The following is a 57,671-nucleotide window of genomic DNA, read 5'->3' as shown; positions in this document are numbered from 1 at the left end:
TCCCGGGGTGACAGAGTGCCCGAGACAGGACGTCCACGGAAGTGACCCCGGGAGAAAAGCACTACCGAGGCACACCCCCTTGAGCTAGACCGAGCGGGGCCCCGCGTGCCTCACCCGCATCCCGCTCCCGGTTGTTTCCGCAGGTCATGCACACATTGACACTAACCCTGCCCGCTCCCCCCTGACTCCTCGCCTCCTCTCGGCTTGCTCAAGAAGCATGACTCAGGGACAGCGCCCAGCCCTTCCAGTGCACGCGCACGCCCGTTTTATCCGGGCATCTGAGGGAAACGGTGGAACTCTTCCATTCGCCACCCAAAAGGGCACACCATCGCGGTCGAGAGTTCTGGTTGCCTAAAAAATTGATAACCCGCGAACGTCTTTACAGAGGCATACCGGATGTTGCAGGGTTCCATCCGGAATACCGAGTTCCTGTGTTCCGCACTCCACCTTGTGTACGGGCGGTTGTATTCGGCTGCCCCATAGCACCAAAGGACCTCCATCGTGCGTACACCCCACATACGCCGCCTGGTGACAGCCCTGGCCGTCACCACCGCCGCGACCCTCACCGCAGGCAGCGTCGGCACCGCCTTCGCGAACCCCTCCGCCACCGGTACGTCCTCCGTCGCCACCGCCACCTCCGTCGTCGATGCCGCGCGCGCCGCCGCCTTCGCGCACGGCTCCGCCACCGGTGTCTCCAAGGACGACACCCTGACGGCCACCGACACCCTCATCGACCCGGACGGCAAGCAGCACGTCCGGTTCGTCCGCGCCCACAAGGGCCTGCCGGTCCTCGGCGGCGACCTCGTCGTGCACCTGGACGCCAAGTCGACGTACCTCGACGTCACCCGCGCCCTCCATCACGAGGTCGCGGCTGAGACCACAACCCCCGAGCTCTCGGCCGGGCAGGCCAGGGCGAAGGCCGCCTCGGCGGCCAAGGGAGACGCCGGCTCCGCCAAGCTCGTCCTCGACGTGCGCGGTCGCCGCGCCACGCTCGCGTACCAGATCACGGTGAAGGACAGTGAGACCACCGAGGCGCACGGCAGCCGTACGGTCGTCATCGACGCCGCCACCGGCGCCGTGCTCAGCAACATCCCCACCGCCGACGAGTTCGTCTCACCCAGCCTGAAGGCGACGCTGCGTCAGCGCGGTGCGAAGGCCTTCCTCAAGGGCCCTTCAGCCGCCGCGCCCGGCCCCGCCGCCCACGCCGCCTCGCCGGCCGGGCCGCTCGTATCGGCCGGGGCCTCGGGCGTACCGGCTGTCGGCACCGGCGCGTCGCTGTTCGTCGGCCAGGTGCAGCTCAACACCCTCAATCTCGGCAACGGCTCCTACCTGCTCCAGGACTCCACCCGCGGCAACACCGAAACCCGCGACGCCCAGAACCAGGAAGCGAGCCGGTTCTCCGACACCAAGGCGTTCACGAGCACCACCAACAACTGGGGCAACGGCTCTGTGACCAGCCGTCAGTCCGCTGCCGTGGACGCCCAGTACGGCGTCGTCAGCACCCTCGACTTCTACAAGAACGTCCTGGGCCGCAACGGCATCAGAGGCGACGGCTCCGGCGCCCGCGCGATGGTGCACTTCGGATCCAACGTGGGCAACGCGTACTGGAACGGGGATTGCGGCTGCATGCTCTACGGCGACGGTGACGGCCAGACCTTCACCAAGCCGCTGGTCGTCCTCGACGTCACCGGCCACGAGCTCAGCCACGGTGTCGTCCACGCCACGGCCGACCTCCGGCCCACCCGCGTCGACGCGCAGGGCAGACAGTTCGGTGAGCCGGGCGCGCTCAACGAGTCGCTCGCCGACATCTTCGGCAGCAACGTCGAGTTCCAGACCAACAACCCCAACAACCCGCCGAACTACCTGATAGGCGAGAAGCTGGGTCTCGCCCAGACGTTCCTGCGCCGTCTGGACAAGCCGTCCCTCGACAAGCTCGAGGGCACGGTCGACTACTGGTCGGCGGCTTCGTACGACACCGAGGTGCACGCCGGTTCCGGTGTCTCCTCGCACGCGTACTACCTGCTCGCCGAGGGCAGCGGCAAGAAGACCATCGGCACCGTCACCTACAACTCCCCCACCTACGACGGCTCGGCCGTCACCGGCATCGGCCGGGACAAGGCCACCCAGATCTTCTACCGCGCCCTGTCCCGCTACATGGTCTCCACCACCGACTTCCACGACGCCCGCACGGCGACGCTGAGCGCGGCGGCCGACCTGTACGGCGCCACCAGCGCGGAGTACCAGACCGTCGACAAAGCCTGGGCCGCCGTCAACGTCACCGCGTCCAACACACCGTCCCAGCAGCACTGATCACAGGCCGCTGCCAGGACTTGGCAAGGCGCTCGGCTGGGGCTCGCCGCCCAGCCGAGCGTTTCGCTCGGGCAGCCGTTCAGCTGCCGGGCGGCGTCGGTCAGGTGCGGAACGCGTAGTACGCCCCTCCGGCTGGGCCTCTGCGTCCGGCCGAAGGAACGCGGCTGTTCACCCGTACGCCCCGCTGGCATCCGGTTGACGGCGCCGGTGTGGGTGAGTGGACGACCGCAGAAACGCGGGTACCTGGCACTGCCGATCGCCAGGGCAGAACCATGTGCACGCTGATGGGCTACGGGCAGATCACACACGAATCGTTAGGGTTGCAGTCCTCCATTCCGGGGACGTGAACCCAGTAGGAGGCCATGTCGAGTACGCGCTTGATGCTGGCGAACCGTAGCCCCCAAGCGAGCGCCCTGTTCACCGCCCGCGCCTACCCCAACTCCTCGAGCGCTACCAGGACACCCACCCCGACAGCCACCTGCTGCGCGTCCAGGCCGCTTTCCTCCAGGACCCCGACACTAGGCGAGCACCCAGCGCGGCGGGTGTCCGGGATTGCTGGGGCAGGTGAAAACGTGGAGGTCGCGATCACGGCCGAAGCGGAGCCGAGTGGGCTGGGCAACGGCGGGGCCGCCGCGCATCGAGGCCTTGCCCTGCAGGAGCTGGTCGCGGTCCTCCAGCGGCGCCCAGCTGTGCGAGTCGGCGTCCATCTCGTAGCCCTCGGCGGTCAGCAGCAGCCGCATCGGCGTTGCGCAGGCCTCGCAGCCGATCGCCATCGGTCCCGTCGACGCCCAGCTGGGGTAGCCGCCTACCCGCCAGCCGGGCGGGATCGACAGGTCGCCCTGGTAGCTGGCGGCATCGCAGCCGCGCTCCGCCGTCTGGGCGTCGTCCCACGCATCGATGCGTTCGATCAGCGAGGCGGGCAAGGTGCCGTCCTCCGCCCAGGGATAGGTGTCCACCTCTTCCGGGTGCAGGACGCACGGCTCGGGCAGCTCGTCCTCCCCCCGAAGCAGGGGCACTTCGGGTGCCTTGGCCAGGAAGCGTTCCGCACGCTCGGCCTCGCGGGAGTGCCGCCACCGCAGCAGGTAGCGGCGCTCCCCGTACGGGCCGTGGATGAACGGACAGCGGAAGATCTGCACCAGGTCCGCGCCGTCAGGCCCGGATGCCAGGGCGGGAATGTCCCGGCGGAACAACTGGGCGAGCCCCATCATCGGCACCGACCCGTCCTGCCCCGGCGCTCCGGCGTCGGGCCAGGGACGGCTCTTCGGCCAGGTGCCCGCTGCCCGGGACGTGCGGATCTCGTCCGGCGCGTAGCCCTCGTCCTCGCGCCGGTGCGGTTCACGGCACAGCGGCCACGGTTCGTCCCCCGGCCACAGCATCGGCCCGCCGATGTGGCTGTCACGCATGCCAGGCCGCCCCGGCCTCGGGTGCAGACGCGTCGTCCGGCCCCGATGAACGGCCAACTCCGGGAACACCGCCTCCACGGACACCGGCCTGGCCGGCGTGGTCCTCGACATGCCCAGACCGTACGCGACCGCACAGACACCACACGAACGGATTGCGGACGTAGGCGACCGTAGCCGGGGGTATTCCTCGATGTTCCGCGGCGGTGCTGGACGTCACTGCTCCACGGCGCCCGGAAGGCTACGGCCCTGCAGACAAGCCAATCGATCATCGGTGTACAGGCAGGGACTGAGGAACGGAGAGCAGACCTGGGGAAAATGCACAAGTCCGCATCCGGGCGGCGCACAGATGCCCGTCGAGGTGGTCCCTCGTGCAGGATCAGCCGGGCCAGTCCCCGCTCGTAGACCGTAGTGAGTGTGGTGCCATCAAGCGCGGTGGTCTCCATCGTGATCCGCAGCAGTCTGGGGACCAGGCCGCAGACATCGAAGAGGGACAGGCAGCCCTCGTGCTGCTCGTCCGTCTTGTCGGAGGCGGCAGTGATGCGGGGGTTGAGGAGCACGATCGGCGCGGCGCCCCGGCGCGGCAGGCCGTACGGAAGCGGCGGCGAGTGCGATGCCGATCTGCGGGGCGGCGAGGCCCATGCCTTTGCCGGGAAGTGTGTCGGCACCCGGTTCCCGGACACCGCGACGCGGCGCAGATGAGGCTCCCGGGAGGGCTTGTCGTCCGCGTCGAGGTTGGCGCGGGACCAGAATCATGACGCAGGTCACAGATTAAGGGTGACAGGGTGTTGTCGCGGCGAGCTGCGACCGTCGACAGCATGACGATCACCGATGAGGACTGCCTCCCCGAAACCCTGGCGTTCAACGAGCAGTTCGAGGCTGCCGCCGCGACCCGACCGGCTCGCGGGCAGGCGCTCGACGCCGGCGCGTTGGCGCGTCTGCGGCGCAACCGGCTGGGCGGCGACACCCCGCCGACAAGACTGCCCCACGGCACGGACCTCGTCCTGGAGGGCGGTGTGAAGGTACGGGTCTTCGTGCCGGACCACGTAGACGGTGTATACCTCCATATCCATGGAGGCGGCTGGGTGTTCGGGTCGGCGGACGGGCAGGACGAGCGGCTCTGGCGCCTGGCCGCGCAGGCACGGTTGGCCGTGGTCAGTGTGGAGTACCGCCTCGCGCCGGAACACCCCTTTCCCGCCGGCCCCGACGACTGCGAAACAGCTGCCCGGTGGCTGGTCGATCACGCTGCGGCCGAGTTCGGTACCCAACGGCTGCTGATCGGCGGCGAGTCGGCCGGTGCCCACCTCAGCGTCATCACACTGCTGCGCCTTCGCGACCGGCACGGCATCACCGGAGCGTTCCGGGCGGCCCACCTGCTCTTCGGTGTGTACGACCTGTCGATGACGCCGAGCCAGCGGTCCTTCGGCTCCCGGCAGCTGCTGAGCGACACCGACACCCTCCGGGGCGGCTATGAGCTGTTCACGCCCGGGATGGGGCCGGAGCGGCGCCGCGATCCCGCGGTGTCGCCCCTGTTCGCCGACCTGGCCGGGCTGCCGCCCGCCCGGATCGTCGTGGGGACCGAGGATCCGCTGCTGGACGACTCGCTGTTCCTGGCGCAACGGTGGCAGGCAGCGGGTGCGCCCGTGGAGCTCGGTGTCGTCGCCGGCGCGATGCACGGGTTCACCCTGTTCCCGCTGACCGTCACCGAACGGGAACTGCGGCGCCAGCAGGACTTCTTGGCCGGCGCGTGACGGTAGCGTCAGCGGCATGAACCGAACTGCGCGGCTCTACGCGCTGGTGGAGGAGTTGCGCGCGGCGGCACCGCGGCCGGTCACGGTCGCGGTGCTGGCCACGCGGTTCGAGGTCAGCCCACGCACGGTACAGCGTGATCTCCAAACCCTCATGGAGACCGGCGTCCCGGTGCGCGCCCTATCCGGGCGGGGCGGCGGCTGGTCGATCGACCCCGCGATGACACTGCCCCCGATCCGGTTCACCGCAGAGGAGGCCTCGGCGCTCACCGCCGCGCTGGCCGCGGCCGGCCCTTCCACCCCGTACTCCGAAGCGGCCCGCACCGCCGCGCAGAAGATAGCTGCCTCGATGAGCGGCCCCGCCGTCGCGGCGGCGCAGGAACTCACCGCACGGATCGTCACCCTGCCCGCGCGCGGCGACTCCCGGATACGTACAGCGGTGGAGCAGGCAGTCGCCCACACGATGGTGCTGCGGCTGTCCTACACCGACGCGGCGGGACACGGCAGTGACCGCGTCGTCGAACCGGCCGGGCTCCTCACGGCCGACGGCCGCTGGTATCTCATCGCCTGGTGCCGCGCGCGCCGGGCCGGCCGGGGCTTCCGGCTGGACCGGATCGCAGCCGCCTCCCCCACCGGTGAACGGGCTGGGCCCCACAGCTTGGGCGAACTGCTGCTCGGCTCGGCTGCCGCCGACGCGGTACGTCCCACCGCGCTGACCGCACTCTCACCCCGGCCGTGAGAATCCACAGCACGTCCACGCGGAGGGGATACGCAGCTGGGCGGCTCCTGTCCGACGCGGGGCGGCAGCACCTGCTGCCCAAGGCGTTACGGGAGGTGTGGTGGTCGGCCGGTCGGCAGATCGCAGGCGCGATGGCCTCCGCCTCCGGGGCGGCACCGCGCGGTTGTGAATGACCGTCACTTTCCCTGTGGTCCAGACCTATTGACAGGTCTGGACCAGTCCGCTTGAGTGCCTGGTGCCTCCACTTCATCCCCCCCACAAGGAGTGGCACATGCCCAAGCGCCGGATCATCGCGATGCTGGCCTCGGCGGCCTCCATCGCCGGCCTCACCACCCTCGTCCCGCTCGCCTCGCCCGCCCACGCCGCGAGCTGCGCCGCCCCCTACGCGGCCTCCGCCGTCTACACCGGAGGCATGACCGCCTCCTACAGCGGCCACAACTGGTTCGCCAAGTGGTGGACCCAGGGCGAGACGCCCAGCACCGGAGGCTCGGGCGTCTGGGCCGACCAGGGCGACTGCGGCGGCTCCACCACCCCACCGACCAACCCGGCCGGATTCGTGGTCTCCGAAGCCCAGTTCAACCAGATGTTCCCGAACCGGAACTCCTTCTACACGTATGCCGGCCTGACCGCCGCGCTCAGCGCCTACCCCGGTTTCGCCAACACCGGCAGCGACACGGGCAAGAAGCAGGAGGCCGCGGCCTTCCTCGCCAACGTCAGCCACGAGACCGGCGGACTGGTCTACATAGTCGAGCAGAACACCGCCAACTACCCGCACTACTGCGACACCACGCAGCCCTACGGGTGCCCGGCCGGCCAGGCCGCGTACTACGGGCGCGGACCGATCCAGCTCAGCTGGAACTTCAACTACAAGGCGGCCGGTGACGCACTCGGCATCGACCTCCTTCACAACCCCAATCTGGTGCAGACGGACGCCGCCGTGGCCTGGAAGACGGGCCTCTGGTACTGGAACACGCAGAACGGCCCCGGCACCATGACCGCGCACAATGCGATGGTCAACGGCGCGGGCTTCGGTCAGACGATCCGCAGCATCAACGGCTCGCTGGAATGCGACGGCAAGAACCCGGCCCAGGTCCAGAGCCGGATCAACGCCTACCAGAGCTTCACCTCGATCCTGGGCGTCCCGACCGGCTCCAACCTGTCCTGCTGACAGCGCTCGACAAGAGCCCTGGCCGAGGGGGTTCACACCCCGTCGGCCAGGGCGTGCAGCGCGTACTCTCCGGAGCAGGGCAGCCGGCTTGCGCGGCCCCGGCTCGGACGACTGCGCCGACGCGGGCACCCACGCGACGGTGGAGCACTACAGCCGTCCGTGTGGGAGCGGCGGCTGACTTGCTCCAGGAGCGCGGGCGGCGCCGAAATCCCCCTCCGCACCGTCCGGGGTCTGCGGGCACAACCGGGCCGCGGATCGTACTGCGCCGGGACTGGGGCGAGGAGCCCTGGCTGATCGCGCTGATCCTCCTGCTCGGGCTCTGTGCGCCGGTGGACACCGCCGTGTTGTTCGGCAGCCACCCGGGCCACCGACAACCGCGTCGCCGAGTCAGGCGGTCCGGCGGTTGCCCTGGTCGCCGCAGGGCAGCTCGGAGACCGGCCGATGCGCCGCGAAGGACCGATTACCGGCGTGCCGGACGTGACGGCCCATGGCAGACGGCCTGTACGCGCCCCGCCCCCATCAGGCCTGGACGGTGCCGCGCATCGATCCCCTTGCATGGCCCAGGACGAACTCGCGCACGAGTGCTGCCGCGTGTCGGCGAGCCTCGAAGGTCACACCATGCCGAGTGCGCGGCAGGATCTCCAGGCGCGCACCCGGAATCCGGGCCGCCATGAACTCGGCGACCGTGGGCCGGATGACGGGGTCGTCCGCCCCGTGCAGCACCAGCGTGGGAACAGCTATCTCCGCCAGACGGCCTGTGCAGTCATGATTCTGCCCCGCCGCCGCGCGGCGCGCGCCGGCGTCCTGGGGACGGCTGCGCAGGGCGCGCCTCGTGTCGGCAACCAGTTCCGGGTCGGCCGCCTGGCCCTCGGGGGTGAGCACCAGGTCGAGCAGGAACTGCGTCTGCTCGCCTGGCCCGAGGCCGGTGGTGCGGTCCCTGAGGTTCTCGGTCATGGCCATGCTCGGGGTCGTCCCCGACAGGATGAGCGAGGCGACCCGCCCCGGGTGACGGAGCGCCAGATGCATGGCGATCATCCCGCCGAACGAGGCGCCGAGCACGTGCACACGCTCGTGACCCAGTGCCTCGGCGAAGCCGGCGCAGTCCTCGGCCAGACGGGCCAGATCGTACGGCTGGGGCCCGTTGCGGGTGTCGCCGGTGTCGCGCTGGTCGTAGCTGATCGCGTGGATGCCCTCACCGAGCAAGGGTCTGAAGATGTCGAACTGACCTCGGTGGCTCTCGCCCCCGTGCAGCAGAATCAGCGGTTCGCCTTCGCCGGACGTGATGTACGCGGTTTCGACCCCGTCGACCGTCGCGCGCTCGAACCCCCTGGAACTCACCTGCGCACCCTATCGGCCCCTCCAGTGAAAGCCGACCCCTGCCGCTCTCGCGCAGTCAGGCGGTCATCCCACTGACACCGGGAAGGTCCCCCGAAGCGTCGGCCACACCGGCCCTCACTGCGGAAGCGCTCGGAGCCCAGGCACGCGTACGGAACCCCTCGCATTTCTTGGACACCTGTCCATGTATTATGGACAGGTGTCCAAGAAATGCGAGGAGTGGCTACACCATGGAGACAACCGCAAACGTGCTGGTCGGACTGGTGGCCGTACTGCACGCCTACATCCTGGTCCTGGAGATGTTCCTGTGGGAGAAGAAGCCGGGCCGTGAGCTCTCCGGCTTCGACGCGGCCATGGCCCGCGCCACCGCCCCGCTCGCAGCCAACCAGGGCCTCTACAACGGATTCCTGGCGGCCGGCCTGCTCTGGGGTCTGATCGCCGGCGACCCGACCGGGTTCCGCGTCCAGGTCTTCTTCCTCACCTGCGTCCTCGTCGCAGGCGTGTACGGGGGCTTCACCGCCAATCGGCGCATCCTGATCGCCCAGGCGCTGCCCGGTGCACTGGCGCTCGGCGCGGTCCTCCTCGCACGGTGACCCCCGTACAGGAAGATCCCCGCGCGGCACGGACCCGCGCCAAGCTGCGAGGCGCGCTGCTGGAAGAGTGTTCCAGCCGCCCGCTGGCAGAGGTCAGTGTCGCCTCGCTGGTGCGCAGGGCGCAGGTAGGCCGCGCCACGTTCTATCTGCACTACGCCGACCTGGAGGCACTGGCCGTCGACGCCTGCGCCGACATCGTCCGCGAGGCCGTCGACGCCCTGCACGCATGGCGCGGAACACCCGACCCCATCACCCCGCCACCCGCCCTGCTCGCCTTCTTCGACGGGCTCACCCCGCACGCCGGTCTGTACCGCGAACTGTTGCGCCCGGGCGGCAGCGGTCCTCTCGGCCGGGTCCTCCACGACGACCTGCGCACCCGCAGCCGCACCGAACGCGCCCTGGCCGGTGCGCCGGAACCGGACCTGGTCGCCTCGGCCGTGGCCGGGACCTTCGCCGCGGTGCTGGCCGACTGGCTGCACGGCCTCATCGAGGCCACTCCCGCAGAGATCGCGACGCGGGTCTGGCGCCTGCTCGTCACCCTGCACCGCACCCCCCTGCCCTGATGAACCGCCCGCCCCGAGCCCTCCGGAGCGGGCTGAAGAAACACCGTCCCCGGGCACACCCCCCGGTCGCGGCCACCCCGTCACGCGCAGCTGTCTGCACGGGCGCTCACCTTCCACGCCCCGGCCCCCGCCAACGGCCGAGCAGGGCCACCGCGGCCCTGGTCACGGAAACGCCGTGACCAGGGCCGCGCACGCCGACGCGAGCAGACGTACGGATGGCTGGGTCGTATTGCGACATGGGTACCTCCTGTCACGGGGGCGGGTAGAACTGACAGGCCCAGCGGCGGTAGTAGCCAATCGCTTCGTCGCCCGCGGCAAGGCGGGGGCGCGGTTCGTAGCGTTTGATGTTCCAGATCTTCACGTCGTCCCGCAGGGCGCCGGCCGCGGCCCACAGCATCGCCCGGGCGACGCCGCGGTACAGGGGACGGCGCAGCAGCGGCAGCGCGGACGGCTGCGGCTGTTCGGCGGCGGTGCAGGCCACCGCGACGAGCATGCGGGTGTGGCGGGGGGCGATCGGCGTGTTCATGGCCCACATGTGGATGGCGAGACCGAGCGGTGGCAGGGACGTCTCGGTGCGGAAATACCCGAGGCCCGCGAGCGCGTACGAGTAGTCGCCCATGAGTTTCTTCATGGCGGGAAGCCGCTGCGGCGCCATCCTCAGGCGCCCGGCCAGACAGGGGCCTTCGGCGCGTGGGGGCGCGATCTCCTCCACCGCCACCCCGTGCAGCGCGGGCAGATGCCGGTAGTCGATCGCGTTCTCGGCGAGGTCCTGGACGTGGGTGAACACGTCGGCGGTCCAGTAGGCCGTGGGGGTGATGTCGGCTGCGGGGGCCTCGGGAATCTCCCAGGCGGGCGGGGTGGCGTCGTGTCCGCGCCAGACGAGGACGAAGCCGTTGCGCTCGCGGAGGGGGTGGTGCTCCAGACGGGCCCGCGGCGCCGGGCCGCCGGGGGCGTGGACGCAGGTGCCGTCGGGGGCGAAGGCGAAGCGGTGGAAGGGGCACACCAGGTTGCCGCCCTCGACCGTACCGCTGCCCAAGTGGGCTCCCAGGTGTGGGCAGTAGGGGCGTACGGCATGGGGACGGCCGTCGCCGGTGCGGTACAGGACGACGTCCTCGCCCGCGAACCTGCGGGTGAGTACCCGGCCCGGGGCGAGCTCGCGGGAGAGCGCCAAGCAGAACCAGCCACTGGGATACGGCAGTTCCGGGCCCCGGGCGTCTTCTGGGGCAGCAGGTACCCGCCGCTGCGCATCGGCCGTGTCTCGACCGCCGGACCCCGGCGGATCCACCCTCGTCTCCATGCCCGGTAACTCAACCACGGCATAAGGCCGCTGGGCATCTTTCATCCATAAATGCGCCCAGATGGGGGCTGTTGAGCCGACATCACCCACGCGGTAGTTACCAAGGGCTACCGTGTGCACTCTTTACGTGACGCGCTCGACATGCCCTGCCCTCCTTACAGGGCCGGGCATGCGGGGGCAGGAAAGAGGGGTACCGCCGTGACCGAGGAGACGGACCGGAGCCGTGGCCACGACGCGGAGGTCATCGTCATCGGGGCCGGCCTGTCCGGGGTGGCTGCCGCCATCGCGCTGCGCCGGGCCGGGTTCGACGACCTCATCGTGCTGGAGAAGTCCGCGCGGCTCGGCGGGACCTGGCGCGACAACACCTATCCCGGGTGCGGCTGCGACGTTCCTTCGATGCTGTACGAGTACTCCTTCGCCCCCCATCCCTGGAGCCGTGGCTTCGCCGCCCAGCCCGAGATCCTCGACTACCTGGAGACCACCGCGGCCGCCCACGGAGTGGACACGGCGATCCGTTACGGCACGGAAGTGCAGGAGGGCCGGTGGGACCCTGACGCGCACCGCTGGACCCTGAAGACCACCACCGGCACCCACACCGCGCGCGCTGTCATCGTGGCCACCGGACCCTGGCACCAGCCCCGCTACCCCGAGATCCCCGGCCTGGACGACTTCCCCGGGCCGGTCTTCCACTCCGCCCGCTGGGACCATTCCGCAGACCTGGCCGGCCGCCGCATCGCCATCGTGGGCACCGGAGCCTCCACCGTCCAGTTCCTCCCCGAGATCCAGCCGCGCGCCGCCCGCATCGACGTCTTCCAGAGCACCGCTCCCTGGGTACTCCCCAAACCGGACTACGCGCTCCCCCCGGCCGCCCGGCGATTCCTCCAGCGCCACCCGGCACCGCGCCGTGCCCTGCGCAGCCTGCACTACTGGATGCAGGAAGCCATCGGCCTGCCCCTGCGCCACCCCCGACTGCTCCTTCCACTGGAGGCCGCGGCCCGTCTCCACCTGCGCACCCAGGTGCCCGACCCGGCTCTGCGCCGGGCCCTGAGCCCCGAGCACCGCCTCGGAGGCCGCCGCCTGATCGCCTCCGGCACCTACTATCCGGCCCTGACCCGGCCCAACGTCCGCCTCCACCCCACCCGCGTGAGCGAGGTGAACGGCAGCGACGTCATCGGCGCCGACGGCACCCGTGCCCGTGCCGACCTCATCATCCTCGCCACCGGCTTCCACATCGGGAAACTGCCCCTCGCCGACCGCCTGCACGGCGCCCACGGAACCACCCTGGCGCAGACCTGGGCCAAGGGCCGCCGCGCCTATCTGGGCACCAGCGTCAGCGGCCACCCCAACCTCTTCCTGCTCCTGGGACCGAACCTGCTCACCGGCACCACCGCGGTCCCCACCGTCCTGGAAGCACAGCTCCGCTACATCACCGGCGCCCTCACCCACCTGCACACCAGCGGACACACAGCGATGGACGTACGGGCCGAGACCGAACAGGCCCATCACACAGCCCTCCACGCCGCCCTGCGGACCACCGTCTACAACACCGCCGGCTGCTCCAGCTACTACTTCAGCGACCCGGGAGTGAACACGTTCTGCTGGCCCTGGTCGACACAGCGGCTCCTCAAACGCCTGCGCACCTTCGACCCCGGCACCTACACCTGGTCGACACCGCCCCAGGACCGGGCCCACCCGCACACGCCCCAACTGCCGCACCCACGCCAGGACAACGCCTCAGACAGCACGTCCCCCTCCCCCGCAGCACAGCCCGCCGGCTCCCACCCCCACACACCGCACTCGCCGTGACCATACTGCGGACACGTGTGCGCAGGTGCCGAAGCAGCCGCCGCGACGACGCTCGGCGTCCAGCCCCACGGTGGCCCAGCGCACGCTCACCCGGTAGCCGTAAGGGTTTCGTCATCAGGATCCGGGAGTGCTGAGCGCCCACGAGGCGTCCTATGGGGGCAGGGACACGCTCACGATATGGAGGCAATGACATGGGACGCGTACGAAGTGCACTCGGCAGGCCGTGGTTCATCGCGACGGTGCTCATCGGCGTGGTGGCGGTGGGTGCGGGACTGTACTGGTTCCAGCCGTGGAAGCTGTGGGTGGACGAGACCGTACGGGACCAGATCCCCTCCGCCGTCTCCGCACCGGCCTCGGCTCCGGCCCACGGCGGAGCCCAGGCGCCGACCGGGCCGCAGGACCTTGCCAAGGGGGAGCTGATCAGCCACGAACACAAGACCAGCGGATCGGTTCGCATCCTGCGTCTCCCGGACGGCACCCGCATCCTCCGGCTGATGAACCTGGACACGAGCAACGGGCCCGCCCTGCGGGTCTGGCTGACCGACGCGGAGGTGAAGCCTGGCAAGGACGGCTGGCACGTTTTCGACGACGGCCGCCACGTCAGCCTGGGCAAGCTCAAGGGCAACAAAGGCGACCAGAACTACACGCTGCCCGCCGACGTCGACCTGAACCGGTACCGCAGCGTCACCATCTGGTGCGACCGCTTCGACGTGTCCTTCGGTGCCGCCGAGCTGGCTCGTACCTGACCCCATCCGGACACCGTCGCGAACACGGTCAGGAGCGGCCGGTCACCGTCGAGCCGGCATCCGCCGGGCGTCGTCGGCTCGTGGGGCCGGGCAGTCTGCGGCAGGCATACGTGACCTGCCGCAGCCTTCGGTGCCGGTGTTCCCACCGCCGGTGCCGCGATCCGCCGAGCGAGCCGGCCAGGCACCGGCCCGGCACCGGCCAGGCAGGAACACAAGGGGTCGCACGGGAGACAGCCGCCATTTCTGGGCGCTGGTGCCGTTGAACTCGTACTGCTGCACATTGGCGCCGTTGTGGGTGCCCCTGCGCCTTGATTACGCGGACAACCATCCCACTCCCCTCCCCGCACCCGCGGTACCGGCCGTGGCCCGGCAGATGGCCCGGAGACCTCAGGGCGGATTCCGGCCGATGACAGGCCACCACGAACGCCAGCGCCGCTGGTAGGCCAGTGCTGTTGCGCTACAGCGCCAAGACGTCGCCGCCCAGCCAGGACTCGCCGTACCGCACGGCGGGCCCGTCCCGTGTGTCGCAGTCCCTCACTGCGACCCCGCGGCCACCAGTACCGCGGTGATGGGCTCAAGCTCCGCGACCAGTTCATCACGTTCCGCGGGAGACAGGGCCTCGTACGGCGGGGCGGCCAGCTCGTCGGTCAGGGCCTCGATGTGCGCCTTGATTGCGCGGCCCGCATCGGTGAAGCGTCCCTCGGTGTCGACCAGGCCGCGCTCGCGCAAGCCGTCCATGACCGCGGCCAGCTTCTCCTTCGGCAGGTGATGCAGGCGCCCGAACGACTCCGGCGGGTGGATGCCCCGCGCCAGCGCGTCGAGGACATGAGCCTCCGTACCGCCGACGCGCGCGCCGACAAGAGCGGCGATGTGCCCGTCACCGCGGTGCTCACGCAGCATGGTCGCCGAATGCCACAGCCGGGCTACCGGGTCGCTGGGCACCGCGAGGGTGCGCATCCCCGCGTACATCACCCGCCCTTCCATGGGTGCGTTCGTCGCGGCCTTGGTGGTCAGGTCGGCGGCACGCACCAGGCCCGGGGAGCCGGCCAGGTCGTCGCCGAGGATCCGCCGCACAGAGGCCGCGCTGCCCCGCTCCCGCGCGGCGACGGACGCCTCCGGCGGGATCGTCTGCCACGCGCTCGGGATGTGCCGCGCGGCCTCCCCGTCGGCGAAGTTGTAGAACGCCGCGTGCACGACCTGCGCTGGTACCCGCCCCAGCGGCGCGGCGCGGCTGGCGAAGTAGCCGTCCCAGTAGGTGCGGTGACCGAGCGCGGCCAGCTCCTGGTCGCACTCGTCGGCGAAGAACGTGACCAGGCAGATCGGCTCCAGGAGCTCGAACATGCGGCGGGCGGGGTGCGTCATGGCCTCCATCATGCCTGCCATCACACCGGGTGCAGCTGTGCATGAAGCCCGCCCACGCGAGCCCAGACCGGCTCAGCCATGCTGCGCCCGAGGGCAACTGCTCCCCCGAACGGGGTCTGTTGGGGTGAGCACCCATCACGTAGTGGCAGCTCAGGGCGTTCACCGTGTGATCGTGCCTCGCATTTCACCTCTCCAGGAGTCCCCATGCGCCTGACCGCCACCGCCTTGGCCACGTGTGTCCTGCTGCTCGGCGGCGTATCCGCAGCCGCCGCCGACGATGGCGGCTTGGCCGACAACGGATCGAACGCCGGTGTCGCCACGGTCAACGGCAGCGGCGTCGGCGACGACGCCCCCAGTGCCACCGACAACGGTGGCTTCACTGAGATCGATCAGAGCAACGCCAACGTCGCCGTCAACTTCAGTGAACTCTGGTAGGTCTCAGGAACCCACAAGGACGGCCTCCGCCGGTGCACAGCACCGGCGGAGGCCGTTCACTGCTCACCGGGCCGGATCCGTCAGCCCGTGCGCTACCGGCCTCAACGCGGTGAACGGAGACCCCGAGCCTCATACGTCAGCACCTCGGGCTCACCGGGCCCATGGGCCCCACCACTTCGGTGGCAGCGGGTCCGCCGGCGCTGACGTCGGCTGGTCAGGATGCAGACCGAGCCGCTGAAGAACGTCGGCACGGAAGCGAACAACGATCGTGCCGTGCCAGTGCCCGTCCGAGCGCACACCGCACATCAGGTCGACCCGGACCTCATTCTCGGTGAACGGGTGCCAGTCGATACCTCGGTCCCGCAGTCAAACCGCCGTCAGCCGACCCGGCCGCGGACAGCCGGGAACGTTCTCGTAGGAGAAGAGAGTCACCCATTCGAAAGTCTGATCTTCCATGCCGACATCATGCCGCAGCGCGCCGACCTTCACGTGGCGTAACCCCACTGGCCGCACAGAGCCGGTGAGCCTGGGTGCGCTGTACCCGGTCAAAGGGCGCCCTGGCTGCTCCCGAGGGACGGGCCGATTCTGAGGCCATCGCCCACGGCACACCGCCCAGGCTTGATGAATCAGGACTGACCTTTGGCTCCCTCAGGTACCACCAGCACTGCCGTACTCGCACAGCTCCAGCGCCGGTCCGCGGACCCGAACCGGCGCATCCTGTTCACTGGCGCGACCATCGTCACCATGGATGCCGACCTCGGTGTGCTGCACGACGCCGACCTTCTCGTCGAGGGCGACACCATCACCGCCATCGGTACCGGCCTGGACCGCGACGGCGCGGTCGTCGTCGAGGCCACCGGCACGATCCTCACACCGGGCTTCGTCGACACACACCGGCACGCCTGGCAGACCCAGCTGCGCCGCATCATGCCGGACGTCGACGACCTCGGCGCCTACGTGATGTCCACCCTCGCCGGCCACGCCACCGCCTACCGGCCCCAGGACATGTACATCGGCACCAGGCTGGCTGCCCTGACCGCGATCGACAGCGGCATCACCTGCATGCTCGACTTCTCCCACAACTCCCGAACTCCCCAGCACTCCGACGCCGCCGTCCAGGCCCTCGTCGACACCGGCATCCGCGGGGTGCACGCCTCCATGGGCCCGCACTTCGGGGACTGGGACAAGCAGTGGCCTGGCGACCTGGCGCGCCTCAAGGAGAGGTACTTCGCCAGTGACGATCGGATGCTGACCCTGCGCCTCGCGGCCCTGGCCACCGGCGAGATCGCCGGACCCGCCCTCGCCTACGGACCCGAACTCGCCCGCATAGCGAAGGAGCTGGGCATCGGTGTGAGCGTCGACGCCGTATTCGGCACCTCCTCCTCGGCGGCGATCGCGGAGTGGGAGAAGGGGGGCCTGCTCTGCGCGGACCTCACCCTCATCCATGCCACCGGCCTGACCTCCGAAGCGTGGAAGGCGATCGGGGGCAGCGGCACGAGCATCGCCCTGGCCCCGACGTCGGAGGCCCAGATAGGGCTGGAAACCGCGATCCCCGCGATCGACGAAGCCCTGTCGGTGGGAGTGCGCCCCGGTCTGAGCATCGACGTCGAAGTCGCGCTGGCCAGCGACATGTTCACGCAGATGCGGGCCCTGCACGCCATCCAGCGCATGCGCGCGGTCAACGCCGTCTACCGCACGGGGCGGCAGCCGACTCGCATCACCACCCACGACGTCCTGGACTTCGCCACTCTCCAGGGCGCCCGCACCAACGGACTGGCAGACGTCACCGGCTCACTCACCCCGGGCAAGAAGGCCGATCTCCTGGTCATCCAGGCCGAGGACCTCAACAACATGCCCCTCAACGACCCCATCGGCACGGTCGTACTCGGCTCGGACACCCGCAACATCAGCGCGGTCCTCATCAACGGACAGCCCCGCAAGTGGAATGGCCAGGTCCTCGACGTGGACCTGCCCGCCCTGCGCGAAGAGGTCCACGCCTCCCGCGCGCACGTACTCACCACCCTCGCCTGAACGGCGCTCCCTCTTCGCTCGGTGGACCTCTGCACCCTTGGGCGCTCGTACCACGCTAGGACCTCTCGCCCGCGCCCCGGCGAGTCATCGTCAGAGGGGCGACTCAGGTGTCCTGTGCCTGGATGTGGCGAAGGCGGCGGTCAAAAGTCGCTGTCGAGGTAGGTCCTTCGGCCGATGACCGCCCCGGCCCTCAAGGTGACCATGAGGGCCATGCGATCGACTGGAGGGGAACATGCACGTGAGTCAGGCGGACTGGGTTGAAGTCCCGGACGGGTTGCTGCGTCGGGGGACGCCGGCTGACGAGGTGACGGAGGTAGCACGCCGCTATGCCGACACCGGGGTGCCGGTGGAGTGGTACCTCAAAGAAGCCCCACGCACAGAGATCCACGTCCCAGCCTTCCGGATATCCCGCACCCTGGTCACGGTCGGCCAGTGGACGCTTTTCGCGGCAGCCACCGGCAGGCCGGTGCCCCACGCACCGGCGAACCACCCGGTCACCGCGGTCTCCTGGGAGGCAGCGACGGCCTACTGCCGGTGGCTCGGAGAGCAACTCGACGGCCTCGACGTGCGACTGCCCACGGAGGATGAGTGGGAACGCGCCGCGCGCGGCGACGACGGCCGGGAGTTTCCGTGGGGTGCGGAGTACCAGCCCGGCCTGGCCAATCTGGTGGACCTCGGTATCGGCACCACAACACCAGTCGGCTCGTTCCCCGATGGGGCCAGCCCCTTTGGCGTACTGGACATGGCGGGTAACGCCGACGAGTGGACCTCCACCCTCTACGCCCCCTACCCGGGTGCCCCTGCCAAGGTGCCGCGTACTGAGGACTGTGCCTTCGACCCGCACATCACCCGAGGCGGCGCGTTCCGCCATGACCGTGATCTGGCCCGGTGCGCCCGTCGCCACGGCGTCTACGAGCGTGATCTCAAGGCGATCGGCGTGGGCTTTCGCCTGGCGGCACCGGCCGAGTAGACGGCTTCGGCAATTCGTGGACGGAGATCAGGACAAGGTGGCGGTCCGGGGGGCGACTTTCCGTGGTGTGAGTGCCCATTCGTGCAGTGGAAATCATTGGGGCAGGAAAGGGACAGGCTATCTGCGCGATGGCCGTCCGGCACCAGATGCTGATCCGTGCTAGCCGTGCTTCCCTGGAAGGGACTGCCGCGCCGCTATCGGTGGGCTCCCTGACAAGCCGGAGTCCGTCAGCCACGGTCGCAGAGCCCCGGAGCGGGCCTGCTCGACGAGCCACCATCTTTCCCACCTCTCTCGCAGAGTCACGAGAGGAGCACCACGATGCGCAAATACAGCCGGACTCGCCGTCTTATGACGGCCTCGACCGTTCTTGTAGCCGGAGGCGTCCTGCTCTGGCCCGATGCCGCGGTTGCCCGCCCGGCCTCTCCCGAAACCCCGGCAGGGATATCGGGAGATTTCCAGCTCGTCAACGTGGAGACCGGTAAGTGCGCGACGGTTGCCGGCGGTGTCTCCACCGAAAACAACGTCAGGCTCGTCCAGTTCAACTGCGACACTCATCCCTCACGCCGCTGGACCATTTCCACCAACAACGGCAATGGCAGGCAGTTCGTCAATGGGCAGACCCGCAAGTGTGCGACGGTTGCGGGTGGTGTCTCCACCGAAAACAACGTCGAACTGGTCCAGTTCAACTGCGACACTCATCCCTCACGCCGCTGGTTCGTCACCAATTGGAACGGCAGCTCGTACCAGCTCGTGAACGCGCAGACCCGCAAGTGCATGACCGTCGCCGGAGGCGTCTCCACCGAAAACAACGTCCACCTCGTGCAATTCACCTGCGACACGGACCCCTCGCGCCGTTGGGTCCTGCGGCGTGTAGGCCAGATCCTGGACTGAAGCACTGCTCTCGGGGTCACGGCCACCACGGCCCCGCGTCACCGCGAGGTGCGGGTGCTTCTCATCGAGCTGATCAAGCCCCGGCCGGATGGGCCGGGGCTTGATTTCAGAGGCCGCCGAGCTCGTCAATACCCTTGGACAGTTCCTCGGGCACCCGGCGGACGGTCTCTGTCAGACTGCTGCCCTTGCCCTTTCCCTGCTTCGTCATGCCCACATGCCCCTTGCCGCCCTTGATGGACGCGGTCTCGGCCTGCTTGGCAGACTGATCGATCTTGAGGCGCTTTCCGGACTTCGACTTCGCCATGACGTAACTCCTGTCTGCTGGCCCTGATGGCGTCGCTGCCAACGCGGGGAACGGGGCGGAAAGCGCCCCGAGCCAGCCTTACATGCACCACCACACCCCGCCACCAGGCAAATACGCACAGTGATAAACGATGGCCCTGTGCCCCGCCTCGGCCTCAGGAGGGAAGGGCCCCGGCGCGGCGTCGGGCCGCCCGGCGCTCCAGGTCGGTCCGGAGCAGGTCGGCGTTGATGGCGGCCCCGGCCCGGTAGCCGGAGCTGGCCGCGTTCACCACCTGCTCGGCCGGCCCGGTCACGTTGCCAACGGCCCACACACCGGCAACGCTGGTCAGGCCGGTCTCATCGACGTCGGCGAAGGAGCCTGCCGGGGTTTCGCGTGTACGCGCTCCCAGAGCGGTCAGCACCTCGTCGCGGGGCACCATCCTCGGCGGGACGACGAACACGGACACCTCGATCTCCTGGCCTGACTCCAGGCGCACCCCCACGAGCTGGTCATCGCCCACGATGAGTGCGCCGAGCCTGCCCCGGACCACGCCCACGCCTGCTGCGGCGAGCATCTGCCAGTCGGCGTCCGGGAGTTCGTTCTCGTCGGCGCCATCGAGGAAGAGTGTCACGTCGTCGGACAGCTGGCTGAACAGCAGGGCCTGGTGGGTACCGGCCTCCTTGCGGTAGAGCACACCGATCGCCCGGTCGCGTACCTCCCATCCGTGGCAGTACGGGCAGTGAAGGACGTCCCGACCCCACCGCTCGGAGACTCCCGGCAGGTCCGGCAGTTCGTCCACCAGGCCGGTGGCGACCACCATCCGCCGCGCGTGCACCCGGTACCCATCGGTAAGGGCCACGGCGAACTCGCCGTTGTCGTCCGGCTCGATCCCGCTCACGGTCCCCTGGATGCGCCGCACTCCGTACGCGGCCACCTCCTCGCGCACCACGGCGAGGAACTCGGCCGGTGGCATGCCGTCGCGTGAGGGGTAGCCGTGCATGTGCCCGGCCGGTGCGTTGCGCGGCTCGCCCGCGTCCACGACCAGGACCGAGCGGCGTGCACGGCCCAGGAGCAGTGCGGCCGACAGGCCTCCCGCTCCGCCCCCGACCACCACGACATCGTACGCGTCGGCAAGGTTCGCGCTGCTGTCGGTGCTGCTCATGACGATCACCCCACAGTTTCTGGTTGCTCTTGCTCCCGAAGATGCGGGAGCATCCCCGAATCCGCGAATGCTCTTGCCGAAATGGCAAAGCTCGTCCTGCCGAGCACCGTGCGCCCCGGTGGTGGGGGCGGCAGTTCCTTGGCCCACGCAGGCGGGGGCGGCGGCAACGGGTAGCGAAAGGACGCACCGTCCGTCACCGGCGGCGCAGGCCGGGGAGAAGGTGACCACCAACGGTTTCGAAGCCCCCGAGCCCGAGAGATGGGACCGCCTCAGACCTCATCGGTGCCCTCGACGAAACAAGTCGCCACCCATCGCCATTCACTTCAGCTCCTCGGCGAGTGGACGTAACAGCACGGGGCCCCCGCACTCGGAGCGTGGGTTCACCGCGTGATCGGTGTGGCGCCGGTCGCGGCGAGAGACACGTCCCACAGGCGGGCTGCCGCGTCGGGGTCGACGGCGTAGGCGCGGACGCCGCCGTCGTCCATGGGGGTGCCGGGGGCGGAAACGCGGGCGACGTCGCAGTCCTCCAGATAGAGGCCGCCGCGACCGTCGAGGAGGGGGGATGTGGCGGCCCACAGGCCGGTGGCCGCCCCCTGGGAGGGGGTTTTGAATCCGTCGCCGACGACGTTGCCGTGTGCGTCCACCCAGCCGCGGTCGATCTGCGCCTGCAGCGTCATCTCCCTCTGGAGCCCGGTGATGATCTTTCCGGGGTGGAGGGCGTACGCGCGTACGCCGTCGCCTCGCCCGAGCGCGTCGAGATGGACCGCGAACAGGGCGTTGGCGGTCTTGGCCTGGCCGTAGGCCAGCCACTTGTCGTAGCCGGTGTGAAAGTGCGGATCGTGCCAGCGGATGCCGGTCAGGGTGTGTCCGGCGGAGCTGTTGACGACGACGCGCGCGCCGTCTGCGGCGGCCAGCAGCGGGTAGAGCTCGCACGCCAGGGTGAAGTGTCCGAAGTGGTTGGTGGTGAGCTGGCCTTCCCAGCCGGGTCCGACGCGCCGCTCCGGGGTGGCCATGACTCCGGCGACGGCCATCAGGAGGTCGAGTCGGTCCAGACGATCGCTGAGGTGCGCGGCGGCCGTGCGTACGCTGTCGAGGTCGGCGAGGTCCATGGGGATGACCTCACAGTTCGTCACCTCCTTGAGAGCGGCACGGGCGACGTCGCAGCGGCGGGCAGGCACGATGACCCGGGCTCCGGCGGCCGTCAGCGCTCGGGTGGTCTCCAGGCCGAGCCCGGAGTAGCCCCCGGTCACCACCGCGGTCCTGCCCGAAAGGTCACGCCCGGCCACGATGTCCTCGCAGGTGGTGGCAGCGGAGAAGGGGGAGCCGAGCGGCTGCTGATCAGTAAGGGTCATGCCGCTGACGCTACGATCTAGAGCGAGGTCTAGATCAAATCCAGGGGTGGCAGGAGTGAACGGCGTGACGACCACCGAGGCTGCCGCGCAGTCACTGGGCATCGGCGAGGTGGCCGAGCGGACCGGACTGAGCGTGCACGCCCTGCGCTTCTACGAACGCGAGGGGCTGCTCGTCGGACCGGTCCAGCGCACATCAGGGGGCCGACGGCGCTACACCTCCTTCGATGTCGAGTGGCTGCTGATCTGCGTCAAACTCCGCGAGTCCGGCATGCCGCTCGCCGACCTCAAGCACTTCGCCGAACTGGTCCGCCACGGGCCGGGCAACGAGGCAGAACGCCTGCGGCTGCTGGATGCCCATCGACAGCGCGTCGACGCACAGATCCGGGCGCTGGAGGACTGCCGGTCCGTCATCGCCTGGAAGGTCGGCGTCTACGCCGAGCACCTCGCCCGCGGCGAAGCGGGCGGGCTCTGGGACCCAACACCCTGAGGCAAGTCGACCGCCCGACAAAGACGCCGCCGAGACCCCGCTCGGGCAACTCGGCAGCCGGCCCGGCCCGCCTCGTCGCTGCTTCCACGGGTCGCGGCCGACATGGGCGGTCGCGGAGCTCGCTCTCTGCGGATGCCGCAAAGGGGGCCTCGGACGTTCCCGCCGATGGCCCGCTGCTGTGGATGGTCGCCCCCCGTGGCTGTGGACTGCTTGTTCCGATGGGCGCAGTTGACGCCAAACGCTGGGGAGGAAGCCCCCGAGGCCCCCGGCTCCAAGCAGGGGCCAAAGGTCCGCTGTCGGGCAAGGGAGCTCTGGCCGTTGCCGGGGGGGTCCCTGAACGAGGCGGGGTGGACGTCAAAGAGGGCTCTTTCGCCAGCCGGTCACGGTGATTCCCGTAGGAACAGGGCTCCGCAGCTGTGGCAGATCGGCACCTGTCTCGTGCCCCAGAGGTCGATGGACTGCGCCGCTGATGCCGGATCGAGGTCTCGACCGCACATGGCTGTAACACGGCGCAGACCGCGAAACCCGCCCGGGCCACGCCGACCGCGACGGCCCCCGGCACGCGCGGCGGAAGGAGCCCGCAGGCCGGCACAGTGTGTGACGCCCCCCGTCTCCCCCCGCCCAGTGAAGCAGCGCGACTCCGGCATGCCGGGGTCGCCTGCCTCCCGCCCCTGAATCAGCCCACAGGTGTTTCGGCCCGGGTCTCGACGTCCTCGATTCCGGTGGGGCGGCCGGCCCGCACCCAGCGCACGTACAGACCGCCCGCGATCAGCAGCGTGCCCACCATCGACAGCACGGGCCAGCCGCGCAGCAGGTTCACCACCAAGGTGAAAGCGACGGCAGCCGCGGCGAGAGCGTTGACCCAGGCCAGCGTCGGCTTGTGCTCGGCGTGGGCGAAGCGGGTCATGGCCAGCAGCCCGACGAGGAAACTGACGAAGACGGCCACGGCGTAGAAGAGGACCAGTTCCTGCTCCTCGCCCGCAGCGGCGACGATGATCAGTGCGGCGGCGCCGAGGTAGACGACGACCGACCAGTACGGGGTGTGGTGCCTGTTCGTGCGGCCCAGGACAGGCGGCAGCACGCCCGGCGCACCGGCCGTTCCCGCCAGCGCCTTCAGCAGCCCCGGCCCCGCCTGGAAGGAGGAACTGGCCGCGGCGAGCAGCAGCAGCGAGCTGGTCAGCTGAAAGGCCCCGTAGAGCCAGCCGGGGCCCGCCGCGGCGTGGGCGATGTCGGCGATCTGGGTGGAGTCGTGGCCGGGAATGCCGATGTGCAGCCGTACGGCCAAGGCGGTCAGCGCGAGGGTGAGACCCCCGACGATCACTACCAGCAGGGCGAGGGTGCCCCGGCCGAACCGGCGGCGGTGCGTGTCGTCGAGCTGGCCGAGCTGGGCGATCGCCGTCGAGGGCGCTTCCACTCCCGTAGCCAGGGCCATGGCGACCGGGAAGGCGAGCACGACAGCCATCACCGCCGGATGACCGGGGCTGGTGCTCGCGGCGGCATGACCGGCCTCGTGCGGGGAGGCGAAACCGACCACCAGCACCACGACGCAGACGGCGACGAAGAGCACGGTCATCACCGCGAACAGCAGTCGCCCCCCATGCCCGAACCAGGTCAGCCCCGCGACCACGACCAGCAGAGCGAGCGCCAACGGGATGCGCACGCCGCTCAGTTCGGGGAACAGCGCGATGACCGCGCTGGCGGCCGCCGCGATGGAGATGCCGATCGTCAGGACGAAGTCGACGACCAGGGCCCCGATCGGCAGAAAGGTCCAGCGGGGCCCGAAGGCCCGGCCGGCCGCGGCCGCGGCTCCGCCGCCCTGGGGAAAGCGGCGTACCAGCTGCCAGTAGTTGGCGGTGACCACCACGACCAGCCCGACCACCAGCGACATGGTCGGCAGCAGCAGCGCCAGGTCACCGTGCAGGGCGCGCAGGGCCGCCTCGATGGCGTAGGCGACGGAGGAGACCGGATCGGCGATCACGGCGAAGGCGAACGCGAAGAACAGAACGGAGCGGTGCGGAGCACGCCTCGCACCGGGTGCCGTCGGAGCGGAGGCAGGGCTGGCCGGCCCAGAGAGCGTCATGTGCAGGTGCCTTTTTTCAAGGTTGCGTCGTGACACGTCACGACACCACGAGTGGATAAGACTTTGCCGACCAGGCTTCCCGGCACACCGGGTGTGAGCGTACGTCAAGAAGACGACAGCGAGGCGTTAAGGAGCCGTCAAGGCCTGCGTGCGCAAGTGTTCGTCTGGCAAAATATGCCCTCTTGCCTGCTTTTGCGCTGCGAGGGGACGGTGCCGCGCGGAACAGCGAAGGCGCCACCGGCCGATTCACCCGGCGAAGGGGACACGCGGGACAACTATCCGCCGGACAAAGGCGTTTGACAGGCGACAGCCCCTCCGCAACCGCCCTCGAAGACGACTTCACTACGCATGGACTCTCGGTTGTGATCAGTCGTCTCGTCGCTTGGAGGACGTACCCATGACGAAGGCGCCGTTCATCGCCATGACCGCAGCCACTGCGGCGCTGGGAACCGCACTTGTTCCCCTCTCGCTTCAACTGCGCGCAGAGCAGGCTCAGGGTTCCTTGGAGCGCCAGTCCAGCAGCCTGGCGCCGACAACGGCGGTCTGCAGGGTGTAGCGGTGCACCGGGTCGGCCGGATCGGCTCCGGTGAGCTGGTGGATGCGCTCCAGGCGGTAGGTGAAGGCCCGCACGCTCAGACACAGCCGACGGGCCGCCTCCGCAGCGATGCAGCCGGAGTCGAAGTAGGCGGCCAGGGTGTCGAACGGCGGCCGGGCCCCGCCCCGGGCCCATTGCAGCGGGCCGAGCGCGCTGCGCACCAGGTCGGCCATGGCCTGCCGGTCACAGGTCAGAACGGGAAAGACCAGCCACGAGACGGCAGCGCTGCGGCTGCTCGCGCGGGGGCTGCACCATGGGGAGATCGCCCAAGTGCTCAGGGTTGATGCCGACTGGGGCGATGTTCCGACCGTCGCAGGGCCTGTGCGCGGGCCTCGGTGCGCTGGGCACTGTGAACCCGCGCCCGCCCGTGCGAACGCGCCGCCCGCATCACTGTGCTCCGGTGTGATGCGGGCGGTGTAGCAGGGGGTCAGCGCACCTGAACCGCCTTCCTCCGGCTAGAGCTGGTGCATGCGCGCAGTGGTCGGGCTCTCAGGCGATCCGGGCGGGCTTTCGCCTCACGAGTCGGGCATGAATGAGGGGTCAGCAGGCCCTGTTGAGGTGGAAGGAAGAGAGCGTGTCGTTTGCGACGGCGCCCCACGGAAAGTTGCCGGTGCTGTACGAGGGGAAGTTCCAGGCGGGGTCGGTCCACGGTTGGTTGGAGAACCACACGCCGTCGGTACAGCCGGAAACCCAGGCGCTGGCCTGGTCGTTGAGGTTGGGAGGCACGTACCCGTCGCCCTCGCCGGTGACACAGGCCCGCCACCCGTTGTACATCGCGGCGGACCCGTACGGGCCGTGCTGGTAGTAGCAGATGCCGGCCGTGGCGGCGGGTGCCGCCTGCGGTGCGGCGGTGGAGGTATGGGGTGCTGCCTTGAGACATGTGACCTGCGCGCCGGCATGTTCGGCGTACGTGAGCGCACATCCGGGCAGGGACATGGAGGTCAGTTCCTGGGTGATCGCCGCTTTGAGCGCGGGCCCTGGCGCAGTGAGCGACGGTGTGGTCGGTGCGGACTGGGTGGCTCCGGCGGGGCTGCCCCACAGCACCGCGGTGACCAGGGCCGCCGCACCTGCCAGCGGCATGACGGAACGTTTACGCATGGTGTGCCCATCCCTTCGTCGATCCCGATCGAGCTACATGTCACGAGCCCCCGCCCCGCTGTTGCGTCGGTTGCCGACGGAGTGCGGGGTTTCGGCGGAGATCGCCGAACTCGTAGGGGCTCGTCCTCCTGAGGTCCAGAAAGCAGACAGCGGAAAGCCCACACGCGTCGCCAGGTCAGCCGTGTTGCGCCGACTCGGCCGAGCGGGAGCCGGTTACGACGATGGGCTGCGGGGAATTTGTCCGCCACACACGTCAGAGAACGACCCAGACCAGGGCCTCGCAGGAGCGGGACAATAGGGTTTTGTCCGCGGACAACACGCTGCCGGTGACCGCAGTACCCGAGACCAGTGCACGCCGATGCGCAAGCCCGCCTTCGGGGACGGCTTCTGCCCCGCAACCCGTGAGAGCAAAGCGCTGGTACTGCAACGGCGTTCAGTGGGTGCATCGACAGTGCCTGGGAGGATGACGGCGAGCCGCCTGTGTGATCCAGAATGATGGGATGGTCACTCTTAAGACTCCCCGTTTGATCCTGCGTCGCTGGCGCGAGGAAGACGTTGCACCCATGGCTGCCGTCAATGCCGACCCCGAGGTCATGCGGTGGATCCGTGACGGCAGGGTCCTTGACGAAGAGCAGACTCGCGGCCGGGTCCAGGCCTGGGAGAGCGAGTGGGAGTCGCAGGGCTTCGGCTTGTTCGCCGTGGAGATCCGGTCCACTGGCGAGCTGGCCGGGTTCACCGGCCTTTCCGTGCCCCACTTCTTGCCGGAGGTCCTGCCGGCGGTCGAGGTCGGCTGGCGGCTGGGACGTTCCCACTGGGGGCAGGGCTTGGCCACCGAGGCCGCTGCGGCCGCCGTACGGTTCGGGTTCGAAGAGCGAGGGCTCAAGCGGATCGTCAGCATCACTCAAGTGGGCAACGACGCCTCCGAACGGATCATGACCAAACTGGGGATGCGTCCGGTCCGTGAGACCGTCAATCCCACCGGTGGTCGGCGAGTACGGGTGTTCGCGTTGTCGTCGGACCATCACGTCACGACCACTCATTGATGGCAGCGACGAGGACGGGGCCTCCTGGCGGACCGTGAGTTGTCGGTATCGCGTGGGGCGCTACGAGGCGAAGGGGAGATCGTCAGTGCCTGCGCCGAAGTTGAGGTGGTCACGCACCCGGACGCCGTGGGTCGTGCCGGGACGTGGGACTTGGAGGAGGTCCACCTTGACGCTCCGGATCCGGATCCGCTGTCCAGCCTTCGCGCGCAGAGAGATGCCCAGCGTGGTCAGCCGGGGGTTCGCCGTCCTGGTGGGACGGCACCTTGTCGACTTGCGCTGCCCGGAGACCGAGGAGGGAGCGGTCTTCTGGGTGGTGCTCGGGCCGGGCGGACGGCGGTTGCGCCAGGTGGAGATCGGTCACGACGGTGGTGCGGTCGAGACAAGCGCCGAGGACTGGCTGTTCAACCGCCGTTCTGGCCACGGACCCAGGACTCAGCGAAACTTGGGAGAATTCACAGGATGTCGCACATTTCACCGATCGTGTCTCCCTATCCGGCGTCTCATCGGGCACGATGGCCCGTGCACGTGGCGAAGCCGACCGCATTTATCTGACCGGAACTGTGCCTCCCAATAGTCATGCGGCACATTGACCTCACAGTGCCGTCGCGGTTGCATGCTTGTGGCCCTCCGGTGGGGAACCGGGCAGAAGGGCCGTATCCGTCTCAGGGGGAAGAATGAGGGGAAACGCGCATCCGCGCGCCACAAGACGTGTAGGGGCCGCCTTACGTGCCGCGGTCGTGGTCTGCGCGGTCACGACCGCGCTGCCGGGAGTCGCTTCGGCCGAGCCCATGACCGCAGCGGCCGTCGCGAGCGACAGCGCAGGGTTGGTCGAGCGGATCAGTGTCGCGGCCGACGGTACCCAGGGTGACGGCGACTCCGCCGGTGCCACCATCACGGCCGACGGCCGGCGTGTCGCTTTCTCGTCGTCGGCGAAGAACCTCACACCCGCCAGCTCGGCGACAGGGGAAAGAGTATTCGTCCGCGACCGGCGGACGAGTCTGACCACGCTGATGAGCACCATCACCACGCCGATCCAGCACCCGGTGATCAGCGGTGACGGGCAATACGTCGCCCTGTGGGGACAGTTGTTCAGGGACACGAAGGTCTTCCTGTCTCAGGTGAAGTCGGGAAGCACGATCGGCATCAACTGTCCGGGCCTCAGCTGCAGCCAGCCGTCGCTGAGCACGGACGGCCGCTATCTCGTCCAAGCCGCCACCTTCAATCGACCGCCGTCCCGGCAGCGCATCGAGGTACAGGACTGGCACACCAACACCGCGGTGACCGTCGCCGAGTTCGGCCACACCGTCTCGGCCCGGCCGTCCATCAGCGGCGACGGCCGCTTTGTCGCCTACCAGGACGGCCTGGCGGAAGACGTCTTCGTGTGGGACAGGACCGACGACACCTCTACCGGCCCGATCGAGGGCTCGTCCAAGGCGGCGACGCTCGTCCAGATCAGCAAGGACGGCAGCAAGATCGTCTACCTCTCGGGCTCCGACACCTACGTTCAGGACGAGCACACGGGCACCGACCAACTGGTGCCGAACGCGCGGGGTGTGGCCATCGATCCCACCGGCCGCTACCTGCTGTACGCCCCGAACGACACCACCGGACCGTCGCTCGTACTGCGCGACCTGCAGACGGGCACCGACGAGATCGTCTCGGACCAGCCCGCCTCGGCCGGGACCGACGCGGTCAGCGCCGACGGGCGCGACGTCGTCTTTTCCTCCACAGCCGACGACATCGTGGCCGGTGACACCAACGGCAAGTCGGATATTTTCATCCGCCGCTTCTATTGATCGCCCCGACCGCCAGGCTCTGAGCACGGAGGGCCGTGCCGCGCCCGGCACGGCCCTCGCACCCCGCCCGCCAGGACTTCGACCAGCCTCGCTCGCGCGTCGCCCCTCTGGAAACGGCCCCGGATGCCTGGGTGGACGGCAGGACCGCTGCTCCCGGGGCCGCAGGGACACCGGCGGGTCACGTGGGGGCCGGGCCCTCGCCCGGGTCGTTCAGGAGGATCGCCGCGGTCGCGCGCTGGGCCACCGCGCGGCGGCCTTCGTCAGCGATCGCCGTACATCACAGCTTCCCCAGGCACCCCGCGATGTCGTCCGCGTCGGGCAGGCCGAGCTCGCGAAAGACGCTCTCCGCACGACGGTAGTACTCCCGGGCCCGGCCGGCGTCGCCCTGGACCCGGTGGGCGTGGCCGAGCTGCGCGAGAGCGCGGGCGAGGATGCCCGCGTCGCCGCGGGCCTCGGCGATGTCCCGGGCCCGCGCGGCATGTTCGGCGGCCTCCGCGGGCTGTCCCGAAACATTGTGAGCTTCGGCAAGTGCGCCAAGCAGCAGGCCCTCGCGGAAGCGGGAGCCCGTCTGCCGCCACAGGCGCAGGCTCTCGTGCAGGCTGTCGAAGGCCTCTGGGCTCTGCCCGGTCCGCAGGCAGACCTGGGCGAGATTGTGCAATGCGTTGGCCTGACCCGCCACGTCCCCACTCGCCCGGGTGACGGCGACGGCGTCCCGGCAGTGCGCCAACCCCTCCTCGGCCCGGCCGGTTCCCAGCAGGGCCAGGCCGAGGAAGCCGAGCGCGTACGCCTCGATGCCGCGGCTGGCCAGGGCTCTGCCATGAGTCAGCGCCTCGCTCAGCATCGCGTGCGCGGTGGTGAAGTCGCGCAGGGCGAGCGCGCCTCCGCCCCTGGTGATCAGGACGTGGGCCAGCAGCGTCGGGTCGCCGGCCTCCCGGCACAGCTCGATGGCCCGGTCCAGGGCTGGGGCGCCCAGCCGCATGGCGAAGCGGTGTTGCAGGGAGCTGCCCAGCATGTACAGGGCGCGCGCTTCGGCGGTGCGGTGGCCGGCGGCGCGCGCGGCGTCGGCCAGGCTGCGGGCGGCGCGCTCGATACCGTAGGGCTGCGCGCCGAGGCGCCCGAGCGGGTCCGCGGCCAGCAGCAGGTCCGCGCAGACGGCAAGCGACAGGGAGGCGTCACCCGCCGCCTGCTCGACGAGCCCCAGCAGCGACGTCTGCTCGTCGAGCAACCAGGCGGTGGCTTCCTGCGGGCCGGTGAAGTCCAGGCCACGCGAAGGCAGCGGGGCAGCGTTCCCGGGAAACACGTCGTCGGGCAGCGATACCCGGTGGGCATCGAGGGCCGTGGCAAGGCAGAACTCCAGCAGGCGGGCCAATGCGGTGGTCCGCTCGTGGTCCGCCACTTCGGCGAAGGCCGTCTGGCGGGCGAAGAGCCGGAGCAGGTCGTGGTAGCGGTATCGGCCGGGGGCGACCGACTCCAGCAGGCTCAGGTCGACCAGTGACTCGCACAGCTTCTCCGCCTCCCACTCCGGCCGGTCGAGCAGCGCCGCGGCGATGGGCACACTCAGTTCGGGCACCTCGGGCAGGGCCAGCAGCCGAAAGGCGCGGACGTACTCGGCGTCCAGCACTTCCATGCCGAGCCGGAACGTCCTCTCCACGGCGGCGTCCTCCGCCCTGAGCGTGCCGAGGCGGCGCCCCTTGTCCGCCAGCAGCGCGGCGGTCGTCGCGAGCGTGGTCTGCGGCCCGGCGACCAATCGGGAGGCCACGATACGAATGGCGAGCGGCAGATGGCCGCAGGCATCAAGCACCTCGGCAGCGGCCTCCGGCTCGGCGGACACGCTCCGTTCGCCGACGATCCGGGTCAGCAGCTCCAGGGCCTCCGCCTGCGCCATGGGCCGTAGGTCCACCAGGGCGGCCCCGGTCAGGCCGACGAGCCGGGAGCGGCTGGTGAGCAGCACCGCGCTGCCTGGCGCGCCGGGCAGCAGGTCGCGCACCTGGGCCAGGTCACGGGCGTTGTCCAGCAGGACGAGCACCTGCCGGGTGGCGAGCATGGAGCGGTAGAGGGCAGCCCGCTCCCCGGGCAGCGCCGGGAGGTGACCGGCACTCACTCCGAGGACGCGCAGGAAGCGACCCAGCACCTCCATGGGCTCGGCGGGCCGGCGGTCGGTTCCTCTCAGGTCCGCATACAGCTGCCCGTCCGGGAAGCGGTGGCGCATCCGGTGCGCCACGCGCACGGCCAGGGCAGTCTTGCCGATACCGCCCATCCCGCTGATGGAACTCAGAGCAACCGTCCGGCCCTTCTCCAGCGCGGTGCACAGCCCGTCGACCTCGTCGGTGCGGCCCGTGAAGTCGGCGGTGTCCTGGGGCAGCTGGGCCGATACAGAGGACCGGTCAGCAGCCCGAACCCCGGTCGCGTCGCCCGCCTGCCAACCACGTCCGGCGTTGAGGATCTCCTGCTGAAGCCGCTCCAGGCCGGGACCCGGGCGGATGCCCAGCTCCCCGGCGAGCGCCCGGCGGACTCGCCCGTAGACGTCAAGTGCGTCCGCCTGCCGTCCGGTCTGGTGCAGCGCTGTCATCAGCAGCTCATGGACCCGCTCGCGCCACGGCTGCTCGGCGGCCAGCACACGCAGCGGACCGAGCGCGTTGCCATGCCCGCCCAGCGCGATCTCGGTCTCCCACCGCGCCTCGACAGCCGACAGGCGCAGCTCCTCCAGCCGGGTGCGCTGGGCCTCGGCGTACGGGCCGGGCACGCCGGCGAGCGGCCTGCCACGCCACAGGTCCAGCGCGGAGACGAGCAGGGACCGTGCCCGTTCGGGCCGTCCGGCGGCCAGCGCCTGCCGTGCCTCGGACGTACGGAGCTCGAAGACGGTCACGTCGACGTCCTCCGGGGCGACGCGCAAGGTGTAACCGGCGCCCGTCGTCACCAGCGTGCGCGCGACGGCACGTGGTGCCCGGCCGGGTTCCAGCAGCCGACGCAGTGTGAAGACGTGGGTCTGCAACGACCCCAGCGCACCGGGCGGGGCCTCGTCGCCCCAGACTGCGGCGATCAGTTCCCGGGCGGGCACAGGGGTGCGCGCCCGTAACAGCAGGACGGCGAGCACCGCCTGCAGCTGGGGCGCGCCGACGGGTCTCTCCGCCGACCCGTCGTGCACACGAAGGGAGCCGAGAACGGTGAACCGGTGGGCGGAGGTTCGCCCGGCGCCGCCGAAGGAGGGGCTGGGAGTGGGGGCAGTGGGGGGCATGGGATATCTCCAGATGACGTGAGTCAGATGAACCAACCGCCACCCTGCGCGCCGGCCAGGCCGTAGATCGCCGGTGTGACGTCCGACCGACCGCACCTACGGGTGCGTGTCCGTGATCGCGTCTACGGGTGCGTGTCCGTGATCGCGATGACCTCGTCGAGGCGGTCCAGGGCAGCCTGCAGGTCATCGGCCTTGGCCTGGATCCGGTCGCGCTCGGCGCGCAGCATGGCTCGTTGCTCGGCGTCGGTGTGCCCGGAGTCCCAGCACGGAAGGAGCTCGGTGATCCTTTTGCTGGTCAGGCCTGCGGCGTACATCTGCTGGAAGAAACGGATGAGGGGGATGGCGTCCTGCCGGTAGAGGCGCTGGCCGGATGGGCTGCGCTCTGCGGTGAGCAGCCCCTGCTGCTCGTAGTAGCGCACGGCGCGTACCGAGACGCCGGCACCCCGCGCCACCTCACCGATGCGGATGAGCCGCTCGGGTGCGGCCTCTGTGACGGTCATGGTGATTCCTCTCACCCCGGCCCTGACGACCAGGACTTGCCTCTGACGTCAACGTCAGGTTTTAGCGTACCGGGCATGGACATCAACAACTCAGTTGCCCTTGTCACCGGAGCCAACCGCGGCCTGGGCCGCGCCTTCGCCCAGCGCCTGCTCGAACGGGGCGCCCGCAAGGTCTACGCGACGGCCCGCCGACCTGAGACCGTGGACCTGCCCGGGGTCGAGGTGCTGCCCCTCGACATCACCGATCCCGCATCCGTGAGGGCCGCCGCCGAGGCCGCCCCGGACGTCTCGCTGCTCATCAACAACGCCGGGATCCAGACGGGGACCGACCTGGTGACCGGTTCGCTGGACGCGGTGCGGCACGAACTGGAGACCAACGTGTTCGGCCACCTGGCGATGATCCGGCAGTTCGCGCCGACGCTCGCCCGGAACGGCGGGGGCGCGATCGTCAACGTCCTCTCCGCCATGTCGTGGTTCGGAGGCAAAGGCGCCAATGCCTACCACCTGACCAAGGCCGCCGCCTGGGCCATGACCAACGGCGTCCGCCTGGAACTCGCCGAGCAGGGCACGCTCGTGACAGCCGTGCACCTCGGCCTGGCCGACACCGACATGGCCGCAGGCTGGCCCGTGGACAAGATCGCGCCGTCGGACCTGGCCGACGCGGCGCTCGACGGTGTCCAGGCGGGCTCCGCCGAGGTCCTCGCCGACCAGTGGAGCCGCAACGTCAAGTCCCGGCTGCCGCTGACGCCGGAAGAGTTCAACGCCGCGATGGACCGCGCCCTGGCAGAGCTGACAGCAGCCTGAAGGGCCCAACGGGCAGCAGGGGGCGAGGAGCTGGCCGGCCTCGCCCCGGCTCCAGCGCCACTCGCCCCCGCTTCTCCCCGTGGAAGCGCGTCAACGCGGGTCATGCCGCCCAGAGCGCCGCGTTAAAACCCTCGCAGAGGTGGCTTCAGCCGGCCGGGTCGGTCTGCGCACGCTCCGCCAACGTGCCGGTCGCCACCCAGCAGGCGGGCAGACGGGAGACAGTGCGTCCGTGCCCGATACGGGGGTCGGCTCCGCTGTAGACCTCAGCATGCCAACCGTGGCCTGCCAGCCATGACTGCAGATCGTCCCGGGCGGACAGCCAGCGAGCCCCCTGCGACGCGAGCCGTTCACGGGAGGGTTTGCCCTCCTCCCCCAGCATCGCCGCCTCCAACTGTTCCAGCATGATCCGACTGCCCGGCGCGGACAGCGCGGACAGCTCGCCAAGCAGGGCATCCCCCGCTTCGTCGGAGAGGTACATCAACAGGCCCTCCACCAGCCAGGCGGTCGGCCGGGACGAGTCGAAGCCCGCTTCGCGCAGCGCGTCGGGCCAGTTGGCGGTCAAGTCCGCGGCGACTGAGCGGCGTTCGCAGGTGGTGGCCAGTCCCGAGCGGGCGATCAGCTCGTCGGTGAAGGCCGTCATGTCCGGCAGGTCGAGCTCATACCACTGTGTTCCGGGCGGGCAGTCCAACCGGACGGTCCGTCCATCCACTCCAGCAGCCAGAGTGACGACTTGGCGGACCCCGGCGTGCATCGCGCTCATCAGCTCGTCGTCGAAGAACCGGGTACGTACCGCGAAGTACGCGGGGTATTCGCGCGTGCTGCTGCTCGCCCGGGCGACCATGCCGGACACCTCGGTGAAGGACGGGTCTTCGGCAATGACCCTCAACAGCACGTCGGCGAAAGGGTCTTGGAACAGAGCGTCGGGTCTCTGGCTCTCCATCTGTCGCATCCAGGCGACGACCAGCGCCGTCTGCCCGACGCCTTTGGGGACCTGCAAACCGTCGATCATCGAGATTCTCCTCAGTGAGGGGGTGGGGATGGCGGGTGGAGTCCCTGCTTCCGGCCCCGGGGCGGCGGAGAAGTACCGGCACATCAGTGCCCCGGACGCGCGCGTATCAGTCGGAACCTCCGCAAGGAGCGAGGAACTCACAGGCGAGGCGATTATCACTGGCGTGAGTCCCCGTGATCACCAACTCCACCGAAATCGCAGACTCTTTGTCACCACGGCCACCGGCCACGCCCCACCCAAAAACACGCGACACGACCACATCACCCCACACCGTCCGCCCGGTGGCAGTGGCCAGAGTGTAGGGATACGAGGGGTGTCGTTTCGTCTCAACGACCTCGGGGCGCGGCAGCACGAGCATGGTGTTGGGGTGCAGCCGCAGCGGATGCCGGAACTCGACTCACTCGCCCGGTCAACCGCTGCCCGAGACGCAGGCCGTGCCGGATGCGGTCCCACTCCTCGTCGCACACCACGGAGCGCATCCTCGCAGCCGGGGCGAGCCGGGGTGCTGTGTGCGGCGCGGGAGGTATTCGGCTCCCCGCTTGTGGATTCGGAACGAAAGCATGTCCATCATGACAGGTCAACGCCGTTTTTCGTAGGACGGAACGCACAGTTCGCGAGGCTTGTCCGGTCCGTTCCCCGCCTCTCAGAATCTCCTTCGTGCGTTATCCGGAGACAGGGGGAATGGTGACGATCGATCACGACGCGGTGCTTCGGGCCCGCGTGCTGCTACTGGGGTCCGGCCGGCCGAGCCGGGCCGAACTGGTCGGCGCGTACCGGGTTCTGGCCGAGGTGAGTCCGAAGGCGTACCTACCGAAGTTGGTCGACGCCCTGCTCGCGCTGTACTACGCGAGCCGGGACCCGAAGGTGGACCTCGGGCTGGCCGCCGAGGCTTCCCGGGCCGCTCGCAGGATGGAGGTGGGGGCGCCGAACCGGGCGGAACAGTTGCGCCGGGCCCTGGACGCCTACCAGGCTTCCTTGTTCGCCCTCGGGCGCAGGGCGGAAGGCCGCGCGATCTGTGAGGAGCTGGCCGAGGCCGGCCAAAGCGAGCCCCTGGCGAACGTACTGGCCGAGGAGGGACGCTTCAGGGAGGCCGCGGAGCTCGACGAAGAAGCCGCCAGGAACGGCATCCCGGATCACTCCTTCTGGAACAAGGTGCGGTGGGCGGCGAACCTGGAGGGCGCCGGGCTGCACGACGCCGCCTCGACCGTCTTCCGCGAGCTCCTTGAGGAGACCCGGCGCAAGGCAGCCGAACAGGACACCGCTCTGGCGATACTCACCTGGGAGTTGGTTCACTTCTCCCGGATGCGGGAGACCGTCGGAGATGGGGCGAGTGCTGCGGCCGCCCGGCGAGAGGCTCTGAGAGTCCTGGAGGAACTCGCGAACACGGGCGAGCCGAAGAACTGGAGCTGCATCCTCGGGTGGTGGAGGACGCTCTTCGTCCTGTCGGGGCGGGCAGCCGAACCCGCGGCGAGCCCCGAGTCCCCGATGCCGCCGTTCGGCACGGAGCTCGGATGGTCGCGCGACGTGCGGGACGGTTTTCTCGGCATGCTGCCGGGCCTCGAAGCGGAGGCGGCGAGACTGCGCGAGGCCGACCTGCTGCCCGAGTTGGTCGACGTCCAACGCAGAATCGGCATCCGCGCGGCCGTCCGCGAAGGCGACAACCCGTACCTGTTCGAGGAGCGGTTCACGCCACACTTCGACGAGGGGGTGACGCTCGCCCGCCGCCTGCCCGACAACCCCGCACGCCTCGCCCGGGCCCTCGCCGACCGGTCGATGTTCCTCGTCGCGGCACGATCCTTCCAACCCGCACATGCCGACTTCGCCGAAGCGGTCGCCCTTCTCCACGACCGCTGATCGCGCCGCCTGGTCGCTGCGTCCCCGTGCCGGGGCACGGGGACGCGGGCCAGGCTGTCGTGGCGGCCCGCGTCGGCGGGCCCTGCACGGTCACGGACACGCAGGGGGCGCGCACTCGGGCGTGGCCGCCCTGCTCCACTCCGCCGACGGTGGTGGCGGTGTCTTCGTCAAGGGCCTGCCCGCCGAGTGCGACTACGCGGACGACCTCGACACCGAGCGGCGCGTCAACCCGTACCTGCCCACCTCGGCCCCCCAGCTGCGGTGGCAGGTCGAGGCGAGGGGGCTGGCGGCTGCTCGGCTTGAACGCCATCGCCGGACGGCAAACAGACCTCGCTCCCGGCTCCCGCGACCTGGACCTGGACCTGGACCTGGACCTCATCGTGGACGTACTGACGGAGACCGGCACCACCCTGGCCCCCGACATCGGGCTACTGACCGCGTGGGACCGGTGTGGGTGGATGCAGCGCTGTGGTCCATGCGGCTCATCTCCGACGGCGGCCACACCCCCGAACAAGCCCGCGACCGGGCGGCACAGGCCCCGGCGTTCGCCACACCGTCCCCCAAGGCGCTCCGCATCCTGGCCCACGCCGAAGCCCACCGCTGGGAAGACCTTCGCAACGACGGGTCCCCGGCATCGAGTCAGTCACCGAAGCAGCCCGCATCTGGGCGAACTTCTGGGCGTAGTCAGGCAGGACACCCGCGCGTTGTCCCCCAGGGAGACTCCCAGGTGGCTGGCCGCCGGGAGGGCCATTGCGCCATCTCCCCCTATCTTCCGTCGGGTACGTGGAAAACTCGTCCTGGCGAACCGACTTCGGGGATGGGGGCGGCCGTGAGGGCTGGCGGGCGGTTCCTCGCGGGATGTACGGCCGTGGTAGCGGTGCTGTTCGGCCTCGTCGGGAGCATTGCGACGAGCAACCTTCCGAGGGCCGCAGAACCCTACCTGTTTCTGGCCTGGCCTCTTACTGGATTGTTCGGCATCCTCAGCATAGTTCTGGCGTTCGTCTCCGTCTCTTCCCAGGAAGGAACGGGGACTGAGCGTTCAGCTCGACTCCACTACGTGACGGTTTTGAACCAGGTGGACGCTCTGATCGCGCAACGCCTGCGCATATCGCTCCGAGAGCTGGTGCGGATCGAACTTGATCTGGTTACCCTTGCCGATGATCCAGCTCTGCGCCCGGAGGTGCTCCTGAGGCGAGAAGGCCGGGACGGAACTCCGCTTCCTGGCGGCGTCATCGAAGCGTGGCGAGAGTCCCAGCATTCTCTCCTCCTGTTGGGCGCCCCAGGTGCCGGCAAGAGCACCATGCTGCTGGAACTGGCCTCTGCTCTCTCGGCCGCCGCCCACACCTCACTCACGGCACCTACTAATCGCGACGAGAGCTCGCCGGCCGAGGCGAAACCGATTCCGATCGTGGTGGACCTCACCGACTGGCGCCCACCGCGTCTGCGGCAAGGGAGACGTCATTTCGTCGGCCGCCGTCACCATGGGGAGACAGCGGTCCCCGCGGAGCGGGATCCGCTGAAGTGGCTGGTCACCTGGCTCCGCGTGCGCTACAGGATCCGGCAGGGAGTAGCCCGTCAATGGCTGGAGAACGACGGTTTGGCCCTCCTGTTCGATGGTCTTGACGAGGTACCCGATCAGCACCGCGCGGCTTGCGTCAGCTGGCTCAACGCTCTGTGCGACAGACGCGAGACCGTCCCGATCACCATCGTGAGCCGCACGAACGAATTCATCCGCCTCCAGCGACCACTGCGCCACATCGTGACAGTGGCGGAGATCCAGCCACTGACCCGCGAGAAGGTCGAGTCCTACCTGGTTGGTGCGGGGGCCACGGCGGAACCGATTTCGGCCGCCCTCCGTGCCGATCCAAGGCTCTGGGAACTGCTCAACGCCCCGATCTGGCTGTTGATCATCACGTTGACCCGCCGAGGGGCTGCCGTAAGACGGACTGCCCACTCCGTCGAGGCGGGGAGACAGCGGCTCCTTGATAATTTCGTAGCGGCGGTCGTGCACCGGCGGCGCCCGGCCGACCGGTTCTCGCCCGACCAGACAGTCCGCTGGTTGGCACAACTGGCCCGACTCAGCCAATGGGATCTCAGGCTCAGCCGCTTGTTCCTGAGGTCTCGCAACGCAGACGATGCCTGGGTGTCCACTGGGGTGGCGGCGGTGAACACAGTCGCTGCGGGGGCCCTGTCTCTTCCCCTCACTCGCTCCTACGGGCTGGTCACCACACTCTGCCTCGGCGTACTCCCGCTGAGCTTTCTCCTGTACCGATCAGCAAGGGTGGAAGACAGCCCGATCGTCTTCTCCGGTATCGGTGTGGCGTTCGGTCTGCTCATCGTCCATGTCGAGCAGGCAGCCATCCCATGGTTCCGAGACGGTTTCCGTTCGATGTCCGTGGGCTGGATGATGAAGTACGAGCAGGGCGGCGATCCCATGACCGGTGTCGGCGGTCAGGTAGTGGATCTCCATAAGTGGATTACGGACGACCAGTTCAGAGACTTCATGACTGTATTCGCCCCCGGAGTGATCGCCGTAATGGTCACGTACGCCTGCTTCTTCTGGGGAAGTATGGATCTGGACGCCGAATCCGGTCGGAATTTCCTCGTCTGTCCCCTCATCTTGGCAGCACCATTCGTCATCGCACTGACCGACCATGCACCTGTCGCGGGACCGTTCCGTGGATACTGGGAGGCAGGACTCGCCACGGCGGTCCCCACTCTGATCGTCGGTGCGATCCTTGCCCTTCCGCTCCTGGTCCTACGGTTTCCCCTGAAACCGGCAACCGCCCACCTCGGCTACGCGGTGACGGGGTTCATCACCTTTGGCCGACATGTTGCCCGGGGCCGTACCCCACTGCGGTTGCGCCGCTTTCTCCGCCAGGCCACAGACCACCACCTGCTGATCCGCGATCACGAGGGTTACCGTTTCCCCCACGCCCTTTTCCGCGACTACTTCGCCCGACTCGACCCGGGCACCGCCACCGCCCCACCAGAGATCCGCGATGACAACGCGGCCTGATCGCCCCGGGGTCAATACCGAAGGGGTGTGGTTCTCCTCCGGTGAGCTCCTTCGAGCGGGGTCGTTGCTGATCGCGGAGGTTTGCCTGGTCGACAAGCTCGCCGGGCCGGGGATTGTTCGGCAGCCTGGTGTTCGCGTACCGAACAATCCCTCCGACCTGGGTGAACATGCACGAACCCGACCCTACTGAGGGCGGGCCGACGGCATGCGCGTCGGCCCGCCTCTCTCACGGGAAGCAACCGGTGCTCCCGGCAAGGTTGTTGCCCCACCGCATCCCTGTTCGCCGTCGATGCCGTGGCCGGTTTGCGGGTGCGGGCTGCGGTCCGGCCGGGACCGCGGGTTTAGCGGGTCTGGTAGTCGACCAGGGTAACGACGACTCGCTGGGCCGCGCCGCAGGCCACCTTCGACCAGCGGTTGATTCCTACCCACGGGCCGTACGCGTTGTAGGTGTTGCCGTTGATGCCGTCCTTGCAGGTGACCTTGACCCGCACCTGGCCGGTGCCGGTGCGGCAGATCGCCGTACCCGTGTTGCTGTCCGGACGTCCCACCTGACATGACCCCGGAGCGGCGCTGGCCGCGGTGGCGCCCGCGATGGGCGCGGCCACCGCGATGCCTGCGACCACCAGCGGTGCCATCGCGAGTGAAGCCAGCTTGTTCCTGTTCACGGCGTGTTCCCCCTTCGTCGCACCTGCCAGGCAGGCCCCGAGGGCCACCTGAGCAGGGGCTCTGGAAAACGGTCACGGGGAGGCTACCCAAAGGCGATTGACCATGTCCATGACCTCCCTGACAGGTGGTGGGTGTGACAGCGGCGCTCGCAATCCGTCCACCTGCGGCAACGCCCCAAGGCCGCCGACGGGGACGATCAAGAGAATCCCAAGAGCCTTCTCCTGGCGTAATGGGCGCGCGATTCCGGGCACCAGCGGATGCCCATCAACGCCGATGCGCAGAAGACCCGTTGGAGACGGCGGGATTAATGAACCCCGTGGCCCACACTGCATATATGGCACCACGAGGCATACGGCACGTCATCGCAGCAGGGCTGGGCGCGCTGGCCCTCCTGTCCTGCGGCACCACCGGGGGCAACGGCCCTGACCCCGATCACAAGCAGCCCGGTACCCGTGGAAGCAGCGGCGGCTTCACCACCCGCTATGAGGAACCCTCCCCCGCCGACCGGGCCCCTGCGTCCCTCCTGCGCAGCCGGAGACTGGTGGAAACCACCGCGGCGTCCCTCAACTCCCTGGTCGCTCCCGACCAGCAGATAACCGTCGTGGGCCGTTCCTGCGACGGCGAAGGATCCGCCTACGATCCTCAGACCCGCCGCATCGAGCTCTGCTACGACGACACCGCTGAGGACCGCGCACTCTTCCAGAACGCCGGACGACGCCGCCCCGGTGACGACGAAGCCGCCGCCGTCGCCACCGAGACCGTTTACCACGAAGCCGGCCACGCCCTCATCGACCTCCTGGAGCTGTCCCTCACCGACCGGCAAGAAGAAGACGCGGCCGACCAGTTCGCCGCTCTCATGCTGCTGCGTTCCGGCCCGACAGGCGAACGCCAGCTCCGCACCGCCGCCGAAGCCTACGAACTCTCCACCACCGCACCGGACACCACCGACAGCAGGGACGAACACGCCGGCAACGCACAGCGTGCCGCGAACCACCTCTGCTACCTCTACGGCTCAGCCCCCGCCCGCAACAAAGACCTCACGGCCACCGGCCGCATCCCCTCGCCACGCGCCACCGGCTGCGCCCGGGAATGGACCCAAGTCCACGCCGCCTGGATGACACGCCTGAAGCCCATCCTGCGCCCCCGAGAAGACATCTCCTTTGGTGGCTTGGGTGGTCCGCTTGGCGGGATCGTGAAGCCTCTTGCACCTAATGAGGTGCGGGTCAGTTTCAACAGGCAGGCCCTCACACCCCGTTCCGGCCCTCTGTCTGTCACCCCCCTCAAAGGCGACAGCTGATTTCCATGCCGTCTTCGACCGGGAAGGTGACGCTCTGGTACCCGTTCCGGGGGTCGCGTACGTAGTCGAGGCAGGGGGCCAGGGCCGGCAGGTCCACATCGTCGGTCACGACGAGGGTGCCCGGTGCGAGGCGCGGTTCGAGCAGGCGCAGCACGGGCAGGCACAGGTCCTTCCAGCCATCGAGCAGCAGGAAGTCCACCGTGCCGTCCACTGCGGCGAGGGTGTCACGGGCGTCGCCTTCGAGGACGGTGATCAGGTCGTCCAGACCGGTCTCGGCGAAGGTGCGGCGTGCGCCGGCGACCTTGTCCGCGCTCAGCTCCGAACTGATCACCCGGCCCGTGCCGTTGTCGCGTACCGCTGCGGCCAGGTGGAGTGTGGAGATTCCGAAGGACGTGCCGAACTCGACGACGGTTGCCGGGCGGGCGGCCCGGACCAAGTTGTAGAGGAGCTTCCCGCCCTCGGGCGAGATCGGCATGTACACCTCCGCGTTGGCGTCTGCCAGTTCCTGCGGGGTTACTCCGGTGAAACCGTCGGGCCGCGCGGCCCTGATCCGGTCGCTGGTGGCTTCGTCCTCCGCCGCCCGGGAGAACATCGCGTCGAGTGCGGAGGCTACGCGGGGGTCATGGAGCGTGCTGGTGTGTGTCATGAAACCTAGACTAGACGCACCGTTGCGTTGCGTCTAGAGGGCAGTGACTTACTCTTGCCCCGTGAAGGCAGACATGGATCGAGGAAACACGGTGGCCGAAGGCGCCGGAGCGGACCGGACGGCACGGCAGCACCACGGCAACCGGCACGGGCGGAGCGAGGCGGCGCGGCAGGCCGTGCTGGAGGCCGCTGACGGCCTCTTGGTGGAGAAGGGCTTCTCCGGCGTCACCATCGAGGGCATCGCCACCAGCGCCGGGGTCGCCAAGCAGACCATCTACCGCTGGTGGAAAACCAAGACCGACATCCTCCTGGACGCCTTCCTCCTGGACGCGACGGAGGCCCTGACCCCGCCCGATCACGGCGACCTGGCCAGTGATCTGGGCGCCCACCTGCACCAGCTGGCCCAGTTCCTCACCCGGTCCGACGCAGGCGCCGTCTTCACCGCACTGCTCGGCCACGCACAGCACGACCCCGCGTTCGCCGCCGTCTTGCGCGCCCGGTATCTCGACGAGCAGCGCCGCCGCGACCGGCTCCCCCTGGAAAACGCGGTACGACGCGGCGAACTCCCGGCAGACGTCGACACGGTGGCCGAGGTCGACCAGCTCGTGGGGCCGATCTACCACCGCGTCCTGGTCACCGGGGACCCCGTCGACCGGGCCTTCACCGACCTGCTCGTCGACAACTTCCTACGGCGTCACCTCATTCGGCAGGCCGGCGGTAACAGGTGAGGTGCAGGCGATACCGGCGAAGGCCAGGAAGTGGTCGGTCCGGCCCAGGGGTGGCGCACCCACCGACACGGCCCCGCCCCTCTCGTCCCGGTGGTAGGTCGATCAGCTCGTCGCCCGTACGGCATCTCTGATCAGAGCCGCGACCCGTGTGGGCTCGGACAGGATGACGGCATGGGAGGCGTGCGGAAGCTCGACGACCACGGCTCCCGCCCGTGCGGCGCCGAAGCGCTGGACCTCGGGGCTGATCGCCCGGTCCGCCCCGGCCACCAGGGCCCAGGACGGTTTCGTGCGCCACGCCGCCGCTGCCGCACCCTCGGTGAACGCGGCTGCGGCAAGGGGGCGTTGGGCCGCCGCCAGGACGCCGGCTACCTCCTCGGGCACATCCGCCGCGAAGACGCCGGGATAGGCCGCCTCCTCGATGGTGACCTCGACCCCGAAGTCGCCGTCGAGGAGCGGATACGTCCACTTCTTCAGGCTGCCCGTCAGCGGGGACTCGGGGAAGCCGCCCTGGAGTTCGCCGAGGGTCTCGCCCTCGTGGGGCACGTAGGCGGCCACGTAGACGAGTCCCACGACGTTCTCCGCGACGCCGGCCACGGTGATCAGCGCACCGCCGTACGAGTGGCCGACAAGGAGGGCCGGACCCTCGACCTGCGCCAGGATGGAGGCGAGGTAGGCGGCGTCCGACGTCAGGCCCCGCAGCGGGTTCGACGGAGCGATCACCGGGATTCCGCTGCTCCGCAGTTCCGAGATGACGCCTATCCAGCCTGTCGCGTCGGCGAAGGCACCGTGTACGAGAACGACGGTGGGGTTGGTCATGCGAGTTCTCTTCTCCCTGTCGGGCCACCATGTGAGGCGTCGTCACGACGGGCAGGGCGCGGCCCGGAAACCAGCAAGAAGTCCGTGCGACTAGTCACTCACAGTAGAGGTGGGCGAACGGCGCCTCTTGCCCATGCGCGCAACCGCGCTGTCATGACAGCGCACACGCGTCTCAGCGCCTTCACCCGTCCTGGGCACCGGCATGGGTCGGCGCGAAGGCCGAGGTCGCCAGCGCCTGCCATTGGCTGGGGCTCATGCCGTAGGCGCCGCGGAACGTACGGCTGAAGTGCGAGGGGCTGCTGAAGCCCCAGCGGTGCGCCACCGCCGCCATGGTGACTCTCCGGTGGGAGCGGCCCAGCTCGAACCGGCAGAATTCGAGCCTGCGCCGGCGTACCCACTGGCTCACCGTGCTGCCGTCGTTCTGGAACAGTTTCTGCAGGTACCGCACGGAGATGTGGTGGGCACGTGCGATCGACTCCGGTGACAGATCCGGGTCCAGCAGGTGTTCTTCGATGTAGGCGCGAATGCGCGACAGCATCTCGTTGCCGGCCCCCGACGCGTCGTCGGCCTCGTCCGTCGCGTCCGCTTCCAGGAGCTCCATGACCAGGACGGAAAGGAGGTGGACGGCCGTCCGGGCACGCCGGTCCCCGATCGTGGACCGGCGGAACTCCGCCGTGGCGGCGAGCGCGGTCAGGAAGTCGGACGCCAGCGCCCCGATCCCCTCCCCGCCGCGTACGGGTACGCCGAGCACCTGCTTCAGTTCCGCCTCCGTCACGCCCAGATAGCAGCGGGGTATCCGGAAGAAGATCATCTGGCAGTCTTCGTCGAACCGCAGCAGGTGCCGCCGGGCCGGGTCGCAGAAGACCAGGTCGTTCGGCTCCAGCAGGGTCGTGGCACGCTCGCGGACGACGGTGACGGAGCCACGGACGTGGACGCCGAGGTAGACGTGGCTCTGGTCGTCGGTGTCCGGCATCTCGGAAAGCATCTGGACCAGCCACCCCGAGCGGGAGGAGGACGAGGCCGGATCGGAAGGTTGCTGGGGCACCCGTTCGGGCGCAGGTGACATCAGGGTGAGACTCATGGGGATTCCTAGCCGTGGATTCGTGCGGAACAGGACGGGACTCACGCCCCGTTCGCCGGCTCCTCGGCCAGGAACTTCTCCACCACGGCGTTGAAGGCCGGCGGGTTCTCCAGGAAGGGGAAGTGCGAACTCGCCACGTCGGAGGCGAAGACGTGCAGGCGTGCGCCGGGAATCCGCCCGGCGACGAAGCGCTGCGAATCGGGGTGCACATGGCTTCCCTCGCAGCCGATCACCAGGGCCGGCACATCGATCCGGGGCAGCACGTCACGCCAGTCCTGTGCGCAGTGGTCGAATAGCAGCGGTACGCCCGCGTAGGCGGGTGTCGACGTGACCTCTGCGGCGACGAAGGCCAGCACGTCGGGGTCGGGCTCGCCGGAGAACATGCCGCGCACGAAGTCGGCGAGGACCGTGTCGCCCTCCGGCCCCGCCAGCGCCGCGCCCAGGTACAACAGCCCCGACACGTCGAAGATGGCGCCGCAGTCACGCTGTTCCCGCTCGGTCATCCAGGGCACGGCGGCGACCGCCGCGGGCTGGTCGACGGCGACGAAGCGCCGGATTCGTCCGGTCCCATACTGGTCGATGAAGCTCCACCACACCGAGACGCCCATGGACCAGCCCAGTGCGTCGAAACGGGCCAGCCCGAGGTGGTCGACGAGTTCGAGCACATCGCGCGAGAGCCGGGCGATGCGGTAGCCGTGACGTGGTTTGCCGGACTTCCCGTGGCCGCGGAAGTCGACGGTGACGACGCGACGGCCGGGCGCCAGCCCCTCGATCTGGTGGCGGAACATCGCCTGCGTCTGCCCCCAGCCGTGCAGCATCACCAGCGGAACGCCGTCGCCGCCGGTGTCCTGGTAGGCGAGCCGTGCGCCGTCCGTCGTGATCAGTTCTTTCATGACCTCTCCCCTGGTCAGAGGCGGTATGTCGTTCCCGCCATCCCGGACATCATCGAATTTGGCTCGCCACCCGCACCACCGCGAGCTGTAGGAATCGGGCCGTGGATCCTCCTCGCTTTGTCGAAGCGAGGACGCGCTCAGGCGGCCCGGCCGTCGCCCGGGGCGAGGAGTTCCTCGATCCGCAGGCCGAGGTGCAGAGTGAGCCGGTGGGCGCCGTCGTCGAGGTCGAGTCCGGTGATCTCCTGGATCTGGCGCAGGCGGTAGTAGAGCGAGGTGCGGTGGATGCCCAGCGTCTCCGCGGTCCTGGGGATCGATCCCGCGTGTTCGAGGAAGCAGCGCAGGGTGTCCCGCAGGCGGTCGCCGCCATGAGCCTCGCTCAGGAGGCGGAGCGGCTTGGGGACCAGGGACGTGGTCAGGGCGTGCTCGGGGAGCTGCAGCAGCACGGCGCGCTCCCCCAGGAGTTCCCAGTCGCCGGCACTGTTCAGGGAGGGCAGCCGGCGGGCGGCGCGGGCTGCCACGAGAGCCTGTTCGTACGACGTCCACGCGTCGTCCAGGCCGGTGTGCCGGCCACCGACGCCGATCACGGGGTCCGCCGACGGGTCCAGGAAGGTGCGCAGTTCGTCGAGGATGCGAGCGGACTGGGCGGCGACCTCGTCCAAGCCCGGCGGCCGGTCACGGAGTTGGAGCAGTATCGCCCGTTCCTTGCCGATCGCGATGAGGCCCTGGGCGGAGCGTGTCTGGCGGAACCCCTCCAACGCCGCCCACAAGGCGGCCTCGGACTGCCGCACGAGTTCGGTCGCGCAGCTCAGCTGGACGACGGTGACCAGGACGTGCTCCGCCGCCCCGAGCAGCCCGAGTTCCTTGCCGCGCCGACGCGCGGTGGTGCGTGCGGCGACGTCGGCGCCGACGAGTGCGAGGGCCAGGTCCCGCTCGTCCGTCTTGCGGTTGTCGGCGGCGATGTGCTCTCCGTACATCTGGGCGGCCATGGCCTCCGCGGCTTCGGCGATGGCAGCGGTCTCCTTCTCCCGCAGCGTCTTCTCGGGCGCGACCACCACGAGCAGCCCGAGGAGATGCCCGCGCCGGCGCAGCGGCGCGACGTAGCGGGGAAGCAGTCCGAGGTCGTCACGGCCGTCGATGAAACCGGGCCTGGACCACTGGGCGACGCCCTGGGCGAGGACGTGGCGGATGGCCGCGTTGTCGGCGCGGCCCTGCAACAGGGTGGTGATGCGTACCGGGTCCTCGTCGCCGAAGTGGCGGCTGGTGCAGATCATGCGGACCAGCGGGTCGTCGACGGCGACGGACCGGCCAAGCCGCTCCGCGAGCTCGTCGACAAGCGCCTGGAGCTCAGGGCTGCCAGGGCGGGCTCGCTCGAGCCTTGCGGTCATGCGCTGTTCCTCTTTCGACCAAAGGTTCCTGCGGACTCCTCCGTTCCGCAGTTATTGATCATTTTGAGGAAGCGGCAACGCCGGCACATCACACGAATCGTCCATTGCCACAGCACCCTCATGGGATACGAAGCAACTACTCTCCGCTGTCACGATGCATGACCAGCCGCGCCAGCTCCAGGCGCGACGCGACGTCGAGCTTGGTGAAGGCCCGGCGCAGGTGCGAACTCACCGTGTGCGGCGACAGGGAGAGGTCCTCGGCCACCTGTCGATTCGTCAGCCCTCGGGCCACGAGCCGTACGACCCGTATCTCCGCGACCGTCAGCTCGGGCCATGCACCGTCGAGTCCGGCCGTCGAGGGCCGGCGGCGGACACCGGCGGCCCGCAGCCGCCGGCGCACGCGTACGACGTCCCGCTCGGCCCCCGCTCGCACATACAGCGTGAGGGCCGTGTCGAAGTACGGCACCGCCTCGGACCTGTGGGTGGCCGCCAGCTTGCGTCCGGCGTCCTCCAGGGCCGAGGCCCGGGCCAACACCCGAGGGCAGTCCTCGTACAGCCGCACGGCGCGTACGAGAGGGGCGAGGTCGTTGTCGAGGAGGCCCCGGGCGTGCGCGGCAGTGGCGGCGAGGAACGCGAGGTCGGGGTTGAGCACGGCGCGCCGCTCAGCCAGGGCGACCGCCTGCGCGGCCCGTTCGTGCGCGCCGGCGCGCAGCGCCAGACGGACGAGCACTGGGGCGTCGGCAGGGTCGACCAAGCCGGCGTAGGCGGGCCGGTCCGCGGCGGGCGACGTCATCACCTCGTCGAGTTCGGCCATGGCACGGTCGGGCCGGCCCTCGAAGTCGGCCATCAGTGCCAGCATCCAGGAGCCGAAGTGCCGCACGACGGGGGCGCCGTCGCTCCGCATGCGCCTCGCCTTTGCCGCGTACGCTCGTGCGGCCGACTGGTCGTTGGTATGGAGGGCGACGCGCATCATCACGTACCGGCCCGTGACGTCGGCGAAGTTGCCCGGGCCGGGATCGTCGGTCGCCTCGGACGCGGCTTCGGCGTCGGCCCGGGCGTCCGTCAGCCGTCCGGCTTCCAGAAGGACGCGGGAGCGGGTCATGAGCCACATACGGGTGGCGGCCGTCCGGCCCTGCTCCCTGGTGATCCGGATGCCCTCCTCCGCGGCGGCGAGCGCCTGCGCGGTGCGTCCGGTGGTGTGCGACAGGAGAGCGTGCCACAACGCCTCCGGCACCCACAGCGAGGTGCTGACGCCCAGGGCGTCGGCCAGCGCGGCGGACCGCTCGGCCTGCCGGAACGCCTCGCTCAGGTCCATGCGGTGGAAACTGACGGCCGAGCGGACCGTCGTCAGCGTGGCCTCGGCGGTACGGTCCCCCGCTGCCGCCGCGCTCTCCCACGCCTGGGCGGCGACCTGCTCGGCTGCCGCGTGCTCGCCCGACATCGACAGGCCGACAGCGAGCATGGCGAGCAGCTGTCCCCGCGCGGCCACGGAGATCCCGGGCAGTGCCGCCCCGGCGCGGGCCTGCCGCACCGCCTCGCAGAAGTCGAACGGTACGGCCAGGCGTGCCAGGGCGAGGCGTATGCGCGCCTCGTCCTCGGGCCCGAGACCGCCGGCCGCCAGGGCGGAGGATCCCAGCTCACGCGCCTGGGCGGCCCGGCCCGTCTGCCAGAGCAGCGGGATCGTCTCGGCGATGATCCGCGGCCGCTCCACAGCGTCGGCCGCGGTGAGTTCCAGGGCCTTGAGGCTGCGGTCCGCGGCCGGTCCGGGAGCGGTGGCCGCGAGTTCCCTCGCGGCGGCGCGAAGCCGCTCGACCTCCGCGGCGGCGTCTCCTGGGCCCGCTGTCCCCGCCGACGGCCCCGGACGATCTACGGGAAGGGCCGCGCTTCCCGGCGGCAGCCCGGCGGCCTGACGGCGAAGGGCCTGACGCAGCGACAGGGGGAGCCCGGCTTCGACCGCCTCACGGATCAGGTCGTGGCGGAATACGAGGCGATCGCCGCTCTCGGCGAGCAGATCGGCGTCGAGGGATTCCCGTACCGCTGTGATGAGCGCCGCCGAGGACCTGCCGAGCAGTTCGGCCAGCAGCGCCACGGTGACCGGGCCGCCCACGGCGGCCGCCGTCCGCACCAGCTCCCGTGCCTCACTGGACAACTGGTCGAGGCGGCGCACGACCGAGGGGAGTTCCCGTGGGGCGGGAACTCCGGCCGAGAGCCTGGCCGTTCCGTCGTCGATCGTCACCGCCTCCTCGGTCAGCGAGCCGAGCAGCTCGACCAGCAGCTGTGGCACCCCCTGGGCGCGGTGGGCGAGACGGAGGACATCCGGGCCGGCGGGGGCGCCCAGGACGTCCTCGGTGATCCGTGCGATTGCCCGGTCCCCCAGCGCTCCGAGGACCAGCTCGTGTGCGCCCGCCTGACGGATCCTGTCCAGGGTCGTGCGCACTCCCGGCGCCACGCTGCCGCCGCGCACCGCGACCAGCCACAGGATCGGGTGTGCCGAGAGTCCCGCCGCGAGGGTGTGGAAGCTGAGAAGGGTCAGGTCGTCGCACCACTGGAGGTCGTCGAGGACGACGAGCAGGGGTCCCCTGCGCGCCGCCTCCCGCAGGCGCTCCCCCATCTCCTGAAGCAGCCAGAACCGCTGGCCGGGTGTCGTGGCGAGATCCCGCAGACGCTGAGCGCCCGGCAGCGGTTCCTCGCCGGCGAGTACGCCTTCGAGGAGCGGGCCGAGCGGTACGAACTGCTGGTCGGGGTCCGCCGCCCCCTCGAACACGCGTATCCCGCGCCGCCTCGCGGCCGCTGCGGCCTCCGCGAGGATCCGGGACCTGCCGATGCCGGCGGGACCCCCGACGCGGACGATCCCGCCTTCGCCCCGGCCGAGCGCATCGAGCCGGGCCTCGATGAACGCCAGTTCGGTGGCCCTGCCGCGCAGGGGTATCCGTGGGCCGCCGGGCTCCTCGCGAGCGGTCCTCGTCGTCACTTGGTTCACGCTCATTCCGACGGCCTGGGCCGCACGGGACGGGCTCGATCCTCATGCGGTACGGCGGAACAGTATGAACCATCCCGGCGCCGCCCGGCCCAGGGCCCGTCTCAGTCGAAGCGCAGGTCGGCGAGTTGCCGTTCGAGGACAGCGACGTCGTCCTCGGGCTCCTCCGCGACCGGGCGCGCCGCCATGAGCGCGGCGAGTTCGGCGCCCGCCCGGCGGATGCGGCCGGGCAGGCCCTCGGTGTACTCGTCCCCGCCCGAGCCCCAGTCCTCGGAGGCCGCGAACACGGCGGTGGGGACGACGACGGCACGCAGATAGGCGAAGAGCGGACGCACGGCGTGCTCCAGGGCCAGCGAGTGGCGGGCGGTGCCGCCCGTCGCCGCGATCAGGACAGGCTTCCCGGTGACGGCGTCCGGATCGATCACGTCGAAGAAGGACTTGAACAGACCGCTGTAGGAAGCCGCGAAGACGGGAGTCACCACGATCAGACCGTCGGCCGCCGTCACCGCCTCGATGGCGGCGCTCAGTCGCGGCGGCGGGAATCCCGTCACGAGGTGGTTGGCGATGTCGCCGGCCACCTCGCGCAGCTCCACGACGTCGGTCGACGCCACCTGGCCCCGGGCGGCGAGTTCGTCGCGGGCCGACTCGGCCAGCCGGTCGGCCAGCAGCCGGGTGGAGGAGGGGGTGCTCAGCCCTGCGGAGAGGACGATCAGCTTCATGCGGCGGACACCTCGCGGGCGGCTCGCAGGGACGCGTGGGTGGGAGCCTGCGGCACATCGGCCGGACGCCCCTTCGCGCATTCCCTCCGCAGCACGGGCACGACCTCTTCGCCGAGGATGTCGAGCTGTTCCAGGACGGTCTTCAGGGGCAGGCCCGCATGGTCCATCAGGAACAGCTGGCGCTGATAGTCGCCGACGCTCTCCCGGAACGACAGAGTCCGCTCGATGACCTGCTGGGGAGAGCCCACCGTCAGCGGGGTCTGCTCGGTGAAGTCCTCCAGCGACGGGCCGTGGCCGTATACCGGCGCGTTGTCGAAGTAGGGGCGGAACTCCCGTACGGCGTCCTGGGAGTTCTTGCGCATGAAGACCTGGCCGCCCAGGCCGACGACGGCATCCTCCGGCCGGCCGTGACCGTGGTGCGCGAACCGGCGCCGGTAGAGCTGCACCATGCGCCTGGTGTGGTCGGCCGGCCAGAAGATGTTGTTGTGGAAGAAGCCGTCGCCGTAGAAGGCGGCCTGCTCCGCGATCTCGGGGGACCTGATGGATCCGTGCCACACGAAGGGCGGGACACCGTCCAGGGGCCGCGGTGTCGAGGTGAAGGCCTGGAGCGGCGTACGGAACGTGCCCTCCCAGTCCACGACGTCCTCGCGCCACAGCCGGCGCAGCAGTGTGTAGTTCTCCTTGGCGAGGTTGATGCCCTGGCGGATGTCCTGGCCGAACCACGGGTAGACCGGGCCGGTGTTGCCGCGCCCCAGCATGACGTCGACCCGGCCGTCGGCCAGGTGCTGGAGCATCGCGAAGTCCTCGGCGATCTTCACCGGGTCGTTGGTGGTGATCAGCGTCGTGGATGTGGACAGGATCAGCTTCTCGGTGCGGGCGGCGATGTAGCCGAGCATGGTGGTCGGCGACGACGGTACGAACGGCGGGTTGTGGTGCTCGCCGGTCGCGAAGACGTCCAGGCCGACCTCCTCGGCCTTGAGCGCGATGGCGACCATCGCCTTGATGCGCTCGTTCTCGGTCGGAGTGCGACCGTCGGTGGGGTCGGGGGTCAGGTCCCCGACGGTGAAGATGCCGAACTGCATGGGGTGTCTGCTCTCCTGAGCTCGTCCGGTTCCCAGCGCGGGAACCGGGGGGCGGGGTGACGCCGGGGGATCCGGTGTCACCCCGGCGGGTCAACGGTTCGGCGTCACTTCGCCAGGAAGGCGAGGAGGGCCGTGTTGACCTCCTCGGCGTGGGTCCACAGCAGTCCGTGCGGGGCGCCCTCGATCTCGACGTAGTCGGCCGACGGAAGCGCCTTGTGGAAGGGGCGCGCGGTGCCCTCGGCCGGCAGGATGCGGTCGGCGGTGCCGTGCAGGATCAGGGCCGGCACGTCGACGGCGGGGATGTCGGCGCGGAAGTCGGTGTACCAGGTCGCCGGCGCGGCGGACGCGGCGAAGGAGCCGCCGCGGGCCGCGGTGTTCCAGCTGTGGCGGACGGCCTCCTCGCTGATGCGGGTGCCCAGGTTCTCGTCGAGGTTGTAGAAGTCGTTGAAGAAGGCCGTGTAGTGGGCGTAGCGGTCGGCCTTGACGGCGGCGACGACGCCGTCGAAGAACTCCTGCGGGGCAACGCCCCGCGGGTTGTCGTCGCTCTTGAGCAGGCAGGGTTCCAGCGAGGCCAGGAAGGCGGCCTTGGCGACCCGGCCCGAGCCGTAGGTGGAGAGGTAGCGGGCGACCTCGCCGGTGCCCATGGAGAAGCCGACGAGGACGGCGTCGTTCAGGTCGAGGGTCTCCATGACGGTGTTCAGGTCGGCGGCGAAGGTGTCGTAGTCGTATCCGGTGGTCGGCTGCGAGGACTGCCCGAAGCCGCGCCGGTCGTACGTGATCACGCGGTAGCCGGCGTCGAGCAGCGCGGCGCTCTGGCGCTCCCAGGAGTGGCCGTCGAGCGGGAAGCCGTGGATGAGGACGACGGACTGCCCGGCCCCCTGGTCCTCGAAGTACAGCTCGACGGGGTTGGTGTTCTCCTGGCCCACGGTGATGTACGGCATGGGGGTGCTTCCTCGATTCGGGTCGACGGTCCGCGCGTCGAAGCGGCGCGGTGTGCCCGTCACGCTAGGACCGCTCCCGCGCCTGCTGTTGTCGTCCCGCGCACCGCACCTTGCACGGGGGCGCAGAGGTTGCTCAGCCGCCGGTGGCTGTCGCGGTGTCGTCTTCCACGAGGACGATCCGGGCCAGATGGACCCTGGAGCGCACCGCGAGCTTGCGGAAGATCGACGCCAGATGGGTGTTGACCGTGTGCGGGGAGACGATGAGGGCCTGTGCGGCCGACCGGTTGGTGTGACCCGCGGCGATCAACCGGGCCACCTTGCGTTCCGAGTCCGTGAGCGCGTCCCAGCCCTGGTCGGCGCGTGGCCGCAGGCCTCTGGTGCGCCGGCCGGGGCGGCTGGTGGCCCGTGCCAGATCGGCCCGGATCCGGTCGGCCTCGGCGTCGGCCCCCGCCTGGGCGTAGATGTCGTACGCCCTGGTCAAGGCAGGTGTCGCAGCGGCGTCGCCCACGGTCAGCAGCGCGCGCCCGAGGTCGGCGGACGCGGCGGCGAGGGGCAGTGGCCCAGGGCCGGTGAGGAGGATGCGGACCGCACGCTCCAGGAGTTGGTGGTCGGCGCTCACCAGGGCGGCCGCGTGGGCGGCCGCCCCCTGGGCACTCGCCACGGTGGGGTTGCGGGCGGCGTGTTCGCCGGCCTGGGCCGCGAGGTCCTCGGCCAGCTTCCGGTCCCCGCCGCTCAGGGCGATCCGCACGGCCTGGACGACATGGGGGCGCAGGAGCCGCCACCGCAGGAAGGGGTGGTCCCGCTGCACGGAGCGGACCCCTTCGGCCGCTGCCGCGTGGTCGCCGTCGGCATCGGCGACGACGGCCTCGAAGTACTGGTGCGTGGCGTGATTGCCCGTGTTCGGCCGGTCGGCCACCGTCGCCCGCACGACATCCAGGTGTTCCCGCGCGGCTTCGCGGTCGCCACGCAGCAGCGCGAGAAGACCGCGGTTGACGCGGATGTTGACCAGGTTGCCGGGCACGCCGAGGTCCGCTTCGAGCCGCTCGGCGGTGACGAAGTCGGCGTCCGCGTCGTCGAGCCGGCCCAGCCCCATGTTCAAGGTTGCCTGGGCCCAGATCAGCATCGCGGGGCGCAGGGGAGCCTCGCCCGCCGTCCGCAGCAGTCGCCCCACGGTGTCGAAGTCGTCCAGGTGGATCCGGGCGATGGCTTCCTCGGCAAGGAAGGCCGTGTCGAACACGCTCAGCGCCGTGTGGTGGGCGACGGCCGCGGCGCAGTCGCCCCCATTGAGGGCGATCTCGCCCAGACCCCACAGCGCGAGGACGCGGGCCTCGCGGTCACCGGCCCGCTCCGCCTCGACGAGCGCCAGTTCGCCGGTCTCGCGAGCGGCCCCCAGGTCGCGGCCGCGGGAACGGGCCAGGGCCTGCCGGGCGGTGAGCCGGGCCCGGATCACCGGGTCGGTGACGGCTGCCAGCGCCGCCGTCGAGCGGCGGGTCAGCTCGTGGACGTCGTCGAGGTGCCACAGCGTTTCGCCCAGTACGCACTGCAGACGGGCGAACACATCCAGGGACGGCTGCCGTGCGAGCAGCGCGTCGCCGGTCTTCCGCGCCTGGGTGTACCGGCCCGCGCGGGTCAGCGCGACGATGGCCCGCTCGCCCGCGTCGAACAGCAGGGGCGCCCGGGGCGGTACGAGTTCCAGGGCCCGTACGGACAGGTCGGCGGCGAGGTCGGGCATCACGGCGATCACGTCCGTGGCGGCCGTGCCGAGCAGTCCGATCGCCTCCATGTCACCGGGTTCGGCGCTCTTGAGCAGATGCGGGACCGCGTCGAGGGAGCTCCGGCCTGCCGCGACGAGCCGACGTGCGGCCTCCCGGTGCAGCGCCCGGCGTACGGAGGGGGTGAGGTCGGCGTACACAGCCTCCCGGAGCAGGTCGTGGCGGAACAGGAGGCGTTCGCCGTCGTCGTGCAGGAGGGCTGCGGCGATGGCCTCGTCCACCGCGGCGCCGAGTGTGGAGGCGGGCCGGGCGCACAGGGCGGCGGCGTCCGCGAGGGAGAACGCGCGGCCCAGTACCGAGCCGATCCGCAGGAAATGCAGGGTGTCCGGCCGCAGCTCGGCCAGTCGGCCGCGCACGCCGAGGACCAGCCGCTCGGGCGGTTTCGGCCCGTCCGCGCCCGACGCCGCGATGCCCGAGAGCATCTCGGTCGCAAGGAAGGGGTTGCCGCCCGCCCCGTCGAGGAGCTCCGCGACCCGCGCCGGCACCTGCCCGCCCAGGACGTCGCGTGCCAGCTCGGCCAGGGCCGTCTCGGGCAGCGGACGCAGAGCAAGGGTCGTCGCCCGCGTCCCCTGCCCGTACAGGTGCGGGTCCTGCCTGCCCGTGAGCAGCCACAGGACCGGGGAGCCGAGCAGCCGGGCCGGCATGACGCTCAGGGCGAACCGGCTCAGCGGGTCGGCCCATTGGACATCGTCGACCGCGATCAGTACGGGCGTGCCCGCCGCGCGCTCCTCGATCAGCTGGGCCAGCCGTTCGACGAGCCAGATGCGCTGGTCGTGGTGGTCGGCGAGGTCGGCGAAGTCCGTACGGGCCAGCAGCGGCGGGTCACCGTGCAGCAGGCCCGAGGCCAGTGAGGCCAGCGGTGCCAGCTCATGCAGTTCTTCGGCGCGTCCATGGCTGACGAGGAATCCGTGGGCCCGGGCGAGCGAGACGGCTTCCTGCAGCAGTACGGTCTTGCCGATGCCGGGCTCGCCCAGCAGGAGCGCGATCGCTCCTGCCCCGCCGTCGCGCACCGCCTCGACCAGGGCGCGCAGCTGCTCCAGCTCGGCTTCGCGGCCCCGCAGCCCGGGCCGGCTCACCCCCGCGCCCCCGGGCGCTGCCACCCGTTGCGCCTCGGCCCGGTGGGAGCTCATCCCTTGACCGATCCGGCGAGCAGTCCCCGTGCGAAGTGCCGCTGCAGGGCGAAGAAGACGAGCAGCGGGACGAGCGCCGCCACGAAGGCGCCTGCGGTGAGCCGCTGCCACTCGTTGCCGTACGTCCCGGCCAGGCTCGCCAGTTTGACCGTCATCGGCGCGGTCTCGGCCGTTCCGCCCGACAGGGTCAGTGCCACCAGGAGGTCGTTCCACACCCAGATGAACTGGATGATGGCGAAGGTGACCAGGGCCGGGCGGGCCAGCGGCAGCACGATCCGCAGCAGCAGCGTTCCGTGCGACGCGCCGTCGACACGGGCGGCCTCGATCAGGTCCCGGGGCAGCGCTGCCAGGAAGTTGTGCAGGAGGAACACCGCGAACGGCAGCGCGAAGACCGTGTGGGCGAGCCAGACCTGGCCGAACCGCGCGGGACCGGTGAGGTGCCAGGCGGGCAGGAACAGCCAGCCCTGGGAGAAGAGCTTCAGCAGGGGGACGAGCGCCATCTGGAGCGGCACGGCCTGGAGCGCGAAGATGCCGACGACGAGCGCGTCGCGCCCCTTGAAGTCGATCCAGGCCAGGGCGTACGCCGCGAAGAAGGCCAACACGAGCGGGAACAGCACCGAGGGAACGGCGATGACGACGGAGTTGACGAAGTACTCCGCGAGCCGCCCCGACCCGTTCCCGCCGCCGGACAGCACCGCGCCGTAGTTGTCGAGCGTGAGGTGCGGCGCACCGAACACGGTCCACCAGCCCGTCGTCTTGATCTCCCGCTCGGGGCGGAACGAGGAGAGCAGGAGAGCGAGGGTCGGTGTCGTCCACAGGACCGCGATCACCACGGCCAGCAGCGTGAAGGCACGGGAGGCCAGTCGCTCCCGGACGCCGCTCACCCCGCCCTCCGCCGCGCCCGGACCTGGTAGGCGACGAAGGGGGTGACGAGGACGAAGAGGAGTACGGCAAGCGCCGCGCCGTGGCCCGTTTCGCCGTAGCGGAAGGCCTGGTTGTACATGTCGTGGGCGATGACGTCCGTGTCGAACTGTCCGCCGGTCATGGTCTTGACGATGTCGAAGGCCTTGAGGGTGCCGATCGCCTGGGCGAGGACCACGACGATCAGCGTGGGTCTGATCGACGGCATGGTGATCCGCCAGAAGATCTGCCGGGCACAGGCACCGTCGAGTCGGGCCGCCTCGATCAGCTCACCGGGAACGGCCCTGATCGCGCCGGCCAGCAGGACGGCCGCGAAGCCCGCCTGGGTCCACACCATCGCCACGATGAGGAACAGGACGTTCCAGGGCGAGTCGGCGAGCCACTGCCGCGGTTCGCCGCCGAACGCGACGACGACCTCGTTCAGCAGCCCGATCTGCCCGACCTGCCCGGGGCGGTAGGCGTAGACGAACTTCCAGACGACACCGGCGCCGACGAAGGAGATCGCCATCGGCATCAGGACGAGGGACAGCGCGAACGCTCTGAACCGCGACCGTACGACGGCCGCCGCGTACAGGAGACCGACGGCGGTCGCCGTCAGCGGCACGAGCACCACCCACGCCACGGTGTTGCGCAGCGCCACCAGCGCCTGGGGGTCAGTGAAAAGCCACTGGTAGTTGTCCCACCCGGCCCATGCCTCTCCCCCACGGCCGGTGAACGACAGCATGAGGGTGCGCAGAGCGGGCAGGAGCAGACCCACCATGAGTAGCAGCAGCGCGGGAGCCAGCAGGATCAGGGCCGCGGACCTTCTGCGTACCCGCCCCCGGTGCAGCACCAGCAGGAGCAGGCAGACCACCGCCGCGAAGACGGCGACGCCCTGGAGCAGGTACAGCAGCTTGGGCTGCTGGGC

The 57,671-nt window shown here is 70.0% G+C and carries 46 protein-coding genes and 2 pseudogenes (1 of these 48 only partly in view); 21 read left to right on the top strand and 27 right to left on the bottom strand.

The window, feature by feature from the left end:
* Positions 1-501 precede the first annotated feature (501 nt).
* A complete protein-coding gene (locus A8W25_RS15795) occupies positions 502-2,310 on the top strand; it encodes a M4 family metallopeptidase (RefSeq protein WP_067161985.1) in 1,809 nt (602 codons plus the stop codon).
* 518 nt (positions 2,311-2,828) lie between these two features.
* On the opposite strand, the gene A8W25_RS15790 is transcribed toward A8W25_RS15795, so the two are convergent.
* Together A8W25_RS15790 and A8W25_RS34910 are read right to left on the bottom strand one after the other, a co-directional pair.
* On the bottom strand, positions 2,829-3,797 hold the full coding sequence (locus tag A8W25_RS15790; RefSeq protein WP_067161982.1) for a hypothetical protein: 969 nt from the start codon (positions 3,795-3,797) through the stop codon (positions 2,829-2,831).
* Between the two features lie 341 nt (positions 3,798-4,138).
* Positions 4,139-4,270, bottom strand: a pseudogene (locus tag A8W25_RS34910) (peptide deformylase); the annotation flags it as partial.
* A gap of 258 nt (positions 4,271-4,528) precedes the next feature.
* On the opposite strand from A8W25_RS34910, the gene A8W25_RS15780 reads away from it, so the two are divergent.
* The 3 genes from A8W25_RS15780 (at position 4,529) to A8W25_RS15770 (ending at position 7,365) form a co-directional block, all read left to right on the top strand.
* Positions 4,529-5,461 carry an alpha/beta hydrolase gene (locus A8W25_RS15780; protein ID WP_067161976.1) on the top strand — a complete coding sequence of 311 codons (933 nt, stop codon included), beginning with the start codon at positions 4,529-4,531 and terminating at the stop codon, positions 5,459-5,461.
* Between the two features lie 16 nt (positions 5,462-5,477).
* Positions 5,478-6,197 carry a helix-turn-helix transcriptional regulator gene (locus A8W25_RS15775; RefSeq protein ID WP_067161974.1) on the top strand — a complete coding sequence of 240 codons (720 nt, stop codon included), beginning with the start codon at positions 5,478-5,480 and terminating at the stop codon, positions 6,195-6,197.
* Between the two features lie 295 nt (positions 6,198-6,492).
* Positions 6,493-7,365: a glycoside hydrolase family 19 protein gene (locus tag A8W25_RS15770; protein ID WP_420708500.1), complete on the top strand. Its 873-nt coding sequence runs from the start codon at positions 6,493-6,495 to the stop codon at positions 7,363-7,365.
* A 519-nt stretch (positions 7,366-7,884) separates the two neighbouring features.
* Here A8W25_RS15770 and A8W25_RS15765 read toward each other — a convergent pair.
* A complete protein-coding gene (locus A8W25_RS15765; RefSeq protein WP_067161968.1) occupies positions 7,885-8,703 on the bottom strand; it encodes an alpha/beta fold hydrolase in 819 nt (272 codons plus the stop codon).
* Between the two features lie 227 nt (positions 8,704-8,930).
* On the opposite strand from A8W25_RS15765, the gene A8W25_RS15760 reads away from it, so the two are divergent.
* Together A8W25_RS15760 and A8W25_RS15755 are read left to right on the top strand one after the other, a co-directional pair.
* Positions 8,931-9,293: a DUF1304 domain-containing protein gene (locus A8W25_RS15760; RefSeq protein ID WP_067161965.1), complete on the top strand. Its 363-nt coding sequence runs from the start codon at positions 8,931-8,933 to the stop codon at positions 9,291-9,293.
* Positions 9,290-9,856: a TetR/AcrR family transcriptional regulator gene (locus A8W25_RS15755; RefSeq protein WP_067161963.1), complete on the top strand. Its 567-nt coding sequence runs from the start codon at positions 9,290-9,292 to the stop codon at positions 9,854-9,856. The genes A8W25_RS15760 and A8W25_RS15755 overlap by 4 nt, the downstream gene beginning before the upstream one ends.
* Positions 9,857-10,106: 250 nt before the next feature.
* On the opposite strand, the gene A8W25_RS15750 is transcribed toward A8W25_RS15755, so the two are convergent.
* Complete coding sequence (locus A8W25_RS15750; RefSeq protein ID WP_158942570.1) at positions 10,107-11,027, bottom strand: Rieske 2Fe-2S domain-containing protein; 921 nt, start codon at positions 11,025-11,027, stop codon at positions 10,107-10,109.
* A gap of 324 nt (positions 11,028-11,351) precedes the next feature.
* On the opposite strand from A8W25_RS15750, the gene A8W25_RS15745 reads away from it, so the two are divergent.
* A complete protein-coding gene (locus A8W25_RS15745; RefSeq protein WP_067161960.1) occupies positions 11,352-12,959 on the top strand; it encodes a flavin-containing monooxygenase in 1,608 nt (535 codons plus the stop codon).
* Between the two features lie 191 nt (positions 12,960-13,150).
* Positions 13,151-13,705 carry a DM13 domain-containing protein gene (locus A8W25_RS15740; RefSeq protein ID WP_067161958.1) on the top strand — a complete coding sequence of 185 codons (555 nt, stop codon included), beginning with the start codon at positions 13,151-13,153 and terminating at the stop codon, positions 13,703-13,705.
* A gap of 534 nt (positions 13,706-14,239) precedes the next feature.
* Here A8W25_RS15740 and A8W25_RS15735 read toward each other — a convergent pair.
* Entirely contained in the window at positions 14,240-15,067 is an 828-nt protein-coding gene (locus A8W25_RS15735; protein WP_067161953.1) for an SCO6745 family protein, read from the bottom strand.
* A 204-nt stretch (positions 15,068-15,271) separates the two neighbouring features.
* Between A8W25_RS15735 and A8W25_RS15730 the strand changes: the two genes are divergently transcribed.
* From A8W25_RS15730 to A8W25_RS15715, 5 genes are all read left to right on the top strand, one after another.
* The gene (locus A8W25_RS15730) at positions 15,272-15,502 is read left to right on the top strand and encodes a hypothetical protein (protein ID WP_067161951.1); all 231 of its coding nucleotides are present in this window, start codon (positions 15,272-15,274) and stop codon (positions 15,500-15,502) included.
* 219 nt (positions 15,503-15,721) lie between these two features.
* The gene (locus tag A8W25_RS34000; protein WP_158942568.1) at positions 15,722-16,000 is read left to right on the top strand and encodes a hypothetical protein; all 279 of its coding nucleotides are present in this window, start codon (positions 15,722-15,724) and stop codon (positions 15,998-16,000) included.
* A gap of 141 nt (positions 16,001-16,141) precedes the next feature.
* On the top strand, positions 16,142-17,533 hold the full coding sequence (locus A8W25_RS15725) for an amidohydrolase family protein (protein WP_067161948.1): 1,392 nt from the start codon (positions 16,142-16,144) through the stop codon (positions 17,531-17,533).
* Positions 17,534-17,765: 232 nt separating this feature from the next.
* Positions 17,766-18,503, top strand: coding sequence for a formylglycine-generating enzyme family protein (locus tag A8W25_RS15720; protein ID WP_067161945.1), 738 nt, complete (start codon positions 17,766-17,768; stop codon positions 18,501-18,503).
* A gap of 318 nt (positions 18,504-18,821) precedes the next feature.
* Positions 18,822-19,394, top strand: coding sequence for an RICIN domain-containing protein (locus A8W25_RS15715; RefSeq protein ID WP_067161942.1), 573 nt, complete (start codon positions 18,822-18,824; stop codon positions 19,392-19,394).
* 106 nt (positions 19,395-19,500) lie between these two features.
* On the opposite strand, the gene A8W25_RS15710 is transcribed toward A8W25_RS15715, so the two are convergent.
* The 3 genes from A8W25_RS15710 to A8W25_RS15700 all read right to left on the bottom strand — a co-directional run bounded on the left by A8W25_RS15710 (position 19,501) and on the right by A8W25_RS15700 (position 22,191).
* Positions 19,501-19,698, bottom strand: a complete 198-nt coding sequence (locus A8W25_RS15710; RefSeq protein WP_067161940.1) for a hypothetical protein — start codon at positions 19,696-19,698, stop codon at positions 19,501-19,503.
* Positions 19,699-19,852: 154 nt separating this feature from the next.
* Entirely contained in the window at positions 19,853-20,839 is a 987-nt protein-coding gene (locus A8W25_RS15705; RefSeq protein WP_067164111.1) for an NAD(P)/FAD-dependent oxidoreductase, read from the bottom strand.
* Positions 20,840-21,219: 380 nt separating this feature from the next.
* Positions 21,220-22,191 (bottom strand): SDR family NAD(P)-dependent oxidoreductase, encoded by a 972-nt coding sequence (locus A8W25_RS15700; RefSeq protein WP_067161937.1) that lies wholly within the window; start codon positions 22,189-22,191, stop codon positions 21,220-21,222.
* Positions 22,192-22,255: 64 nt separating this feature from the next.
* Between A8W25_RS15700 and A8W25_RS15695 the strand changes: the two genes are divergently transcribed.
* Positions 22,256-22,678, top strand: coding sequence for a MerR family transcriptional regulator (locus A8W25_RS15695; RefSeq protein ID WP_067161934.1), 423 nt, complete (start codon positions 22,256-22,258; stop codon positions 22,676-22,678).
* 676 nt (positions 22,679-23,354) lie between these two features.
* On the opposite strand, the gene A8W25_RS15690 is transcribed toward A8W25_RS15695, so the two are convergent.
* The 3 genes and pseudogenes from A8W25_RS15690 to A8W25_RS15680 all read right to left on the bottom strand — a co-directional run bounded on the left by A8W25_RS15690 (position 23,355) and on the right by A8W25_RS15680 (position 26,451).
* Positions 23,355-24,758: an amino acid permease gene (locus A8W25_RS15690; protein ID WP_079126115.1), complete on the bottom strand. Its 1,404-nt coding sequence runs from the start codon at positions 24,756-24,758 to the stop codon at positions 23,355-23,357.
* 492 nt (positions 24,759-25,250) lie between these two features.
* A pseudogene (locus A8W25_RS15685) lies at positions 25,251-25,562 on the bottom strand (PucR family transcriptional regulator); the annotation flags it as partial.
* A 331-nt stretch (positions 25,563-25,893) separates the two neighbouring features.
* Positions 25,894-26,451, bottom strand: coding sequence for a hypothetical protein (locus A8W25_RS15680; RefSeq protein WP_158942564.1), 558 nt, complete (start codon positions 26,449-26,451; stop codon positions 25,894-25,896).
* Positions 26,452-26,951: 500 nt separating this feature from the next.
* Between A8W25_RS15680 and A8W25_RS15675 the strand changes: the two genes are divergently transcribed.
* Together A8W25_RS15675 and A8W25_RS15670 are read left to right on the top strand one after the other, a co-directional pair.
* Positions 26,952-27,494, top strand: a complete 543-nt coding sequence (locus A8W25_RS15675) for a GNAT family N-acetyltransferase (protein WP_079126261.1) — start codon at positions 26,952-26,954, stop codon at positions 27,492-27,494.
* A 788-nt stretch (positions 27,495-28,282) separates the two neighbouring features.
* Positions 28,283-29,290, top strand: a complete 1,008-nt coding sequence (locus tag A8W25_RS15670; protein WP_324616221.1) for a hypothetical protein — start codon at positions 28,283-28,285, stop codon at positions 29,288-29,290.
* Positions 29,291-29,567: 277 nt separating this feature from the next.
* Here the strand turns inward: A8W25_RS15670 and A8W25_RS15665 are convergent, their stop codons facing one another.
* The gene (locus tag A8W25_RS15665; RefSeq protein ID WP_067161923.1) at positions 29,568-32,525 is read right to left on the bottom strand and encodes an AfsR/SARP family transcriptional regulator; all 2,958 of its coding nucleotides are present in this window, start codon (positions 32,523-32,525) and stop codon (positions 29,568-29,570) included.
* Positions 32,526-32,647: 122 nt separating this feature from the next.
* Positions 32,648-33,025, bottom strand: coding sequence for a MerR family DNA-binding transcriptional regulator (locus tag A8W25_RS15660; RefSeq protein WP_067161920.1), 378 nt, complete (start codon positions 33,023-33,025; stop codon positions 32,648-32,650).
* 75 nt (positions 33,026-33,100) lie between these two features.
* Here A8W25_RS15660 and A8W25_RS15655 point away from each other — a divergent pair, with 75 nt between their 5' ends.
* A complete protein-coding gene (locus tag A8W25_RS15655) occupies positions 33,101-33,829 on the top strand; it encodes an SDR family oxidoreductase (RefSeq protein ID WP_067161917.1) in 729 nt (242 codons plus the stop codon).
* A 145-nt stretch (positions 33,830-33,974) separates the two neighbouring features.
* Here A8W25_RS15655 and A8W25_RS15650 read toward each other — a convergent pair whose 3' ends face one another.
* Positions 33,975-34,838 carry an SAM-dependent methyltransferase gene (locus A8W25_RS15650; RefSeq protein WP_067161915.1) on the bottom strand — a complete coding sequence of 288 codons (864 nt, stop codon included), beginning with the start codon at positions 34,836-34,838 and terminating at the stop codon, positions 33,975-33,977.
* Positions 34,839-35,519: 681 nt separating this feature from the next.
* On the opposite strand from A8W25_RS15650, the gene A8W25_RS15645 reads away from it, so the two are divergent.
* Positions 35,520-36,692 (top strand): hypothetical protein, encoded by a 1,173-nt coding sequence (locus A8W25_RS15645; protein ID WP_067161912.1) that lies wholly within the window; start codon positions 35,520-35,522, stop codon positions 36,690-36,692.
* Between the two features lie 868 nt (positions 36,693-37,560).
* Positions 37,561-39,711 (top strand): NACHT domain-containing protein, encoded by a 2,151-nt coding sequence (locus A8W25_RS33455; protein ID WP_158942562.1) that lies wholly within the window; start codon positions 37,561-37,563, stop codon positions 39,709-39,711.
* A gap of 341 nt (positions 39,712-40,052) precedes the next feature.
* Here the strand turns inward: A8W25_RS33455 and A8W25_RS15630 are convergent, their stop codons facing one another.
* Positions 40,053-40,376, bottom strand: coding sequence for a hypothetical protein (locus A8W25_RS15630; RefSeq protein WP_158942560.1), 324 nt, complete (start codon positions 40,374-40,376; stop codon positions 40,053-40,055).
* A 335-nt stretch (positions 40,377-40,711) separates the two neighbouring features.
* Here A8W25_RS15630 and A8W25_RS15625 point away from each other — a divergent pair, with 335 nt between their 5' ends.
* Entirely contained in the window at positions 40,712-41,674 is a 963-nt protein-coding gene (locus A8W25_RS15625) for a DUF4344 domain-containing metallopeptidase (RefSeq protein WP_067161901.1), read from the top strand.
* On the opposite strand, the gene A8W25_RS15620 is transcribed toward A8W25_RS15625, so the two are convergent.
* Positions 41,658-42,320 (bottom strand): O-methyltransferase, encoded by a 663-nt coding sequence (locus A8W25_RS15620; protein WP_067161899.1) that lies wholly within the window; start codon positions 42,318-42,320, stop codon positions 41,658-41,660. The two genes, A8W25_RS15625 and A8W25_RS15620, sit on opposite strands and share 17 nt — an antisense overlap.
* Before the next feature lie 61 nt (positions 42,321-42,381).
* On the opposite strand from A8W25_RS15620, the gene A8W25_RS15615 reads away from it, so the two are divergent.
* Positions 42,382-43,047, top strand: coding sequence for a TetR/AcrR family transcriptional regulator (locus A8W25_RS15615; protein WP_324616220.1), 666 nt, complete (start codon positions 42,382-42,384; stop codon positions 43,045-43,047).
* A 102-nt stretch (positions 43,048-43,149) separates the two neighbouring features.
* On the opposite strand, the gene A8W25_RS15610 is transcribed toward A8W25_RS15615, so the two are convergent.
* From A8W25_RS15610 to A8W25_RS15560, 11 genes are all read right to left on the bottom strand, one after another.
* Positions 43,150-43,863 (bottom strand): alpha/beta fold hydrolase, encoded by a 714-nt coding sequence (locus A8W25_RS15610; RefSeq protein ID WP_067161894.1) that lies wholly within the window; start codon positions 43,861-43,863, stop codon positions 43,150-43,152.
* 181 nt (positions 43,864-44,044) lie between these two features.
* Positions 44,045-44,944 (bottom strand): helix-turn-helix domain-containing protein, encoded by a 900-nt coding sequence (locus A8W25_RS15605; protein ID WP_067161891.1) that lies wholly within the window; start codon positions 44,942-44,944, stop codon positions 44,045-44,047.
* A 41-nt stretch (positions 44,945-44,985) separates the two neighbouring features.
* Positions 44,986-45,837: an alpha/beta fold hydrolase gene (locus A8W25_RS15600; protein WP_067161889.1), complete on the bottom strand. Its 852-nt coding sequence runs from the start codon at positions 45,835-45,837 to the stop codon at positions 44,986-44,988.
* A gap of 137 nt (positions 45,838-45,974) precedes the next feature.
* Positions 45,975-47,222 (bottom strand): PucR family transcriptional regulator, encoded by a 1,248-nt coding sequence (locus tag A8W25_RS15595; RefSeq protein ID WP_067161887.1) that lies wholly within the window; start codon positions 47,220-47,222, stop codon positions 45,975-45,977.
* Positions 47,223-47,358: 136 nt separating this feature from the next.
* On the bottom strand, positions 47,359-50,193 hold the full coding sequence (locus A8W25_RS15590; RefSeq protein ID WP_324616219.1) for a helix-turn-helix transcriptional regulator: 2,835 nt from the start codon (positions 50,191-50,193) through the stop codon (positions 47,359-47,361).
* Between the two features lie 110 nt (positions 50,194-50,303).
* Positions 50,304-50,918 (bottom strand): FMN reductase, encoded by a 615-nt coding sequence (locus A8W25_RS15585; RefSeq protein WP_067161884.1) that lies wholly within the window; start codon positions 50,916-50,918, stop codon positions 50,304-50,306.
* Entirely contained in the window at positions 50,915-52,000 is a 1,086-nt protein-coding gene (locus tag A8W25_RS15580) for an LLM class flavin-dependent oxidoreductase (protein WP_067161881.1), read from the bottom strand. The genes A8W25_RS15585 and A8W25_RS15580 overlap by 4 nt, the downstream gene beginning before the upstream one ends.
* A gap of 104 nt (positions 52,001-52,104) precedes the next feature.
* Positions 52,105-52,941 carry an alpha/beta fold hydrolase gene (locus A8W25_RS15575; protein ID WP_067161879.1) on the bottom strand — a complete coding sequence of 279 codons (837 nt, stop codon included), beginning with the start codon at positions 52,939-52,941 and terminating at the stop codon, positions 52,105-52,107.
* Between the two features lie 133 nt (positions 52,942-53,074).
* Positions 53,075-55,843, bottom strand: a complete 2,769-nt coding sequence (locus A8W25_RS15570) for an AAA family ATPase (protein ID WP_079126110.1) — start codon at positions 55,841-55,843, stop codon at positions 53,075-53,077.
* Complete coding sequence (locus A8W25_RS15565; RefSeq protein ID WP_067161877.1) at positions 55,840-56,727, bottom strand: carbohydrate ABC transporter permease; 888 nt, start codon at positions 56,725-56,727, stop codon at positions 55,840-55,842. The genes A8W25_RS15570 and A8W25_RS15565 overlap by 4 nt, the downstream gene beginning before the upstream one ends.
* Positions 56,724-57,671, bottom strand: partial view of a carbohydrate ABC transporter permease gene (locus A8W25_RS15560; protein ID WP_067161874.1) — the 3' portion only. 18 nt of this gene lie beyond the right edge of the window; the window shows 948 of its 966 coding nt (coding positions 19-966); the start codon falls outside the window, past its right edge; the stop codon is at positions 56,724-56,726. Before A8W25_RS15560 ends, A8W25_RS15565 begins: the two co-directional genes overlap by 4 nt.

This window comes from Streptomyces sp. ERV7, assembly GCF_001653515.1.
Taxonomy (GTDB): domain Bacteria; phylum Actinomycetota; class Actinomycetes; order Streptomycetales; family Streptomycetaceae; genus Streptomyces.
This window is presented reverse-complemented; position numbering and strand designations above follow the sequence as displayed.

Excerpts from the sequence above, each read along its gene's own strand:
- A8W25_RS15595 (WP_067161887.1), bottom strand. The coding sequence starts at position 47,222 with ATGACCGCAAGGCTCGAGCGAGCCCGCCCTGGCAGCCCTGAGCTCCAG.
- A8W25_RS15705 (WP_067164111.1), bottom strand. The coding sequence starts at position 20,839 with ATGAGCAGCACCGACAGCAGCGCGAACCTTGCCGACGCGTACGATGTC.
- A8W25_RS15675 (WP_079126261.1), top strand. The coding sequence starts at position 26,952 with ATGGTCACTCTTAAGACTCCCCGTTTGATCCTGCGTCGCTGGCGCGAG.
- A8W25_RS15665 (WP_067161923.1), bottom strand. The coding sequence starts at position 32,525 with ATGCCCCCCACTGCCCCCACTCCCAGCCCCTCCTTCGGCGGCGCCGGG.
- A8W25_RS15620 (WP_067161899.1), bottom strand. The coding sequence starts at position 42,320 with ATGACACACACCAGCACGCTCCATGACCCCCGCGTAGCCTCCGCACTC.
- A8W25_RS15570 (WP_079126110.1), bottom strand. The coding sequence starts at position 55,843 with ATGAGCTCCCACCGGGCCGAGGCGCAACGGGTGGCAGCGCCCGGGGGC.
- A8W25_RS15605 (WP_067161891.1), bottom strand. The coding sequence starts at position 44,944 with ATGAGTCTCACCCTGATGTCACCTGCGCCCGAACGGGTGCCCCAGCAA.
- A8W25_RS15625 (WP_067161901.1), top strand. The coding sequence starts at position 40,712 with ATGGCACCACGAGGCATACGGCACGTCATCGCAGCAGGGCTGGGCGCG.
- A8W25_RS15700 (WP_067161937.1), bottom strand. The coding sequence starts at position 22,191 with ATGACCCTTACTGATCAGCAGCCGCTCGGCTCCCCCTTCTCCGCTGCC.
- A8W25_RS15735 (WP_067161953.1), bottom strand. The coding sequence starts at position 15,067 with ATGACGCACCCCGCCCGCCGCATGTTCGAGCTCCTGGAGCCGATCTGC.
- A8W25_RS15720 (WP_067161945.1), top strand. The coding sequence starts at position 17,766 with ATGCACGTGAGTCAGGCGGACTGGGTTGAAGTCCCGGACGGGTTGCTG.
- A8W25_RS34000 (WP_158942568.1), top strand. The coding sequence starts at position 15,722 with ATGCAGACCGAGCCGCTGAAGAACGTCGGCACGGAAGCGAACAACGAT.
- A8W25_RS15780 (WP_067161976.1), top strand. The coding sequence starts at position 4,529 with ATGACGATCACCGATGAGGACTGCCTCCCCGAAACCCTGGCGTTCAAC.
- A8W25_RS15660 (WP_067161920.1), bottom strand. The coding sequence starts at position 33,025 with ATGACCGTCACAGAGGCCGCACCCGAGCGGCTCATCCGCATCGGTGAG.
- A8W25_RS15580 (WP_067161881.1), bottom strand. The coding sequence starts at position 52,000 with ATGCAGTTCGGCATCTTCACCGTCGGGGACCTGACCCCCGACCCCACC.
- A8W25_RS15730 (WP_067161951.1), top strand. The coding sequence starts at position 15,272 with ATGCGCCTGACCGCCACCGCCTTGGCCACGTGTGTCCTGCTGCTCGGC.
- A8W25_RS15710 (WP_067161940.1), bottom strand. The coding sequence starts at position 19,698 with ATGGCGAAGTCGAAGTCCGGAAAGCGCCTCAAGATCGATCAGTCTGCC.
- A8W25_RS15775 (WP_067161974.1), top strand. The coding sequence starts at position 5,478 with ATGAACCGAACTGCGCGGCTCTACGCGCTGGTGGAGGAGTTGCGCGCG.
- A8W25_RS15760 (WP_067161965.1), top strand. The coding sequence starts at position 8,931 with ATGGAGACAACCGCAAACGTGCTGGTCGGACTGGTGGCCGTACTGCAC.
- A8W25_RS15645 (WP_067161912.1), top strand. The coding sequence starts at position 35,520 with ATGGTGACGATCGATCACGACGCGGTGCTTCGGGCCCGCGTGCTGCTA.
- A8W25_RS15670 (WP_324616221.1), top strand. The coding sequence starts at position 28,283 with ATGACCGCAGCGGCCGTCGCGAGCGACAGCGCAGGGTTGGTCGAGCGG.
- A8W25_RS15655 (WP_067161917.1), top strand. The coding sequence starts at position 33,101 with ATGGACATCAACAACTCAGTTGCCCTTGTCACCGGAGCCAACCGCGGC.
- A8W25_RS15680 (WP_158942564.1), bottom strand. The coding sequence starts at position 26,451 with ATGCGTAAACGTTCCGTCATGCCGCTGGCAGGTGCGGCGGCCCTGGTC.
- A8W25_RS15600 (WP_067161889.1), bottom strand. The coding sequence starts at position 45,837 with ATGAAAGAACTGATCACGACGGACGGCGCACGGCTCGCCTACCAGGAC.
- A8W25_RS15585 (WP_067161884.1), bottom strand. The coding sequence starts at position 50,918 with ATGAAGCTGATCGTCCTCTCCGCAGGGCTGAGCACCCCCTCCTCCACC.
- A8W25_RS15690 (WP_079126115.1), bottom strand. The coding sequence starts at position 24,758 with ATGACGCTCTCTGGGCCGGCCAGCCCTGCCTCCGCTCCGACGGCACCC.
- A8W25_RS15610 (WP_067161894.1), bottom strand. The coding sequence starts at position 43,863 with ATGACCAACCCCACCGTCGTTCTCGTACACGGTGCCTTCGCCGACGCG.
- A8W25_RS15740 (WP_067161958.1), top strand. The coding sequence starts at position 13,151 with ATGGGACGCGTACGAAGTGCACTCGGCAGGCCGTGGTTCATCGCGACG.
- A8W25_RS15575 (WP_067161879.1), bottom strand. The coding sequence starts at position 52,941 with ATGCCGTACATCACCGTGGGCCAGGAGAACACCAACCCCGTCGAGCTG.
- A8W25_RS15650 (WP_067161915.1), bottom strand. The coding sequence starts at position 34,838 with ATGATCGACGGTTTGCAGGTCCCCAAAGGCGTCGGGCAGACGGCGCTG.
- A8W25_RS15715 (WP_067161942.1), top strand. The coding sequence starts at position 18,822 with ATGCGCAAATACAGCCGGACTCGCCGTCTTATGACGGCCTCGACCGTT.
- A8W25_RS15770 (WP_420708500.1), top strand. The coding sequence starts at position 6,493 with ATGCTGGCCTCGGCGGCCTCCATCGCCGGCCTCACCACCCTCGTCCCG.